Genomic DNA, 56,427 nt, shown 5'->3' with positions numbered 1-56,427 from the left:
TGGTGGGCGAGAACGTCGAGAACAACCAGCGCCGCAGCGCCATGGGCGGCTACTACTACCGCCTGGTGGAGCGCGCCGACGAGCGCGTGCGCACCGGCCTGACCCTGATGTACATGGGTTACGACAAGGACCTGAGCGAGTCGACGCTGGGGCAGGGCGGCTACTACAGCCCGCAGCAGTACTATTCGGTGAGCGTGCCGGTGAACTTCGCCTGGCGCGACGCCAACTGGTCGGCGTTCCTGGAAAGTTCGGTGGGCTGGTCGTTCGCCAAGATCGACAGCAGCGACCTGTACCCCAAGGCCAGCAGCGCCAGCGACCTGGAGAACCTGTTGGCGCAGTCGGGCCATACCCTGGTGGATGACCCGACGCTGACCAAGGCCGGCAGTAGCAGCAACGGCGTCAACTTCCGCGTGCAGGGCCTGCTGGAGCGGCGCCTGTCGGACAACCTGGTGCTGGGTGGCGGCATCACCTGGCAGCACAGCGAGGGCTATGCCCCCAGCCGTGCGTTGTTGTACCTGCGCTACAGCTTCGATCCCTGGCAGGGCAACCTGCCGCTGCCGGTGGAGCCGATCTCGCCGTACGCCGACATGCGCTGAGCCCTGTGGGGCATCAGCTACCGGGTGAGCAGTTCAACGGCCCTTCGTTCGTCGCCAGCACCTCGGTGTGGCGGCGAAGCTGGAGGAACACCTTGCGGCCCAGGCGGTCCTCGTGAATGTTGTAGACCTCGTCATCCTTGAAGTTGGCGTACTGCAAGGTCGCGAAGCAGTACTGCATCTTGCCGTTGGTGTCCTGGCGCTGCACCACCACGACCAGGTCGTGGGAGCCGGCCTTCACCTTGAACGACTTGCCGTCCTCGGTGTTCTTGCCATCGAGTTTCTGCCCGACGATTTCGTCGGGGTTGTCGTGGCTGAAGCGCACCACCGAAAAGTCCGGGCCGGGCGGTGGCGGCGGTGCGGCGCAGGCTGCCAGCAACAACGCGAGTGCGGGGAGCGCCGTTTTCAGGGCGATAGAGGTGCTTGGCATGTGGTTTTCCTTTCTGGCAGGGGCACGGGTGTAGCGTAGCCTGTGGTGGGGCGGTTTGCAGCCATCGCCACCCCGCCACGGACGGCGGCATGATTGACTACCTGGTATGCAGGTCCGCACCACTCATGCCGTGCACGCCAACCACATGGCCGGTGAAGCCCTGGGGGCTCAAGTAGTTCAACCCAACGACCAGGCGTCGTGACGCAGCTTGCTGGATGAGCGAATAAGGCGCGATGGTGCTTATATCGTCCTGGTCCACGTAGGCAAGGCCCTCCACACCGAAGCTCGGGTCCAGGGCTCCATCAATGGAATAGCGTCCGAGCACGAACGACTCTCGACCATGAACGTTAGGCGCCGCGCCCAACGTCACCAGCAAACTGGAGGAGTCGAGGATCGCCGCCAGCCAACGACCACCCGGTACGGTATGGCCCAGGCTGGTGAGGACTGGGTTTCCCTGGTTGAAGCCGATATCTGGCTGGCCCTCTTGGCTAAGCCGGTACACCAGGCCCAGATTATCGCTCGTCGAGTTCTCTGACCGCGTACGGCCCACGGCCAAGGGCTTGCCGTCCGGGGTAATGACCAACCCATGCAGTTCTGTGTGCAGGCCTATTGCCTGGAACGCCGCATAGCCGCCGTCACCGAAGGAGCGGTCCGGTGTACCGTCGTTGTTCAGGCTTGCAAACAGGCCGTGTTCCCCATTCGCCATGCTGGCACTTCCCGCCAGCAAGATCCGTGCGCGGGGGAGTACGGCCATGGCACTAATGCGCGTGGGGGAACCGGAGTGCTGGATGTGGGCAAAGCCGGTGCCGTTGAAAGCAGGGTCCAGGTTGCCGTCGAGGTCAAGGCGGAACAGCCGGCTGACAAACGAGGCCGCCTGCGTCAACGATTGGAAAGTGGCACTGACATAAGTGTATTGGTCGTCACAGAAGAGCGCAGCGGAGCCCTGGGTATAGGCATGGCCCGCGACATCGAGGCGTCGATGCCCCTGGTCGGCGAACCCGGGGTCGAGGAGGCCATCGGCGCTGAAACGGCTGACCCAGAGTGTAACGGGCACGCCAAACTCCACTTGCGGAGGAAAGGCGCTACCCACCAACACAATTTTTTCCTGACCGCCATGGGCTTGAGTGCGTACCGCTTCGCCTTGGGCGTTTCTCTCAGAGGGATATTCCCCCAGGATAAAGCCGCTGTTTCCGCCAAAGGAAGTTTCCAATGCCCCGTCGGGCCGGAACTTGCACAGGGCGTATTTGGCGATGAGTCGTTCGCTGGCATGCGCGGCCACAAAAAAATGTTCACCGGCCGCCAAGCACAGGCCACCTGTCATCCTGTCCAGGTCAGCGAAGGCCGGCAGCACGCTTCTGCCATTGTTACCAAACGCAACGTCCAGTTCGCCCGGGTGAGCAAGGTTGCTATGATTAATCGACATGATTGTGCACTCGTCCGGGGAAAAACCGGACGATATGCCGGTTACCCAGGCGGCGATACTGTCAGAACTTACAGGTGCAGTGCTGTTCATCACGCAACGTATCCACCCTGACATGCAATGGCGGTGCGCGGCACCGCCAGGGTGGCGCACACTCCACCTACCGACGTTAAACCACCCCCATCACGGTAGCCGCCCCTTGAACCAGCCTTCCATGACGGACTCATGATACTGCGCCATTTCGGCACCATCCGTGGCCAGATCCTGGCGATCGTGACCGGCTCGTCCGTGGTCACCTTCCTGGTCTTCCTGGGCCTGCTGTTTCTGCCCGGCGGGCCGCCAAGCCCGCCCTGGCCCTGGCAGACCACCTACCGGGTGTCGAACCTGGTGCAGATGTTGCGCGCCACCCCGCCCGAACAGCGCCAGTACGTGCAGGCCTCGGCCCAGGCCCTGGGCCTGAAGATGACCCTGCAGCCGTCGATTACCCCGTGCCCGGACACCAACCTCAATTCCCGCGACCTGCAAAAGGCCCTGCGCGACGAACTGGGGCCTGGGCAACCGGTGAGCGCCCACGCCTGCAACCCCGACGCCGACCAGGCCAATATCCAGATCCTGGTGCCCCTGGGCGAGCAGACCCTGGAGGTGCGCACCATGCGCATCGAGCGCGAGCCACCGCGGTTTTCCTTTCCGTTCTTCGGTGCCTTGCTGTTTCTGTGCGTGGGCGTGACCGCGCTGTCGGCCTGGGCCGCGTGGCGCGTGGTGCGCCCGCTGCGGCGCTTGTCCGACCAGGCCGAGGCTTTCGGCCGCGACATCGTGGTGGCGCCCATTGTCGAGGAAGGGCCGCTGGAGATTCGCCGCGCTGCCCATGCCTTCAACCTGATGCAGCAGCGCATCACCGCGTCCATCGAGGGCCGCACGCGCATGCTCGCGGCGGTCAGCCACGACTTGCGCACGCCGCTGACGCGCATGCGCCTGCAACTGGAAACCGACCGCAAGGAGATCTCCCGGGACAAGCTGATCCGCGACATCAGCCTGCTGCAAACCATGGTCTCCTCGGCACTGGCGTACCTGAGCAGCAGCTCGCATGCCGAGAAAAAGGAGTGGCTGGACCTGGGCGCGCTGCTGTCCACGCTGTGCGACGACTACGAGGACGCCGGCGCGCACATTGCCTACGACGGCCCGCTGCAGCTGCGTTTTCAATGCCGTCCGGACGCCATCCAGCGGGTGATGTGCAACCTCATCGACAATGCCTTGGGCTTCGCCACTCAGGTGGCCGTCAGTGCCACGGTGGTGGGCGGGGTGATCACCGTCGAGGTCGCCGACAACGGCCCGGGCATTGCCCCGGAGCGGCTCAAGGACGTCATCGAACCCTTCTTCCGCCTCGACCCCTCGCGCGGCGACCGCCCCGGCAGCGTTGGCCTGGGCCTTTCAATCGTCAACGACATCGTGCAGGCGCACAACGGCACCCTGACCCTGTTCAACCGCGTGCCCCACGGCCTGGTGGCGCGCATCGTCTTCAGTTGAACAGGCACTGACGCCGCCTGCGGCAGCTGCTACGGGAGATCGGCGTAGCAGCAACTGTCTTGTGGGAGCTGGCTTGCCAGCGAGCTTTTATGGTCCCAACGGAGATCGGCGTAGCAGCTGCCGCCAGGCGGCGTCTGCTTCACGCGGTGAGCCAGGTTTACCGCCGCGTCCGTGACGCGGCCCTGGGGCCGCTGCTACGGGTTTGTTGACCAGCCTTTCACCTGCTTTTGACCGCCCAGTGCGCATGCTGGCGAAGTGTTATCTCATTCGTCTTCGCTGGAGCCGTACCGATGGAAGCCTTCAACCGCACGCTGTTCATGTGGCTCAATGCCGGCGAACACCCTCCGCACATCATGCTGTTCCTGGCCACGGCCGTCGCCCAGTGGTTGATCGGTGGGGTAGCGCTGTTGCTGCTGGCGCTGTGGTTGTGGGGCTCGCGCGCCTGCCGCGCGGCGGTGCTGATGGCGGCGCAGACCGCCGGCCTGGCGCTGTGTTGCAATGTGCTGATCGGCCTGTGCTTCATGCACCCGCGGCCGTTCATGATCCCCCTGGGCCACACCTACCTGGCGCACGCCGCCGAGACCTCTTTCCCCAGCGACCACGCGGTGGTGTTCTTCGCCGTGGGCCTGGGGCTGTGTACCTGGCGCAAGGCCTTGGGCGGGCTGCTACTGGCGCTGGGCGCGCTGGTAGGGCTGGCGCGTATCTACCTGGGCGTGCATTTCCCCTTCGACATCGCCGGCTCGCTGGTGGTGGCGGTGGCCTGCTACTGGCTGGTGGTGGCGGTGCTGCACGCGGCCACGCTGCAACGGCGGTTGCTCGATGGCCTGGAAGCGCTGTACCGGCGCCTGTTCGCGCCGGCCATCGAGCGTGGCTGGGTGTGCCGCTAGCCGACCGTGAAATCGAATGCGCAAACCCAGCGGCATAGCATGAATCTTTAAGCAGGGATTGTTTCACGGCATAAACAAAACGCATGGCTGGATACCCGTTACGCGTTAGACGAACCAGGTAGTTACCTAAACAATGCGGGCATTTCCCGTGGGCTACCTGACCAGTCTCCCCAGAAGAACTAGATTCACCTTGCCGTGTGCCTGAGAAAAAAAACATGACCTCCTTATCAGACTCCGATGTATTCAGCCGGCGTGCCGTGCTGAGGGCGGGTGCCGTGGCCATGGCGGCCTCGGCTGCCTTCAGCCTTTCACCGCTGGGCCGCGTGCTGGCCGACACCCTGGCGCAGGATGACTTCGCCCTGTTCATGGCGATCTCCCAGCCGCTGTGTGGCCAGCAGGTGCTGGACCCGGCGCTCGGCCGGGTGTTGTTCGCGGCCTTGAGCCAGGGCAACCCCGACTTCACCCAACTGCTGGCCCCCTTCAAGCAGTGGCTGGATGCGCGCGAGCAGTCCACCCGCAACCTCACCGCCGATATCACCGCCCAGCACAAGGAACTGGCCCTCGTGCCGGCCTTGATTACACGGGCGTGGTACCTCGGGGTGGTTGGCAACCAGGCGTATGCCTATGAACAGGCGCTGATGTACCCGCCGATCAAAGACATGGTGGTGCTGCCCACCTATGCCCGCGGTGCGCCGGGGTATTGGGAAGCCAAGCCGTACCCGCTGCCTGCCAACTGACCCGAGAGCCATTATGACCACACCTACTTCCGCTGACGTGGTGATCGTCGGTTCGGGCATTGCCGCCTGCCAGATCGCCCGCAAACTCGCCAACGCCGGCATCGACGTGCTGATGCTCGAAGCCGGCCCGCGTATCCAGCGCTGGGAAATCGTCGAGAGCTACCGCAACTCCGCTTTCAAGGGCGACCTGCAAAGCCCGTACAAACCCACCGAGCACGCCCCGCACCCGCAGTACTCGCCCGAGGACAACGGCTACTTCATCCAGAAAGGCCCCACCCCCTACAAGGCCGGTTACCTGCGCGTCGCCGGTGGCACCACCTGGCACTGGTCGGCCCAGGCCTGGCGGCTGTTGCCCAATGATTTCCGCATGAAAACCAAGTACGGCGTGGGCCGCGACTGGGCCATCAGCTACGACCAACTGGAGCCGTTCTACTGCGAAGCCGAGCAGGAGCTGGGCGTGTCCGGCCCGGCCGAAGACCTGGGCTCGCCACGCAGCAAGCCCTACCCGTTGCCGCCGCTGAAAATGTCCTACCTGGACCAGCGCTTCAAGGACGTGGTGGCGCCCGCCGGCTACGAAGCCGTGCTGGAACCGGCCGGCCGCAACAGCGTGGCCTTCGAGGACCGCCCGGCCTGCTGCGGCAACAGCAACTGCATGCCGATCTGCCCGATCGAGGCCCAGTACGACGGCGGCACTGCCTTGCGCCGCGCGGAAGCGGCGGGGGCCAAGCTGATCGTCAACGCCGTGGTCTACCGCATCGAGCACGATGACAACAACCGCATCGTCGCCGTGCATTACTACAACCCGGACAAGACCAGCGTGCGCGTCACCGGCAAGCATTTCGTGCTGGCCGCCAACGCCATTGAAACGCCCAAGCTGATGCTGATCAGCAAAAGCGAGAAAAACCCCAACGGCATAGGCAACAGCTCCGACCAGGTGGGCCGCAACCTGATGGACCACCCAGGTACCAGCGTGCGCTTCCTGGCCAACGAACCGTTGTGGCCGGGTCGCGGGCCCATGCGCCTGTCGTGCATCAACAACCTGCGCGACGGTGATTTCCGCAACGAGCGCTCGTCGATGAAGATCAACGTCGGCAACTACTCGCCCGTACGCCCGGTGGCCGAATACCTGGTGGGCAAGGGCCTGGTGGGTGACGAGCTGAACGAGCAGATTCGCGACGTGGCGTCGCGCTGGATGATGGTCAACAGCTTCTTCGACATCCTGCCCAACCCGGCCAACCGCATCCGCCCCAGCGACACCGAAACCGACGCCCTGGGTATCCCCAAGCCCGAGGTGCATTACTTCGTCGACGAGTACGTGGACAAGGCCGCCGTGGTCTGCCGCGAGCACTTCGCCAAGATCGCCGAGCTATTCGGCGGCACCGACGTGACTTACTTCGACACCTACTTCAACAACAACCACATCATGGGCACCTTGATCATGGGCAACGACCCCAAGGACTCGGTGGTGGACGCCGACCTGCGCAGCCATGACCATCCCAACCTGTTCATCGCCTCCAGCGGCGTGATGGCCAGCGCCGGCAACGTCAACTGCACCCTGACCCTGGTGGCGCTGGCCGTGCGCCTGGGCGACAAGCTGCTTGCCGAAGTGCGCGCCTGAGGAGCCCTGTGATGAAAGCCACTAAACACTGCATCACCTTGCTGGTCGCCGCATTGTCCCTGGCAAGCCTGGGCGCCAACGCCGACGACGCGCTGATCAAGAAGGGCGAGTACCTGACCCGCGCCGCCGACTGCGAGGCCTGCCACACCACCGCGGGCGGCCAGCCGTTCGCCGGCGGCACGCCGTTCAAGACGCCCATGGGCACGTTGTTCTCGCCCAACATCACCCCGGACAAGGACACCGGTATCGGCAACTGGACCGACGCCCAGTTCCTGCGCGCCGTGCACGAAGGCAAGGGCAAGGACGGCGAGAACCTGTACCCGGCGTTCCCCTACACCGACTACACCGCGCTGACCGACGACGATGTGCTGGCCATCAAGGCTTACCTGATGAGCACGCCGCCTGTGCACAACGTGGTGCCGGAGAACCAGATGCCGTTCCCGTTCAACCAGCGCTGGTCGCTGATGTTCTGGAACCTCATCAACTTCAAGGAAGGCCGCTTCAAGCCGCAGCCCCAGCAGAGCGAGGCGTGGAACCGCGGCGCCTACCTGGTCGACGCCCTGGGCCACTGCGGCCAGTGCCACACCCCGCGCGACATCACCATGGGCCTCAAGGACTCGAAGAAATTTGCCGGCGCCGACCTTGCCGGCTGGAAGGCCTTCAACATCAGCAGCCACAAGCAGGACGGCATCGGCAGCTGGAGCGATGACGAGATCATCCGCTACCTGGGCACCGGCAACGTGCCGGGCCGTGCCCAAGCCGGTGGCCCCATGGCCGAAGTGATCGAGAAGAGCACCCGCCACCTGAGCGAGGCCGACCTCAAGGCCATGGTCACCTACCTGCGCAGCGTGCCGGCCCAAGCCAACGACATCGACAAGGCGCGCAGCGAGCAGGGCACCCCGATCGCCTCGCTGGCCGCGGTGCGTGGTGCGCCGATCAAGGCTGAAGGCGCCAACCTGTACAGCGGCAACTGCGCCAGCTGCCACCAGTGGTCGGGTGGCGGCATCGGCAAGGGCTACTACCCGTCGCTGTACAAGAACAGTGTGGTGGGCGCCGACAACGCCAACAACCTGGTGCTGGTGATGCTGCAGGGTGTGCAGCGTGACATGGGCAACGACAAGGTGGTGATGCCGGCGTTTGGTCGTTCATTGACGGACGAGCAGATCGCGACCTTGGCCAACTACGTGGGCAAGCAGTTCGGTGGTGCCGACTATGGCCTCAAGGCCGCGGACGTGGCGGAACTGCGCAAGGCTGGCCTGCACTGAAACCACGCCCCAGGCCGCGTCACGGGCGCTGCGGTGCGCCTGGCTCTCCGCGTGAAGCAGACGCCGCCTGGCGGCAACTGCTACGCGAATGCGGATACTCCATAGACCGCGTCGCCTGCATCGCGGCCAAGGCCGGCTCCTACCACGAATAGTGTGGGAGCCGACTTTAGTCGCGATGCAGACGACGCCATTTCAAGACAGTTGCTGCTACGCCAATCTTCCGTAGCAGCGGCCATAGGCCGCGTCACGGCCGCTGCGGTACAGCTGATGCACCGCGTGAAGCAGACGCCGCCTGGCGGCAGCTGCTACGGGCGGCCATTATTTGCGCAGCGGGCGGAACGCTTCGCGCAGTTCCTCGCTGAACAGCTGCGGCTGCTCCCAGGCGGCGAAGTGGCCGCCCTTGGCCACTTCGTGGAAGTAGCTCAGCGATGGGTAGGCGCGCTGCGCCCAGCGCTTGGGCGCGCGGTAGATTTCGTGGGGGAACACGCTGATCGCTACCGGCACCTTGATGTCGGCGGTCTTCTGCGCCGCGGCGCTGAAGTTGTTATTGTTGTTCTCCCAATAGAAGCGCGAGGCCGAGGCGCCGGTGTTGGTCAGCCAGTACAGGCTGATGTCATCGAGCATCTCGTCACGGCTCAGCACGCGCTCGGGGTGGCCGTCGCTGTCGCTCCAGGCCGCGAACTTCTCGTACATCCACGCCGCAGTGCCGGCCGGCGAGTCCGACAGCAGGTAGCCGATGGTCTGCGGCCGGGTGACCATCAGGGCGCCGTAGGCGGCATTGCGGCCGAAGAAGGTGCTCAGTGCGTCGTAGGCGTCGCGCTCGGCGCCGCCCAGGCTGGCGGGCGGGGCGTCGCCGCTGTTGATTGGCTTGACCAGCTCCGGTGGCACCGTGGCCGGCATGTTCAGGTGGATGCCCAGCAGCCCGGGCGGCGCCAGGCGGCCCAGGGCGTCGGAAATCACCGAGCCGTGGTCGCCGCCCTGGGATACGTAATGGCTATAGCCCAGGCGTTTCATCAGCACGTCCCAGGCCTTGGCCACGCGCTCGGGGCCCCAGCCCAGTTCAGTGGGCTTGCCGGAAAAACCGTAGCCGGGAATGGACGGGATCACCACGTCGAACGAGTCCTCCACGCGGCCGCCGTAGGCCACCGGGTCGGTCAGCGGGCCGATGGCGTTGAGGAACTCGAACTGCGAGCCCGGCCAGCCGTGGGTGAGAATCAGCGGCATGGCATGGGGGTTGCGCGAACGCACGTGGATGAACTGGATGTCGACGCCATCGATGGTGGTGATGAACTCGGGCAGCGCATTGAGGCGGGCCTCGGCCTTGCGCCAGTCATAGCCGTCGCCCCAGTACTTCACCAGCGCCTGCACCTGGGCCAGTTGCACGCCCTGGGAGGTGTCAGCGACGGTTTCCTTGTCTGGCCAGCGGGTGGCGGCGAGGCGTTGGCGCAGGTCGGTGAGTTGTTGCTCGTCCACGTGCACGTGGTACGGGCGGATCGCGTCCGCGGCGGTGTCGGCGGCAGCAGGGCCGGCCAGGCCCATGAGCAGGGCGAGGGCGAGGAGGCTATGGTTGGCGGCAGTGGGCATGGCGGATGTCCTATCAAGTGGGCGTGGGGTCGAACGGTGTCGACGTGGCCATTGGGCCCGCTTGATGTGTTGCCGATGTGTCGCCATTGGCCGCCCCGGTAGCACTGCGTATCGCTGGCGGCGCCAGATACAAACCGATACATGGCGTGCGCAGCCACCGGGGCGGCGTGGAACTCAGGCCGGCGCTTTCACCGCCGCGCCCGCCGTGGCCGTGCGCCGCCGGCAGGTGATGATGCCCACGAACGACACCGCCAGCGCCAGGATCAGCGTGCTGGTGGCCTCGGCCCGGTGGTCGGGGGTGAACAGCAGCACGGCGATCGCCGCCAGGATGAACAGGATCACCCCGTAAGTAGCCCAGGGAAACAGCCACATCTTGAACGTCAGGGCGTCGCCCTGGGTGCGGCGCATGCGCAGCTGCGACACGGCGATCGCCAGGTACACCAGCAGCGCCACGGCGCCCGAACTGGACAGCAGGAAGTCGAACAGGCTGGCGGGGGCGAAATGGTTGAGGGCGGCGATGAAGGCGCCGACGGCGGCGGTGCCCAGCACGGCGCGGCGCGGCACGCCGTTGCCTGAGGTCTTGGCCGCCGCTGCGGGCGCATCGCCGCGGCGGGCCAGGGAGTAGAGCATGCGCGAGGCGATGTAGATCGAAGAGTTCATGCAGCTGGTCACGGCCACCAGCACCACCAGGTCGACGATCAGCTTGGCGTGGGGCACCTGCAGCAGCTCCAGGGCGCGCTGGTAGGAGCCGACGCTGGCCAGCGCCGGGTCGCTCCAGGGCACCACGGAAATCACCACCATGATCGACAGCAGGTAGAACACGCCGATGCGCCAGATCACCGAGCGGGTGGCCTTGGCGATGTTGCGCGACGGCTCGCCCGACTCGGCGGCGGCGATGGTCACCGACTCGGTGCCGATGAAGCTGAACATGATAGTGATGAACGCACCGACCACCGCGGTCAGGCCGTTGGGGGCGAAGCCGCCGTGCTCGCGCATCAGGCTGACGATGCCGGGGCCTTCATGCAGCGGCAGCCAGCCCAGCAGGGCGGCGGCGCCGAAGCCGATGAAGCCGATGATGGCGGTGACCTTGAGCAGGGCGAACCAGAACTCGAACTCGCCGTATTTGTCGACGCCGAACAGGTTGGTGATGCTCAGCAGCACCACCGACGCCAGGGCGTAGATCCAGGTGTCGCACCAGGGAAACCACTGGTTGAGGATGTGCCCGGCGGCCAGCGCCTCGATGGGCACCACCAGCACCCAGAACCACCAGTACAGCCAGCCGATGGTGAAGCCGGCCCAGGGGCCGATGGCTTTTTCGGCGTAGGTGGAAAAGGAACCGGTGTCGGGGTTGGCGACGGCCATCTCGCCAAGCATGCGCATCACCAGCACCACCAGGGTGCCGGCGGCGAGGTAGGCGAGGATGACGGCGGGGCCGGCGGCGGCAATCGCATGGCCGGAGCCGACGAACAGCCCCGCGCCAATGATCCCGGCAATGGACAGCATGGTTACGTGGCGCGGTTTGAAGCCGTTGGACAGCTGGCCGCCGCTTTGATCGTTCAGGCTCGTCATACTCTGCTCTTGTTCGAGGGTTTTAGGGGGCAGAGAAGGGCAGTGACACGAAGAGGCAGGTGAAGCTCGACAGCGCCAATCCTGGGCCACGCCGCTTTGCATGTTATTGTTTTGTCAGGCGTTCCTGGGGCGCTAGCTTAAACCGGGTGCAAGCGGCGGGCTGTTTCAGTTGCGCCACGAGGCTTTCAGGGAACGACATGGGCGGCGCGCGGGGGTCGTTTTCAGCGTGAGTCGAGCCGGCGCCGATGCTCCCACTCGCGCACCGCGTCCATGAACAGCCTCAGGGCAATCGGCGGGTGGCGGTTGGCCGGGTAATAGAAACACAGCCCCGGCAGCGTCGGGCTCCATTCGGGCAGCAGGTGCAGCAGCCGCCCGGCCTGCACGTGGGCCTCGACGTGGTAGTGGGGTATCCAGGCCACGCCGATGCCGGCCAGGGCGGCGTCCACCATCAGGTTGGTGTTGCCCAGGGTCATCGGCCCGTCCACGTCGATGACCGCCACCTCGCCGCCGCGCTCCATGCCCCAGTGGTACATCGCGCCGCTGGCGAAGCGGTAGCGAATGCAGCGGTGCTGCTTGAGGTCGTGGGGCGCGCGTGGCGTGCCGTACTGCGCCACGTAGGCGGGCGAGGCCACGGCGGCGAAGCGCAGGGGCTCGCCGAAGGGCACCGCGACCATGTCCAGGGGGATGTCCTCGTGCACGCGGATGCCGGCGTCGAAGCCATCGGCGACGATGTCGACGAAGCGGGTGTCGATGACGAACTCGACGTGGATGTCCGGGTAGGTGGCCAGGAACGCGGGCAGCACCTCGCGGATGATCGGGCGCGCGCCGGCTTCGGCGGCGCTGATGCGCACCGAGCCCGAAGGGCGGTTGCTGGTCGACACCACTTCGGTCACCGCTTCATCCAGGTCGGCCAGCGCCGGCATGATCCGCCGCAGCAGGCGCTCGCCCACCTCGGTCAGCGCCACCGAGCGGGTGGTGCGGTTCAGCAGGCGCAGGCCCAGGCGTGCTTCCAGGTTGCGCATGGTGTGGCTCAGCGCCGAGGGCGACACGCCCAGCCTGGCGGCGGCGGCGCGGAAGCTCTTCAATTCGGCGATCGCCGCGAAGGCGTTGAGTTCGGACAGGCCGGCGCGTTGCATTGATGAAAAATCCTCATTACATCGTGCGCAATGGCACGGATTGTTGAGGTTTTACCATCAACCTATGCTGATGACCATCCTACCGTCACTCACGCAGAGGCAACTCCATGAGCAATAACATCTCCGCCAAGGTCGTGGTCATCACCGGCGCCAGCAGCGGCCTGGGCGAAGCCACCGCACGCCACCTGGCCGCCCAGGGCGCGCGGGTGGTGCTGGCAGCGCGCCGCCTGGAGCGTATCGAAGCCGTGGCCCAGGCGCTGCGCGCCAGCGGCGCAGAAGCCCTGGCCGTGGCCACCGACGTCACCGACGCCGTGGCCGTGAAGGCCCTGGTGGACCAGGCCGTGAGCGCCTTCGGCCGCATCGACGTGATGATCAACAACGCCGGGATCATGCCCCACTCGCCGCTCGAGCGCCTGAAAATCGAGGACTGGCACCAGACCATCGACGTCAACATCAAGGGCGTGCTGCACGGCATTGCCGCCGCCTTGCCGCACATGATCCAGCAGAAAGCCGGGCAGATCATCAACGTCTCCTCGGTGGCCGGCCACAAGGTGCGCCCGGGCAGCGCCGTGTACGCGGCGACCAAGAGCGCCGTGCTGATGATCTCCGAGGGCCTGCGCCAAGAGGTCAAGCCCTACGACATCCGCACCACGGTGATCTCCCCGGGCGCGATTGACACCGACCTGCCGGCCAGCATCACCGAGGCCGATATCGCCGGGCACATCCAGAACTTCTACAACGAGTACGCGATTCCTGCAGAGTCGTTCGCCCGCGCCGTGGCGTTCGCCATCAGCCAGCCGCCGGAGGTCGACATCAACGAAATCCTCTTCCGGCCGACCCGCCAGGAGCTCTGAAGCACCGCTGGGCCACTGGATCGAACCCGGTGGCCCTTCAGTAGTCAGCTGCAATGTGATGCAACCCACGTGAGGGTGAACCTGATGACTGACCAGAAGAACAGGCCACCGGCCGATGCCCATGATGCGGCGGCGCCCCAGGCGTCGCGGCGCAATTTCCTCAAGTTCGGTGCCTCGGGCATCGCCGCCGCCACCGTGTCCCACTGGATACCGCCAGCGCTGGCCCATGGCGTGGCGCCGGCGGCCGAGGTCAACGACCCGGACGCGCCCGCCGCTGGCGAGCAGCGCATCAAGTTGCAGGTGAATGGCCAGTGGCACAGCCTCAACGTGCCGGCCAACGCCATCCTGCTGGACGTGCTGCGCGACCGCCTGCAACTGACCGGCAGCAAGAAGGGCTGCGACCACGGCCAATGTGGCGCCTGCACCTTGCTGGTGAATGGCGTGGCGATCAATTCGTGCCTGTCCATTGCCGTGCAGCACGACGGCGAGAGCATCACCACCATCGAAGGGCTGGCCAAGGACGGCGCGCTGCACCCGGTGCAGCAGGCGTTCTGGGAGCACGACGCCTACCAGTGCGGCTACTGCACCTCGGGGCAGATCATGAGCGCGGTGGCCATTCTCAACGACCCGAACGTACCCGCCGATGACGCCAGCGTGCGCGAGGCCATGAGTGGCAATATCTGCCGCTGCGGCGCCTACAAGAACATCCTCGCGGCCGTGCAGGCGGCGCGGGCGAAGATGGGGAGGGCGGTCTGATGCGTACCTTCGACTATTCGCGTGCCGACTCGGCCGCCAACGCCGTACGCACCGCGTCCGGCACCGGCCAGCGCCTGTACCTGGCCGGTGGCACCAGCTTGCTCGACCTGGTGAAGCTGGACGTGATGCAGCCCGACCAGTTGGTCGATATCAACCGCCTGGCGCTCAAGCAGATCGAGCCTTTGCCCGACGGCCGCCTGCGGGTTGGCGCGCTGGTCAGCAACACCGACCTGGCGCGGCACCCCTGGGTGCGCCTGCACTACCCGGTGCTGTCCCAAGCGCTGCTGGCCGGGGCCTCCACCCAATTGCGCAACAAGGCCACCACCGCCGGCAACATCATGCAGCGGGTGCGCTGCAATTACTTCCGCGACGGCGTTTCACCCTGCAACAAGCGCGAGCCGGGCAGCGGCTGCGCGGCCATCGGCGGGCTGAACCGCAGCGTGCACGCGGTGCTGGGCACCAGCGAGCACTGCATTGCCAGCCACCCCTCGGACATGTGCGTGGCGGTGGCGGCCATTGGCGCGCGTGTCACCGTGCAGGGTGCAGCCGGCTCGCGGGAGATCGACTTTGCCGACTTCCACCTGCTGCCCGGTGATACGCCCTGGCAGGAACACGCGTTGCAGCCCCACGAGCTGATCACCCACCTGACCCTGGACGCGCCCCTGGCCAACAGCCGCTCGGGCTACCTGAAGCTGCGCGACCGTACCTCGTACCAGTTCGCCCTGGCGTCCAGCGCGGTGGTGCTGGTGCTCGATGGCCCGCGCATCACCCAGGCGCGCATAGCCCTGGGCGGGGTGGGCACCAAGCCCTGGCGCGCGCGTGAAGCCGAGCAGGCGCTGGTGGGGCAGCCGGCAACGCTGGAGAGCTTCACCCGCGTGGCGCAACTCGCCATGAAGGACGCCCACGCCTATGAACACAACGCCTTCAAGATCCCGCTGGGGCAGCAGGCCATCATCCGCAACCTGCGAGACCTGACCGCCTAGGAGCTGCCCATGAACCAGAGCATTATCGGCACCCCCACGCCCCGCGTGGACGGCCGCCAGAAAGTCACTGGCGCGGCGCGCTACGCCGCCGACCACCCCATGCCCGGCCTGCTGTTCGCCTATGGCGTGTACAGCAGCATTGCCAGCGGCCGCGTGCGGGCCATCGACGACGCCCGGGCCAGGGCTATGCCCGGCGTGGTCAGTGTGCTGCACCACGGCAACGTCGGGCCGTTGCACCGCACGCCCAACACGCCGCTCAAGGACGTGCTGACCGCCAGCAAGGCCGACGAGCACCGGCTGCCGTTCGAGGACGACGGCGTGTACTACCCGGGCCAGTTCGTGGCGCTGGTGGTGGCCGACACCTTCGAACATGCGCGCGCTGCGGCCTACCAGGTGAAGGTCGACTACGAACAGAGCGAGCCGACCAGGACCCTGGCCGACGCCTTGCGCCTGCATGGTGCCACGGACGGCGGCCGCGGCCACAGCCGTGGCGATCCCCAGGCTGGCTACGAGGGCGCGGCGCACCAGCTGGACCAGACCTACACCACGCCGGTGGAGGTGCACAACCCGATGGAAATGCACGCCACCACCGCCTGGTGGCAAGACGGCCGGCTGTACGTCTACGAGGCCACCCAGGGTGTGGTCAACCACCGCAACATGCTCGCCAACGTCTTCGACCTGCCGCCGGACAAGGTCGAGGTGCGCGCGCCGTTCATAGGCTCGGGGTTCGGCGGCAAGCTGTGGCCGTGGCCGCATTCGGTGGCCGCCTGCATGGCCGCCAAGGCCACCCAGCGGCCGGTGCAACTGATGCTGCCGCGCGCGCAGATGTTCACCACCGTGGGCCACCGGCCCGAGACGCAGCAGCGTATTCGCCTGGCCACCGATGCCAGCGGCAAGCTGCTGTCGATCCGGCATGAGTCGGTCAACAGCACCTCCACCCTGGACGCCTACACCGAGGCCTGCGGTGGCGTCACCAGCAGCTTGTACTCGTGCCCCAACGTGCTGGTGTCGCACAAGCACAGCCCGCTGAACCGCGGCACGCCGACCTCCATGCGCGCGCCGGGCGCCGCCCCTGGGTTGTTTGCCCTGGAGTCGGCGATTGACGAGATGGCCTTGCTGCAGGGCATGGACCCGGTGGCGTTCCGCAAGCTGAACCTGGCCACCCGTGATGAAGCGCTGAACCTGCCGTTCTCCGGCAACCACCTGCCCGAAGCGCTGGCGCAGGCGGCGCAGCGTTTTGGTTGGGAACGGCGCAATGGCGAAATTGGCTCCATGCGCGAAGGCGATGAAATCATTGGCTATGGCGTGGGCGCCTGCAACTGGGAGGCGTTCCAGATGCCCACCGAAGCGCGGGTGATCCTGCGTGCCGACGGCAGCGCGCTGGTGCAGTCGGGCGTGCAGGACATTGGTACCGGTACCTACACCGTGGCTGCGCAGACCGTGGCGCAGCTGACCGGGTTGCCGGTGGAGCGCATTGAAGTCGAGCTTGGCAGTTCGGCGTTGCCGCCCGGGGCCTTGTCGGGTGGTTCCTGGCTGACCGCCAGCCTGATGCCGGCACTGGCGGGGGCCACGCGCCAGGCCCTGACGCAACTGCGTGAATACGCCGTGGCGCCGGGCGGGGTGTTCGCCGGTGCCGATGCCGAGCACTTGCAGGTGGACGGCGGGCAGCTGGTCAACGGCGACCAGCGCGCCAGCTTCGCCCAGGTGCTGGACCGCCAGCGGCTGGCGCGGGCCGAGGGCTTCTTCCACAGCGGCGCCAAGTCGGGGGAGTTTTCCTTTCGCTCCTTCGGCGCGCATTTCGTCGAGGTGCGCTGGGACCCGGGCATCTCGCGCCTGCGGGTGGCGCGGGTGGTCAGTGCCATTGACGTCGGCAAGGTGGTCAACCCGCTGGCGGCGCGCAACCAGGTGGAGGGGGCGATTGTCATGGCCATCGGCATGGCCCTGTTCGAAGCCGGCGAGTTCGACCCACGCACCGGCCTGCCGGCCAACAACAACTACGCCGAGTACGTGGTGCCGGTGCACGCCGACCAGCCGGACATCGACGTGACCCTGCTGGATTTCCCCGACCTGAACCTCAGCGAGTTCGGCGCGCGCGGCATCGGCGAGATCGGCGTCACCGGCCTGGCGGCCGCCGTGGCCAACGCCGTGTACCACGCCACCGGCAAGCGCATCCGCAGCCTGCCCATCAGCAAGGAAAAGTTAATGACGGTATAACCCCGTAGCAGCAACAGTCGTTGTGGGAGCTGGCTTGCCAGCGAGCTGTTGGGGCCATAAAAGCTCGCTGGCAAGCCAGCTCCCACAATCGCCGCCGGACGCCGCCTTCGGCAGCTGCTACGGGTTGCCGGCGCTTCCACACCCTGGCGGCCGTGGCCAACGCCGTGTACCACGCCACCGGCAAGCGCATCCGCAGCCTGCCCATCAGCAAGGAAAAGTTAATGACGGTATAACCCCGTAGCAGCAACAGTCGTTGTGGGAGCTGGCTTGCCAGCGAGCTGTTGGGGCCATAAAAGCTCGCTGGCAAGCCAGCTCCCACAATCGCCGCCGGACGCCGCCTTCGGCAGCTGCTACGGGTTGCCGGCGCTTCCACACCCTGGCGGCCGTGGCCAACGCCGTGTACCACGCCACCGGCAAGCGCATCCGCAGCCTGCCCATCAGCAAGGAAAAGTTAATGGCGGTATAACCCCATAGCAGCAACAGTCCTTGTGAGAGCTGGCTTGCCAGCGAGCTGTTGGAGCCATAAAAGCTCGCTAGTATGTAGCAGCGGCCAAAGGCCGCGTCCGCAGGCGCCGCGGTTGGGCAGGTTCGCCGCCGGACGCCGCCTTCGGCAGCTGCTACGGGGTGCCCAATGCCCAGGCGGGGCGGGTGGCGGTGACTTCGCCGTTGGCCCAGGCCTTGAGGTAGTCGCGTGCGAACACCATGCCGGCCTCGCACTCCTCGGCGCTGCACCCCAGGCTGCGCAAGGCCATGCGCACGGCCTCGTCCATGTACGCATCCGGCGCCTCCACCCCCTGGCGCAGGGCCTGGATGGCATGGGCCGAGGCGCCCATCAGGAAGTCGGTGGCGACGTCGATGCGCGGCAGCTGGAAGGCGCCGCTGGCCTGGCCGTGCTCAAGGTCGCGGGACATGTACTCGGCCACCAGCGAGGTGTGCTGCCAGGCATCCACGCGGGTCACGAAACCTGCCCACAGCGGGTCGAGCAGGGCGCGCAGCATGAACAGCCGGAACGCCGTGGCCACCCGCTGGCGCGGCTCGGTGAGTACGTCGTACACCGGCAGGATGTCGGTGGTCATCTGGTTGTTCAGCGCCTGCCCGATGGCCACCAGCACCTCGTCCAGCGAGGTGAAGTAGTTGTAGAAGGTGCCGCGCGACACCTCCGCTTCGCGGATCACATCATCGATGACCGGGGCGCTGGCGCCGCTGGCAGCGAACACGCGCATGGCCGCGTCCAGCAGCTTGGCGCGCATCAGCTGGCGTTTTTTCAGGGCAACGTGCGGGCGGTGGTCGACCACCGGGGTGGCAGGCGCGGGCTTGGACACTGCAAAACCTCGTTCAAGTGACAGATCGTCAGAATGACAGTCTAGGCGCCGCTTATCAGAATGACAAATTTGTTCAAAATACCCCTTGCGCCGCCTTCAAGGCTGGCCTACATTCAACTCAATTGTCGGAATGACAATATCGTCATAAAAATAATAGGAGACGAGCATGTTGATCCCTTCCCACCCCGCGTCACGCCCGCATCCCACCTCGCCCAGCGCCCGTTCGAACTGGCACGTCTGCGTCTTCAAACTGCACCGCCGCACCTGACCGCACCGCACCTGCACCTGGTTGAATGATTGCCTGCCCACTGCCCCGGGCGGCTTGCATGCACCTGAACGTTATAAATGACATTTTTGTTCATTATGATAGCCGAGGTTGGTATGAACGCAGACCTGAACACCGCACGCGCCTTCACTGAATTCGCCGCCCAGCCCACCCTGGCCGAGCTGGTCGAACGGGCCCGTGCCCTGCAGCCGTTGCTGCGCAAGAACACCGTCGAAAACGAAAAGAACCGCCGCACCTGCGAGGAAAATATCCAGGCCATCCAGGACGCCGGCCTGTTCCGGCTGATGGTGCCCAAGCGCTTTGGCGGCCACGAAGGCACGCTGCGGGCGCACATGGAGGTCTCCGCCGCCCTGGGCGAAGCCTGCGGCGGCACCGCCTGGGTGGTGGCGCTGACCAACGTCTGCGCCTGGTTCACCGGGCTATTCTGCGAGCAGGCGCAGAACGAAGTGTTCGGCGCCAACCCCGACGCGCGGGTGGCCGGGGTGTTCAACGCCTCGCCCAACACCCGGCGAGTGGAGGGCGGGCTGATCGTCAGCGGCAAGTGGTACTCCTCGTCGGGCAGCCTGCACGCTGACTGGGCCGTGGTGGGTGCCGAGGAGCGCGACGCCAATGGCGCGGTGATCGGCCAGTACCTGGCGCTGATGCCCAAGGCCGACTACCGCATCGAAGACACCTGGTTCACCGCCGGCATGCGCGCCTCGGGCAGCAACTGCGTGGTCGCCGAGGAGGTGTTCGTGCCCAACCACCGCCTGCTGCACATGGGCGGCGCCATCGAAGGCGAGTACGCTACAGAGTTCAAGGACGAAGCCGCCTACCGCGGCCTGTTCGTGCCGTTCGCGGCGTTGATCCTCAATGGCCCGCAACTGGGCCTGGGCCGCGCCGCGCTGCAGTACGTGATCGACAACGCACCGCGGCGGGCCATCGCCTACACCTCGTTCGAGAAACAGCCCGACTCGGTGGTGTTCCAGGTGCAGGTCGCCGAGGCCGCGCTGAAAATCGACACCGCGCACCTGCGTGCCTTCCGCGCCGCCGACGAGATGGACGCCGCGGCGCGCCAGGGCATCAAGCTCGACGCGCTGACCCGCGCGCGCATCCGCGCCGATGTCGGCCTGGTCAACACGCACATCACCGAGGCCATCAACATCCTGCTCTCGGCCCACGGCGCCGGCAGCTTCTCCGAGGCCAGCCCGATGCAGCGCTGGTGGCGCGACTCCAACACCGCGGCGCGGCACGCGGTGGCGTTGCCGGCGGTGGGCAATGAGCTGTATGGCAAGGCGCTGCTGGGTGTGGAAAACACCGTCACGCCGCTGGTTTGATCGCCCCCTGACCGAGGACTGTCCCATGGACACCAAACTCCTGCGCTCAGTGATGGGCCAGTTCGCCACGGGCGTCACCGTGGTCACCTTCAACGCCGACGGCGAGCCCGCCGGCATGACCGCCAACGCCTTCATGTCGGTGTCCCTTGAGCCACCGCTGATCCTGGTGTCGATCCGCAACGCCTCCAGTTTCAACCGCTTCGTCGACGTGGGCGTGCGCTACGGCGTCAACTTCCTCGCCGAAAGCCAGCGCTGGCTCAGCGGCCACTTCGGCGGCCGCCCGGAGCAGGGCGCCGAACTGCCCTTCATCGACCACGAAGGCACGCCCTTGCTCGACGGCAGCCTGGTGCAGTTGGTGGCGCGCACCGTCGACGTGCACCCGGCAGGCGACCACCTGCTGTACATCGGCGAGATCGAGCACCTGCGCATCGGCGCCCAGCGCAAGCCCTTGCTGTTCTTCAGCGGCCGCTACCACCAGATGCACGCCCGCTCGCCCGGCAGCGAATGGAGCGGCTGCATCGACGGCTGGTAACCCGCCGCAGCTCACCCCAACAGCCCCATGAACGCTCCCCAGGCACACCCGACGCCGGCGTGCCAGGGCCCGCTCATGCCTGATAAACCTCAATCGAGTGTGTTTGCCATGACCTCCTTTACCCGCGAAGGGTCGTTAAAGACCGACAGCGACATCGATCACCACGAAACCCGCGACTGGCTGGACGCCCTGGAAGCCGTGGTGCGCAGCGACGGCAGCCAGCGCGGCGAATACCTGTTGCGGCGCCTGGACGAGCACGCCAGCCACCTGGGCGTGCGCCGCAGCGCGCACCCTTATTCGCAGTACCAGAACAGCATTGCCCTGGAGCAACAGCCGGCGTTTCCCGGCGACCTGGCCATGGAAGAACGCCTGACCTCGATCATCCGCTGGAACGCCCTGGCCATGGTGGCCCGGGCCAACAAGGCCTACGGCGAGCTGGGCGGGCACATCTCCAGCTACGCCTCGGCGGCAGAGATTTTCGAGATCGGCTTCAACCATTTCTTCCGCGCCGACAACGCCGAAGGGAAGGGCGACCTGGTGTACTTCCAGCCGCACTCGGCGCCCGGGGTATACGCCCGGGCCTTCCTCGAAGGCCACCTGGACGAAGCGCAGCTGGCCCGTTACCGCCAGGAAGTGGACGGCGGCGGCCTGTGTTCCTACCCGCACCCCTGGCTGATGCCCGACTTCTGGCAGTTCCCCACTGGCTCCATGGGCATTGGACCGATCAGTTCAATCTACCAGGCGCGCTTCCTGCGCTACCTGGAACACCGCGGCATCTCCGACACCTCACATCGCCATGTCTGGGGCGTGTTCGGCGACGGCGAAATGGACGAACCCGAATCCATCGCCGCGCTGTCGCTGGCGGCGCGGGAAAACCTCGACAACCTGACCTTCATCGTCAACTGCAACCTGCAACGCCTGGACGGCCCGGTGCGCGGCAACGGCCAGATCATCCAGGAGCTGGAAGCGCTGTTCAGCGGCGCCGGCTGGAACGTGATCAAGGTGGTGTGGGGCTCGGACTGGGACGCGCTGTTCGCCCGCGACCACAACCACGTGCTGCTGCGCCGTTTCGCCCACACCGTCGACGGCCAGTACCAGACCCTGGGGGCCAACGATGGCGCCTACAACCTGGAGCATTTCTTCGACCAGGACCCTGAGTTGCAGGCGCTGGTGGCGCACATGACCCCGCAGGAGATCGACGGCCTGCGCCGTGGCGGCCACGATTTCCGCAAGCTGTACGCCGCGTTTGCCGCCGCCAAGGCCCACAACGGCCAGCCCACGGTGATCCTGGCCAAGACCAAGAAAGGCTACGGCATGGGCCTGGCGGGTGAGTCGCGCAACACCACGCACCTGCAGAAAAAGCTGGACGTCGACGCCCTGAAGGCCTTCCGCGACCGCTTCGCCATTCCCCTGGACGACACCGCGCTGGAGGAAATGCGCTTCTACAAGCCCGCCGCCGACAGCGCCGAGATGCGCTACCTGCACGCCCGCCGTGCGGCGCTGGGCGGCTACCTGCCACGTCGCCAGAGCCGCGCCGAAGCGCTGCCGGTGCCGGCGCTGGCCAGCTACGCGCAGTTCGCCCTGGCCCCGGACGAGCGCGAGACCTCGACCACCACCGCCGTGGTACGGCTGTTCACCCACCTGCTCAAAGATCAAACACTGGGACCGCGCATCGTGCCGATTGTGGCGGACGAGGCGCGCACCTTCGGCATGGCCAACCTGTTCCGGCAGATCGGCATCTACTCGCCGGTGGGCCAGCTGTACGAGCCCGAGGACGCCGGCGCGATGCTGTACTACAAGGAGTCGCGTGACGGCCAGTTGCTGGAAGAAGGCATCACCGAGGCCGGCGCCATCTCGTCCTGGGTGGCCGCTGCAACCTCCTACAGCGTCAACGGCGTGGCCATGCTGCCGTTCTACATCTACTACTCGATGTTCGGCTTCCAGCGCATCGGCGACCTGATCTGGGCGGCTGCCGACCAGCGTGCCCGCGGTTTCCTGATCGGTGCTACCGCAGGAAGAACTACCCTGGCCGGCGAAGGCCTGCAGCACCAGGACGGCAGCAGCCAGTTGGTGGCCTCGACGGTGCCCAACTGCCGCGCCTATGACCCGGCGTTCGCCAGCGAGGTGGCGGTGATCATCGACCACGGCAGCCGGCGCATGCTGGAACAGCAGCACGACGAGTTCTACTACCTCACCGTGACCAACGAGAACTACCCCCAGGCGCCGCTGGACGCTGCCGACCATGCCGCTGTGATCAAGGGCATGCGCCGCTTCGGCCGCCGTGGCGCGGAGGACGCCGCCAGCCAGGTGCGCCTGCTGGGTTCGGGCTCGATCCTGCGCGAGGTGATCGCCGCCGCCGACCTGCTGGCCGCGGACTGGGGCATCGCCAGCGAGATCTGGAGCGTCACCAGCTTCTCCGAGCTGGCCCGCGAGGCCCGCGAGGTGCAGCGCGCCACGCTGTTCGGCGCCGAGGCGCCTGCGCCCAGCCACGTGCAGCAGTGCCTGGCCGGCAGCTGCCCGGTGGTGGCCGCCAGCGACTACGTGCGCAGCTATGCCGAGCTGATCGCGCCCTACGTGCAGGCGCCATACACCGCGCTGGGCACCGACGGCTTCGGCCGCAGCGACACGCGGCCGGCGCTGCGGCGCTTCTTCGAGATGGACCGCCAGCACATCGCCGTGGCCGCACTGGCCGCCATCGACCCGCGCCTGGCCGCGCAAGCCCGTGAACGCTACGCCATCGACGTCGCCCTCGACGCGCCGTGGAACCGTTGAGCCGAGAAAAAGGAGGACTGCCCAATGCAACAACTCATGGTGCCTGACATCGGCGATTTTCACGATTTGCCGGTGATCGAAGTGTTTATCAAGGCGGGCGACAGGGTGACGGTGGAGCAATCGCTGATCACCCTGGAGTCCGACAAGGCGGTGATGGACGTGCCCAGTACCGTCGCTTGCACCATCCGCGAGGTGCTGATCAAGCCCGGCGACGTGGTCTCCAAGGGCAGCCTGATCGCCCATGTGCAGTACGCCGAGGCGGTGGCCAGCGCGCCGGCGGCCGTCAAGCCAGCCCCGGTGCCGGCGCCTGCACCGTCTTCGCCGCCCGCGCCGGTTGCACTGGCCCTGGCCGGCCCGGCGGTGCGCAAACTGGCTCGCGAGCTGGGCGTGGACCTGGCCAAGGTCACCGCCAGCGACCCGCGCGGGCGCATCCAGCGCGAGGACGTCAAGGCGTACGTCAAGGCCCAGGCGCAGCAACCGTCGCCCGCCGGCAAAGGCGGCGGGCTGGAGGTGCTGCCCTGGCCGGAGGTCGACTTCGCCCAGTTCGGCGCCATCCAGCGCAGCGCCAGGCCACGCATCAAGCGCCTGTCGGCGGCCAACCTGCACCGCAACTGGGTGAGCATCCCCCACGTCACCAACCACAGCCAGGCCGACATCACCGAGCTGGAAGCGCTGCGCGTGCAACTCAACCGCGAGGCCCAGGAGGGCGGGGCGAAGGTCACCCTGCTGGCGTTCCTGCTCAAGGCCTGCGCGGTGGCGCTGCAGCGCTATCCGCAGTTCAACGTCAGCCTGCAGGGCGAGGAGGTGGTGCACAAGCAGTACTGCCACCTCGGTTTCGCTGCCGACACCCCGGACGGCCTGGTGGTGCCGGTTATTCGCGACGTCGACCGCAAGGGCATCGCCGCCATCGCCGCGGAAATGGCCGAGCTGTCGCACCTGGCGCGCAGCGGCAAGCTGGGCGCGGCGCAGATGCGCGGCGGCTGCTTCACGGTGTCGTCCCTGGGCGGCATCGGTGGCGGGCACTTCACGCCGATCATCAACGCGCCAGAGGTGGCGATCCTCGGGGTGGGCAGGGCGGCCATGGCGCCGAGCTGGGATGGCACGGCGTTCCAGCCACGCCTGCAACTGCCGCTGTCGCTGTCCTGGGACCACCGCGCGGTGGATGGCGCCGAGGCCGGGCGCTTCCTTGCCTGCCTGGTGGCATTGCTGACGGATTTTCGTCGTGTGTCGATCTGACCCGTAGAACAAGAACAAGGAGAACCGAGATGACTGCACTGCAAGCAAGCTCACCCGCGGCGGCTACCCAGCCCATCGTGCCGGTGAAGATGGCGCACCTGGTGTACCGCTGCGCCAACCGCCAGGCCATGGTCGACTGGTACCGCCAGGTGTTCCAGGCCCGGCTGGTGTTCCAGGACGAGGTGCTGGCGTTCATCAGCTTCGATGACGAACACCACCGCCTGGCCTTCTTCAACATGCCCGAGCTGCCGGCGAAAACCGACCACATGGTCGGCGTGCACCACGTCGCCTACAGCTACCAGACCATCGCCCAGGTGCTGGCCACCTACGAGCGCCTGAAAGGCGAGGGCATCCTGCCGTCGTGGACCATCAACCACGGGCCCACCACCTCGCTGTACTACCGCGACCCCGAGGGCAACGACATCGAACTGCAGGTCGACAATTTCACCGACCCAGCCGACGCCGCCGCGGTGTTCCAGTCGGAGATCTTCCGCCAGAACCCCATCGGCGTGGAGTTCGACGCCGACGCGCTGGTAGCGCACTGGCGCGCCGGAGCCAGTGACGCACAGCTGTGCGCCCTCGGCACCTGCGCCACCGGCCAAAGCCTTGGCCCCCAATACAGGTAAGCACCATGAAACTCTGCACCTTTGAAACACCCAGCCGCGCGGCCCGCGTCGGGCTGGTGATGGGCGAGCAGGTGGTGGCGATCGGCGACCATTTCAACGACGCGCCGGCCAGCATGATCGAGCTGATCCGCGAGTGGGCGCTGTGGCAGCCGCAGTTGGCCGAACTGGCCGCCAGCGCAGTCACCGGTACGCCGCTGGCCCAGGTCACGCTGCTGGCACCGGTGCCGCGCCCCGGCAAGCTGCTGGGCATCGGCCTGAATTACGCCGACCACGTGGCCGAGTCGGGCATGGACATGCCCGCCGACCAGCTGTGGTTCGCCATGATGAGCACGGCCGCCAACGGCCCCTACGCGCCGGTGGACCTGCCGCGGGTGTCCGAGGCGCTGGACTACGAGGCGGAGATGGTCTTCATCGTCGGCCGGCGCGCCCGTCACCTGTCCCCCGAGCAGGCCCGGCAGGCGATTTTCGGCTACTGCGTGGGCAACGACGTCAGCGTGCGCGACTGGCAGCTGCGCACCTCGCAGTTCCTGCTGGGCAAGAGCTTTGACAGCCATGCGCCGTTCGGCCCCTGGATCGTCACCGCCGATGAGGTCGGCGACCCGCACACGCTGGGTATCCGCTGCTTCGTCAATGGCGAGCAGCGCCAGGCCTCGAACACCGACCAGCTGATCTTCGACTGCTACCAGCAGGTGGCGCACCTGTCGAAAGTCATGACCCTTGAGCCGGGCGACGTGATCTTCACCGGCACCCCCGGCGGCATCGGTGGCGGCTTCAAGCCGCCGCGCTGGCTGCGCGAGGGCGACCGGGTGCGGGTCGAGATCGACGGCCTGGGCATGCTGGAGAACACCGTGCGTGCCGAAGCCTGATGGCCTGTGTCCCCCCTTTCTTCAAGGAGCAAGCGTAATGAGTGAACCCGCCATCATCGACACCATCAACGAACTGGAGGCGCTGCGTTGCCGGGCGCTGGTGGCCAACGACCTGGACGGCCTGGCCGAGCTGCTCGACGAGCAGCTGGTGCATGTGCACGCCACCGGCCAGGTTGATGGCAAACAGCAGTACCTGCAGCTGGTGAGCAGCGCCATCCGGTTTATCAAGGTGGAACGCAGGGCGCTGCAGGTGCGCGTGCTGGGGGACGTGGCAGTGGCCAGCGGGCGGCTGTTGCAGCACATCGAGTTTCGCAGCAGCGGCGAACGCCGTGCCATGGACGTGATGACCACCCAGGTGTGGGCGCGCGAGGCCGGCGGCTGGCGCCTGGTGAGTTTCCAGGCCACCAACCTCTGACGGACGTTTTTCCCGGCCCACCCGCCCGGGTGGGTCGCTGACAATAACAACAAGAGACAGACCATGATCAACGTCAAAGTGAAAGCGCTTGGCGCGGTGCTGGCCGCCCTGGCGATCGTCAACTGCCATGCCGATGAAAGCGAAGAACCCGCCGAGGGCACGCTGTTTCGCAGCCTGTTCGGCGACACCCTCGAACGCGACCATGGCATTACCGTGTCCAACCTGCTGGACGTCGCCTACACCCGCAACAACCGCTCCACCCGGGCCGAGCGCAAGGACGGCCTGAGCAACCTGCCCATCACCGGCATGTCCGACGAAGGCCTGGAGCTGGGCAGCCTGCACCTGTTCATCGACAAGCCGCTGGCGGCCACCTTCGTGCCACGCATCACGCCATTGCCGGGCCCGCGGCCTGACGCGGTGGCCTGGGGCTTCACCCTGGAATTCAACTACGGCCGCAACGCCCAGTTCGCCCGCACCTACGGCTGGGACCAGAGCCTGCACATGAACCAGCAGGACAACCTGCGCGCCCAGCGCGACAAGGACTATTTCCTGGCGGTGCCCAACGCCGCGCTGACCCTTTACTTGCCGTACGGGCCGGGCGTCAGCTTCATGGCCGGGGTGTTCGGCCCGGCCATGGGCTATGAAATCCCGCCCAACATTCGCCTGGCGCGCAACCCGTTCGCCAGCAAGACCTACGCCTTCGTCAGCGAGCCGGGCACCGTCGCCGGGGTGCTGGCCAGCAGCCGCGTGTACAACGGCGACGCCGGCCTGCTGGGGCTGGAGCTGGGGGTGGTGCAGGGCTGGAACAACCTGCGTGACAACAACAACGACAAGTCGCTGACCGGCGCCGTGCGCTGGCGTTCGGCGGACATGAACACCTGGGTGGACTACGAGTTCATGGTCGGCAACGAGCAGGACGACAGCCTGGGCGACGTGCAGGCGCCGCCGTCGCGGGTCATTGCCGCGTCGGGGCAGCTCAAGCAGCAGCATTCGCTCAACGGCTGGCATCAGTTCAATGCCCGCTGGTCCATGGGCGCGGAGCTGGTCTACGGCCATCAGGCGGGCGACGGCAAGGCCTCCACGGTGGACGTGCTGACCGGCCCCGGGTTCGACGGCGCGTCGTGGTGGGGCGCCAACGCGGTGGTCACCTATCAGCTGCGCAAGGACTTGGCGTGGTCGTTGCGCGGCGAGCATTTCAGCGACCCCGAGGGCTTTGCGCTGTTCCCCACCACCACCGCCCGCGGCGCCTTCAATGCGCTGACCAGCGGCGTGCGCTATGACATGAACAAGCACCTGTCGCTGCGCCCCGAGCTGCGCTACGACTGGTTCAAGGGCAGCGACGACCAGCGCCCCTTCGGCAACGGCCGTGACCGCACGCAGCTGACGGCGATGGTGGAGGCGCTGTATTACTTCTGATGGGCAGGGGGGCGCCGCCGATGTCTCGTAGCAGCGGCCAAAGGCCGCGTCCCAAGCCCCCGCGCCCTAACATACCCATTCCACAATATTCCTCCTCCTTTCGGGCAGTATCCCTCGCTATTACGAAGAAGGCATAATGCCATCCCGCTTTTCTTCGCCCCCCGCCTGAGGTTCGCAACGCATGCAGTTCAACGCCGACTCGGATGCCATGTACCGCCTGCTGGTGCAGAGCGTGGTGGACTACGCCATCTACATGCTCTCCCCCGAGGGCATCGTCACCAATTGGAACCCCGGGGCGGAACGGGCGAAAGGCTACACGGAAGCTGAAATCGTCGGCCGGCATTTCTCGGTGTTCTACACCGAGGAGGACCGCGCCGCCGGGCTGCCTGCCCACAGCCTGGAAACCGCGCGGCGGGAAGGGCGCTTCCATGCCGAAGGCGTGCGGCTGCGCAAGGACGGCTCGCCGTTCTGGACCAGCGTGGTGATCGACGCCGTGCATGATGACCAGGGGCGGATGATCGGCTTCGCCAAGGTGACGCGTGACATCAGCGAGCGGCGCCAGACCGAACTGGCACTGCTGGAGGCCAAGGTGCTGGCTGAGCAGTACAGCGCCGAGATGAGCTCGCTGTCACAGTTCCTCGACTCGGTGATCTCGAATATTCCCGCCAGTGTCATCGTCAAGGACGTGCAGACCGAGCGCATCCTGCTGGCCAACCATCAGGCCGAGGCGCTGTTCGTGCCCAACGGCGCGAGCATGGTCGGCCAGTTGATGAGCGAGGCGCTGGCGCCGGAGACCGCGGCCTACATCGAGCAGCAGATGGGCCAGGACCTCAACATCGGCGCGATCAAGACCGTGGAGACCCTGGTGGCCACCAACCGCGGGCCGCGCACGCTGCGCAGCCGCACGGTGCTCAACCAGGACCCGGGCAACGCCTCGGAATACGTGCTGTTCGTGGCCGAGGACGTCACCGTCGAGCTGGCAGCCAACGCCCGCATCCACCACATGGCCCACCATGACGCGCTGACCGGGCTGCCCAACCGCGTGCTGTTCCACGAGAAGCTCAAGGAGGCGCTGCAACTGGCCGACGGCACCGGGAAAATCACCGGCACCCTGTGCCTGGACCTGGACGACTTCAAGAACGTCAACGATTCCCTGGGCCACGGCATCGGCGACAAGCTGCTGCGGGCGCTCAGCAGCCGCTTGAAGGTGGAACTGCGCGAGGTCGACACCCTGGCGCGGCTGGGCGGCGATGAGTACGCGGTGATCCTGCCGGAGCTGGAAACCGCCGAGGCCGCCGAGCTGTCGGCGCAGCGCCTGATCCAGGCCGTGCGGCCGCCGTTCCTGATCGAGGGGCACAGTTGTTCGGTAGGCGTGAGCATCGGCATTGCCCTGTCGCCCCATGACCACGACAGCCCCGAGCAGCTGATGGGCTACGCCGACATGGCCCTGTACGAGGCCAAGCGCAACGGCCGCAACCGCTTCGAGCGCTTCAAGTTCCAGCTCGACGAAGCGGCGCGCCACCGCCGCACCATGGAGACCGACCTGCGCACGGCGCTGCACCTGGGCCACCTGCAACTGCACTACCAGCCCATCGTTACCCACGCCGGCGACGAGATCTCCGGGTACGAGGCGCTGCTGCGCTGGCGGCACCCCACCAAGGGCACCATCATGCCCATGGATTTCATCACCATGGCCGAGGAAACCGGGTTGATCCACGAGGTGGGCAACCGCGCGCTGAACCTGGCCTGCCAGGAGGCGGGCAGCTGGGGCACCCGCCAGACCGTGGCGGTGAACCTGTCGGCGGTGCAGTTCAAGAACCCCGGGCTGGTGGATTCGGTGGCGCTGGCGCTGAGCGATTCGGGGCTGGAACCCGAGCGCCTGGAGCTGGAGATCACCGAGTCGGTGCTGCTGGAGGACAGCGAGGGCAACGTCGCCACGCTCAGGGCGCTGAAGGCGCTGGGCGTGGCGATTTCCCTGGATGACTTCGGCACCGGGTACTCGTCGCTGGGCTACCTGCGCTCATTCCCGTTCGACCGGATCAAGATCGACATGTCGTTCGTGCGCGAGATGGCGGACAGCAAGGAGGCCCTGGCGATCATCCGGGCCATTACCGGCATGAGCAACAGCCTGCTGATCAAGACCACCGCCGAAGGAGTGGAGACCGCCGAGCAGATGCAGCAGCTGATCAGCGAAGGCTGCTCGCACTTCCAAGGCTACTACTTCGGCCGCCCGGTACCGGCCGCCGAGCGCCGCCACGCCTGATACACCGCGTGGCCTGGGACGCCGCCTGCGGCAGCTGCTACGGGAAATGCATATACTCCCTATCGCGACGCGATTGCCTTCGCGTAGCAGCGGCCGCAGGCCGCGTCCCGGCCAACGCGGTGTTCCAGGCACACCGCCTCAAGCCCGCGCTGCCTCGGCGCTGAACTGCTCCGCCAGCTTCACCGCGCTCATGGGCTTGCCCAACAGGTAGCCCTGCAGGATGTCGCAGCCCAGCTCCGTGAGCATTTCCCGCTGCTCGGCCGTCTCCACCCCCTCTGCCACCACCTTGAGGCCCAGGGTCTTGCCCAGCGCGACGATGGCCGAGACGATGGCTTCGTCTTCGTTGCCCTGGGCCAGTTCGGTGATGAAGCCGCGGTCGATCTTCAACTCGTTGGCCGGCAGGCGCTTGAGGTACAGCAGGCTGGAGTAGCCGGTGCCGAAGTCGTCGATGGAAATGCCCACGCCCAGGGCCGCCAGCTGGTCGAGCACCACCAGCGCCGCCTCGGCGTCGCGCATGGCGGTGGTCTCGGTGATCTCCAGGGTCAGGCAGCGCGGCGGCAGGCCGGTGCGCAGCAACGCCGAGCGCACCACCTCCACCAGGTGGGCGTTGGCCAGCTGCACGGTGGAAAGGTTGACCGCGATGGTCCAGTCACGCTGGCCCTGGGCGTGCCATTGGGCCATCTGCCGGCAGGCCTCGTTGATCACCCAGTTGCCGATCGGCACGATCAGCCCGCTGCGCTCGGCCAGGGGCAGGAAGCGGTCGGGCGGCACCAGGCCCATGTCCGGCTTGTTCCAGCGCAGCAGCGCCTCGACGCCGGTCATGGGGCCGGCAGGGGCGAGGATCTTGGGTTGGTAGAACAGCACGAACTCATTGCCCTCCAGGGCCTGGCGCAGGTCGTGCTGCAGCTGCAGTTGCTGGTGGGCGTTGATGTTCATGGCGCGTTCGAAGAAGCAGTAGCCGTCGCGCCCCTGTTCCTTGGCGTGGTACATGGCGGCGTCGGCGTTGACCATCAGTTCATGGTCGTTGGCGCCGTCGGCCGGGTACACCGCCACGCCGATGCTGACCGACACGTGCACGGTGTGCTGGCCCAGCACGTAGGGTTGCCTGATGGTTTCCACCAGGTGCTGGGCCAGCGCGGCGGCGTCGTCAGGCTCGCAGCTGTCGGTCAGCAGCACGAACTCGTCGCCGCCCAGCCGCGCCACGGTGCCTTCGTCATGCTGGTCGAGGCTGATGCGCCGGGCCACCTCGATCAGCAACTGGTCGCCGACGTGGTGGCCGTAGGTGTCGTTGATCGCCTTGAAGCCGTCCAGGTCCATGAACAGCATGGCGAAGCGGGTTTTCTGCCGGTTGGCCTTGTGGATCGCCTGTTCCAGGCGGTCGTTGAGCAGGGTGCGGTTGGGCAGGTGGGTCAGGCTGTCGTGCAGGGCCAGCTTCAGCAGCTCGCTGTTGGCGCGGTCCAGGGAGTTGGCGAGCAGGCTGGTGCGGATGTCGAGCATCGAGATCACCAGGGCGATGGCGCACACCGCCAGGGTGACGACGATGACCACCACCACCAGCCATTTGCTGTCCAGCCCGCCGTTGGCGGCGCCGCAGACGCTGCCCACGGGGAACTGCGCCGCCGCCATGCCGGTGTAGTGCATGCCGACGATGGCGCAGCCCATCACCAGCGAGGCGCCCAGGCGTGCCCGGCGGATGAACCGGCCTTCGTTGCGCAGGCGGAAGGCGATCCACAGCGCCGCCCCCGATGCCAGGATGGCGATGACCACCGACAGCGCGAACAGCCAGGGGATGTAGTGCACGTCGGGGTTCATCAGCAGCGCCGCCATGCCGGTGTAATGCATGGCGGCAATGCCGATGCCCATCAGCACCGCCCCCAGCAGCAGGCGCGGCAGCGGCATTTCCTTCTGGCACGCGAGCCACAGGGCAAAGGCCGAGGAGGCCACGGCGATCAGCAGCGACAGGCCGGTCAGGACCGGGTCGTAGCCCAGCTGGATCGGCAGCTGGAAGGCCAGCATGCCGATGAAGTGCATCGACCAGACGCCCGTGCCCATGGCGAACGAGCCGCCGGCCAGCCACAGCGCCGCGGCGCGGCCCCTGGCGCGGTTGACCCGGCCGGTCATGTTCAGCGCGGTATAGGAGGCCAGGATGGCAACGACCAGGGAAAACAGGACGTACAGGTTGTTGTAGCTGCTTGCGTACATTGGCGCTCCCTGTGCGGAACCCACTCACTGTGTTAACGGCGGCCCGGAGGTTTTCTAAAGCGGTGCGTGGTGCGTTCACTCGGCCTTGGGGCGCTTGAGCGCCTCGCGGTTTTCCTCCCTGAACTTGGCGCACAGGATGCGCATCATCAGGTTGGCGCGGTCGACGCCTTCCGGCGACTCCAGCGCGCGCCTGGCCTCGTGGGCCAGGTTGCTGAGCGAGCGGTATTCGTTGTTCGGGCGCGGCATGGGGTCACCTTGATCGGGGCTGAGTCACACTGGGCAGGGTAACGCTAGCACCTGAGGGGCCGGATTGCATCCTCCGCCTGGCCGGTGGCTGCGGCCTGCTGGTCCGGGGGGCGCGGCGATTTTTTCCACGCGTGCACGCACGAACGACGACGGCCCCTGCACTTCATTAGCCTGCGCTCATCGTTTGATGACAGGAGGCTTCGATGAAGTCGTGGGGTGAGATCAGTCTGTGGATGGACCAGCTCGAGGAGCCGCGCACCGCGCGCCCGGCGCTGGGCGCCCAGGTGCAGGCCGACGTGGCGATTATCGGCGCAGGCTACACCGGGCTGTGGACGGCCTATTATCTCAAGCGCCAGGCGCCGCACTTGCGCGTGGTGGTGGTCGAGGCCCAGGTGGCCGGCTTCGGCGCCTCGGGGCGCAACGGCGGCTGGCTGATGGGCAACCTGCTGGGCGAGGACCGCATGCTGGCGCCGCTGCCCGCCGCGCAACGCCGCCAGGCCTTCGACCTGCTGCACGGCATCCCGGACGAAGTGGCCCAGGTGGTGGCCCGCGAAGGTATCGACTGCAACCTGCGCAAGGGTGGGGTGCTGTACTGCGCCGCCCGTTACCCCGAACAACTGGCCAGCCTGCGCAGCTACCTGCAGCACCTGCGCGAGCTGGGCCTGGGCGAGGACGACTACCGTTGGCTGGAGCCTGCCGAGCTGGCCGGCCAGGTGCGCATGGCCAACGCCTATGGCGCCGTCTATAGCCCACACTGCGCGACCATTCACCCGGCCCGGCTGGCCCGTGGCCTGGCCCGCGCGGTCGAGGCCCTGGGCGTGGAGATCTATGAAGACAGCCGGGTACTGGACTGGCAGCCGGGCCGGGTCACCACCGCCCACGGCAGCGTGGACGCCGACTGGGTAGTGCCGGCCGTGGAAGGCTACGCCGCCGAACTGCCGCCCCTGGGCCGCCACCAGCTGCCGGTGCAGAGCCTGATGGTGGCCACCGAGCCGCTGCCAGCCTCGGTGTGGGAGCAGATCGGCCTGAACCGTGGCCAGGCCTTCAGCGAGTTCAGCCGCCAGGTCACCTATGGCCAGCGCACCTTTGATGACCGCCTGGTGTTCGGCGCCCGTGGCGGCTACCGCTTCGGCGGCCGCCTGCGCAGCGACTTCACCTTGAACGCCGACGAGCGCGGCCTGCGCCAGGCGCTGATGGGCGAGCTGTTCCCGGCGCTGCGCAGCGTGCGCCTGACCCACGCCTGGGGCGGCAACCTGGGCATGGCCCGGCGCTTCCGCCCGCACATGCTGCGCGACACCCAGCAGCGCATTGCCCTGGCCGGCGGCTATGGCGGCGAAGGCGTAGGCGCCAGCAACCTGGCCGGGCGCACCCTGGCCGACCTGATCCTGGGCCAGGACAGCGCCTTGCTGCAGCAGCCCTGGGTGTTCACCGACAGCCCGGTGAGCAGCCTGCGCAGCTGGGAGCCCGAACCCTGCCGGTGGCTGGGCTACAACGCCATCATCCGCAGCTTCAGCAGCGAAGACGCGCTGCTGGCCAACCCCCAGACCCCGGCGTGGCGGCGTCGCCTGGCGCAAGCCCTGGCCAACCGCATGGAAGGCCTCATGGCCTGGAAAGTCGGCTGAACCCTCAATAACAACACGGAGCGCAACATGAACATCACGCATTTGAAAGGCAGCCACACCATGGCCCTGGCGGAAAGCTTCCCGGTGGCCGTGCCCTTGGGCGAGCCGGTGGCCACGGTGTCGGTCACCAGCGTGGAACGCACCGACGGCGTCGAGACCGGGGTGTGGGAATGCACCCCCGGCCGCTGGCGCCGGCAGATCGCCCAACAGGAGTTCTGCCACTTCACCACGGGCCGCTGCACCTTCACCCCGGACGGCGGCGAGGCGCTGGAAATCGTCGCCGGCGACGCCCTGATGTTGCCCGCCAACACCCACGGCATCTGGGATGTACAAGAGACAACAAGAAAAACCTACGTGCTGGTCTTCTGAACTGCCGCCCCCCCTTAGGTCTGGTAATCGAGGTGCTCATGCTCAAGAAACTGTTGCCGCTGATGTTCGTGGCCTGTACCACCCAAGCCGCTGAAGTCGTGCACATCTACAACTGGGGCGAGTACATTGCCCCCGATACCTTGCAGAACTTCCAGAACACCACCGGGTTCGGCACCCAGTACGACGTGTACGACAGCAACGAGACCCTGGACGCCAAGCTGGCGGCCGGCCATTCGGGCTACGACGTGGTGTTCCCGTCGGCGCACTTCATGGCCCACCAGATCCAGAGCGGCGCCCTGAAAACCCTGGACCGCAGCAAGCTGCCGAATTGGAAGAACCTCAACCCCATGCTGATGAAGGCCCTGGAGGCCGACGACCCGGGCAACCTGCATGGCGTGCCGTACCTGTGGGGCACCACCGGCATCGGCTACAACGTCGACAAGGTGCGTGCCGCGCTGGGCAAGGACATCCCCATGAACACATGGGACGTGCTGTTCAAGCCCGAGGTCCTCGCCAAGTTGCATGGCTGCGGCGTGGCGGTGCTCGACAACGGCCCCGAACTGCTGCCCATCGCCTTGCGCTACCTGGGCCTGCCGCCGCACAGCAAGGACCCGGCGGACTACAAGAAGGCCGAGGCGCTGCTGTTGCAGATGCGCAAGAACGTCACCTACTTCCACAGCGCCAAGTACATCGGTGACCTGGCCAACGGTGATATCTGCCTGGCCGTGGGCTGGTCGGGCGACGTGATGCAGGCCGCCAACCGCGCCACCGAGGCGGGCAACGGCGTGAAGGTCAAGTACGAGATTCCCAAGGAGGGCGCGCCGTTCTGGATCGACCTGATGACCATGCCCGTGGACGCCCCCAACGAGGCGGCCGGCTATGCCTTCATCAACTACATGATGGAGCCCAAGGTGGCGGCGAGCATCAGCAACGCGGTGCGTTACGCCAACGGCAACGCGGCGGCGGACAGCCTGGTGGACCCGAAACTGGCGGCTGACCCTGCGGCCTATCCGCCGCAGGAAGTGATGGACAAGATGTTCATCCTCGAAGCCATGCCGTTGAACATCGACCGCCTGCGCACGCGCATCTGGAGCAAGGTCAAGAACGGCGTGTAACCCCTGACGCGGCCTGCGGCCGCTGCTACAGGTGTGGGAGCTGGCTTGCCAGCGAGCTTTTATGGCCCCAACAGCTCGCTGGCAAGCCAGCTCCCACAGGATGTAGCAGTTGCCGCAGGCTGCGTCACAGGCGTTGCTCGGGCGGCAGCAACAACCGCAGCAACGCCGGCAACGCCACCAGCACCAGCGGCATCTGCACCACCAGCCCGGAGATGATGGCGATGGCCAGCGGCTGCTGCATGGCCGAGCCAGCCCCCAGGGCAATCGCCAGCGGCAGCAGGGCCAGGGTCGCGGCAATGGTGGTCATGGCGATCGGCCGCAGGCGGTTGGCGCCGGCTTCCAGCAGGGCCTGGTGCAGCGGCAGGCCTTCGTCCTTCATCAGCGTCTGCAGCTCCGAGATATAGAAGATGGCCACCTCGGTGACGATGCCGATGATCATGGTCATGCCCATCATCGCCGAGATGTTCAGCTCGATGCCGGTCAGCCACAGGCCGATGAACACCGCGCCGGCGGCCAGCAGCGGCATCAGCATCACCGCCAGGGCAATCAGGAAGCTCTCATACAGCCACAGCAGCAAGGCGAACACCAGCGCGGTGGCGGCGCCGAACACCAGCATCAGGCCGTGGAAGGCGATCTGCTGCTGTTGGAACAGGCCGCCCATCTCATAGGTCACGCCACGGGGCAGGGTGTGCTGCTGGCCCAGCAGCTTCTGCACGTCGGCCACGGTGGAGCCCAGGTCGCGGTTCTCCAGGCGCGCAGTCACGCTGACCACCCGGCGCAGGTTGTCCCGCGAGATCTCCTTTTCACCCACCACCGGCACCAACTGCGCCACGCGCTTGAGCGGAAACAGGTGGCCGTCCGGGGCGCGCAGTTGCAGGTTGGCCAGTTGCTGCTCGTCCAGGGCCATGGCGCCAGCGGTGCGCACGCGGATGCCCACGGTCTTGCTGCCCTGGGTAAAGCTGGTGGCGACCACGCCCTGCACCAGTTCGGTCACGGCCTGGGAGACGAACTGCGGGTCGACGCCCTCGGCCGCCGCAGCCTGGGGCGATACCTGCAACTCCAGCGAGTCGCCGGCCGGGTTGAGGCCGTCGTTGACGTCCACCACACCCTGCACCTTGGCCATGGCCTGGGCCACCGCCTGGGCGGTGTGCGCCAGCTGGTCGGGGTCGTCGCCGTACAGCTTGACCTGGATGGGCTGCGGCACGGCAGTCAGGTCGCCGATCAGGTCTTCCATCAACTGCGCCAGCTCAATGGTCAGCCCCGGCACGCTGTGTTCAACCTCGGCGCGCACCTGGGTCATCACCACGTCGATCGGCTGGCGATCGCCGGCCTTCAGCCGCACGAAAAAATCGCCCTTGTTCGGCTCGCTGAGGCCGCCACCCAGGCCGGCGCCGGTGCGCCGCGACCAGGTCAGTACGTTGGGGTTGTGGCGCAGGATGGTCTCCACCTGGCGCACCATGCGGTCGGTTTCCGACACCGAGGTGCCGGGGGTGGAGTGGTAGTCGAGGACGAAGCCGCCTTCGTCCATGGCCGGCATGAAACCACTGCCCACCCGCGAGAACGCCAGCAGCGACACCAGCACCAGCGGTACGATGCCCACCAGCAGCCACCAGGGCCGCGCCGACACCCGCGCCAGCAGGCGCTGGTAGCGCTGCTGCACGGCATGGGCCAGGCGGCCTTCCTTCTCTTCGGCGTCCCTGGCCGTGAGCCATTTGTTGCACACCAGCGGCACCGCCAGCCAGGTGAACAGGAAGGAGATCAGCAGGGCGCTGGCCATGGTGATCGACAGCGCCTTGAAGAACGCCCCGGTGACCCCGCTGAGGAACGCCAGCGGAATGAAAATCACGATGGTGGCGCTGGACGAGCCCACCAGCGGCCGGGTGAACTCCTGGGCGGCGCGCATCACGCTGCCCTCGAACGCGCTGCGGCCACCCTCGCGCACCCGGCGCATGATGTGCTCGATCATCACGATGCCGTCGTCGATCACCAGGCCCACCGCGGCCGCCATGCCGCCCAGGGTCATGATGTTGAAGCCCATGCCGAACAGCTTCAGCAGCAGAATCACCGGCGCCATCACCGTGGGCACCAGGGCAATGGCGATGACGGTGATTTTCCAGTTGCGCAGGAACACCAGCAGGGTCAGCGCCGCCAGCACCACGCCGATCAGGATGGCGTCGCGCACGCTGCCCTGGGACGCCACCACCAGCTCGCTCTGGTCGTACCAGTTGGCGATGGTGACCCCGGGCGGCAGCTGGGCCTTGGCCGCGTCGAGGGTGTCGCGCACCTGCCGGGCCATGGTCACGCTGTTGGCGCCGGGCTGCTGGTAGACGTTGATCAGCACCGCGTCGGTGCCGTCCGCGGTCACCCGCACCCATTGCGGGGTGGCGCCCAGGCTGACCTTGGCCACCTGGCCCAGGCGAATGGGCGTCGGCGTGCCGGCGCCAGCGACAATCACGTTCTGTACGGCGGCAAGGTTGGTCAGCTGCGCGTTGGCCACCAGCAGGTACAGCTTGTAGCGGCTTTCGATGCGGCCGGCGGCTGTCAGGGTGTTGCTGGCGGCAATGGCCCTGGTAACGTCCGCCGGGCTCAGGTGGTGGGCCGCCAGGGCGAGCGGGTCGATCTCTACTTCGATTTCATCCTGCTCGCCGCCGGCCACATCCACCTTGGCCACGCCCTCGATGGACGACAACAGCGGCCGCAGTTGCAGTTGGGCCAGGTCGTGCAAGGCGGCCAGCGACTGGTTTTTCGAGGTCAGGCTGTAGGCGATCACCGGGAACACCGTGGGGTCCATGCGCCGCACGGTGAAGTTGGTACCCGGCGGTAGCTGCGAGGCGGCCTCGGTCAAGGCCGTCTGCAACTGCAAGGTGGCCTGGTACATGTCGGTGCCCCAGTCGAAGTTCACCGAGATATCGGCGGCGCCACGGCTGGTGGTGGACTCCACCCCGCGCACGTTGGGCACTTTGCGCAGGGCTTCCTCGGCGGGCATGGTCACCAGGGTGGCCATCTGCTCGGCGGGGCGGTCGCCGTTGTCCAGGGACACCTGGGCCCGGGGGAACTGGATGTCGGGGAACAGTGACGTCGGCAGCTGCAGGGCGCTGAGCACGCCCACCACCACCAGCAGGGCGATCATGAACAACAGCGAGCGGGTGTGCCGTTGCATCCAGGGTTGGCGCGGGTTATCGATAGGCGAGGTCACTGCGCGGCTGCCCCCGTGGCGGAGGTGGACGAGGTGGCGGCGCCGGTCTCCAGCTGCACGGCCATGCCATCGGCCAGCTGCGCGCTGCCGACGGTGACCACCGGTTGGCTGGCGTCCAGCGCACCGTCGACGCCCAGCTGCTGGCCGTCGTCGGCCAGCACCTTGACCGCCACCCGCCGGGCATGGCCCTGGGCGACCTGGAACAGGTAGGTGTCCGGCTGGCCCAGCAGGGCGGCGGCGGGCACTTGCCACAAAGTTTTGGGCTGGGTGCGCACCTCGACGCTGACGTGCATGCCGGGCATCAGGCTGGCGTTCTGCAGGGCGACGTTGGCGCCTATCGTCACCAGCTGGCTGGTGGCGTCGATCGAGTGCCCCAGGCTGGTCACCGAACCCTGGGCGCTGGCGGCCAGGTTGCTGGCCACGGCCGTGACGGTAAGGGCGTCGCCCTTGTGCAGCTGCGCGGCGTCGGCCGGCTCGATGCCGAAATAGAAGTTGGCCTGGGCGCCGGGCCCGGACGGCTGGCTGAGCAGCATCAGCGCGGTGCCGGCGGCCACCTGGTCGCCCTGGGCGGCGCTGATCTGCAGCACGGTGCCGTCGCGGGGCGCGGTGATCACCTGGGTGCCGGGGCGGGCGCCGGTGGCCTGTTGTGCGTCCAGCGCCTGCTGGGCATCGGCCACGGCCTTCTGCGCCACCGCCAGTTGCGAGGCGGTGGCCAGGCGCAGGTCGAACTGCGCCTTGACCCGCGCCTGTTCGGCGCGGGCGTCATTCACCGCGGTGCGCGCCTGGGCCGAGGCCAGTACGGCGGCGGGGTCGGCGCTTATTTCCAGCAGCGGGTCGTGCTGGTGCACCACCTGGCCGGGGCTGACCCGCAGGCGGGTGACGCGGGCCAGGTAAGGCAGGCTGATGGACTGGGTGAGCGAGGCGGTGGTGCCGACCACGCCGTAGCCGCGCAGCAGCGAGCTGACCGGCCCTTGCTGGGTACGCACGGCCTGCACCGTGGCCACCGGTTCATCAGCGGCGCGGGCTTGCAGGATGGCCAGCGACAGCACGGCCACGGTCAGGGGGCCGAGGGGGCGAAGCGTCATGGTGCGGTTACTCCAACGGCCAGGGGCTTGCTGGCATAGGGTTGAGGAATGTCGGCGCCCATCAGCGCCTGCAGGGCCACGCGCTGTTCGGCCAGGGCCTCCTGGGTGGTGGCCACGGCGATGTCGCGGGCCAGCAGCGAGTTCTGCGTGTCGGTGTAGGTGCCGATGGTCACTGCGTGCAGGGCATAGGCCCGCTCGGTGGCGGCCGCCAGGCTGTCGAGGTCGGGCAGGGCGTGTTGCAGGGTGTCGACCTGCGCAGCCAGCAGCTGGATATCGGCGCGCAGGCGGTCGACGTCGGCGTAGGCGCTGTTGACCCGGTTGAAGTACTCCACGTGCAGGCGCTCGCGGGTGGCCTTCTCGATGGCGATCACCCCGCGGTTGCGGTTGAACACCGGCAGCGACAGGGTCAGGGTGTAGCCCTGGGTTTTCACGTAGGAGGTGTCGCGGGCCTGCTGCACGCCGAACTGGAAGGTGGGGAACTGGTTGAGCACGGCGGCACGGTACTTGTTTTCCTGAGCCAGGTAGCCTTGCTTCAGGGCCAGCAGGTCGGGCCGGCGGCTGGCCAGTTGGCCCAGGTCCTGGTGGGTCAGGGCGATGCTGGCGGCGATCGCCTGGGCAAAGGCGGCGTCGCCCAGGGGCTCGCGGGGCAGCAGCTTGAGCTGGACGTCGGGCGCCAGGCCCAGCAGGGCGTTGAGGTCGTGGCGGGTCTGGGAGGCGGCGCGCTGGGCGTCGGCCAGGGCGGTCTGGCTGTCCTGGTAGGCCAGCTGCGCCACGCCCAGGGCGTCGCCGGTGATGTCGCGCTGACGGGCGCCCTGGCTCATGGCCTGCAAGCGGGCCAGGTTCAGGTCACGCTGGCGGGTCAGCAGCGGTACGGTGGTGTCCTGCAGCTGCGCCTTGAGGAACAGGTTGCGCGCCTGGGCCACCAGCTGCCATTCCTGCCACAGCATGCCCAGGTCGGTCTTGCGCACCGTGGCGTCGGCGGCGGCCTTGTTGGCGCCGCGGGTGATGATCTTCATCACGTCGATGCTCAGGCCGGCGGTGTAGTCCGAGGAGGCGCCGCTGATGTGCGGCCGGGTCCAGTCCTGGATTGCCGTGAGCTGCGGGTCGGGCAGCAGCCCGGCGTCGAACGCCTGGGCCTTGGCGATGGCCAGGTCGCTGCGGGCCAGCTTCAGGTCCGGGTTGTTGAGCACGGCCAGGGTGGCGATGTCGGTCATGTCCAGGCCCTGGGCGGCGGCGAAACGGTGCGCGGGCAGGGGTGGCAGGCCCAGGGCGTGGGCGTCGACCTCCACGCGGGTGGCGCTGGCGGGCAGGGTGGGGTGGTCGTCGCCGGCCCCCAGGGGACTTGCGTGGTACACGGCGCAGGCCGACAGCAGGCAGCCCGCCGCGGTGAGCAGGGCCGCGCGGGTGAGGGCGGGCAGGGTCCGATGCATAAGGTGTCGTTCGCTTTATTGGGATCGCTGCCGGGCATCCTGAACGAGCGTCAATGGCGCCGAGTTCGCCGCTGGGTAAACTTTTTGACAGGTGATAAGTACTTGTCTCCGCGCGGTTTTTTATTTGGATCGGGGCAGCGGTGGCAGGGTGCAAAGCGTCAATGGCGTTGTGCTAGGCTTCGAAGGTAGTCAGGAACGGCAATGTTTTGTCGACAAACCGATCGCAGGAGGGATTGTTCAAAGCCTGCGGGGGTGATCAAGGGAGGGGCACGGATGCACGTATTGATTGCAGAACACGACACACAGACACGACTCACCATCGGCAATTACCTGCGCCTGCACGGCCACCAGGCCACCTGCGTGGGCGACGGGCTGACCGGGCTGCACCTGGCGGTGACCCAGCCCTACGATGCGCTGGTGTTCAACGCGCAACTGCCCGGCATAGACGGCTACCAGGCCTGCGAGCGGCTGCGAGGAGCGGGACGCGCGCATCTGCCGTTCGTCATCGTTGCCCAGGCCCGGGACCTGGGCGAGGTGCTGCGCGGCTTCAAGCTGGGCGCGGACGATTACCTGGCCGGGCCACTGGAGCCCAGCGAGCTGGTGGCACGCCTGACAGCCATCACCCGGCGCATGGCGCGCCTGCACACCCGGGTGCTGGAGGTCCACGACCTGACGTACGACCTGGACACACTGCACGTCAGGCGCGGCGAGCAGGCCATAGACCTCAACCCCACCTCGCTGCACCTGCTGGAGCTGTTGATGCGCAAGAGCCCCGCCGTGGTGTCCCGGCAGGAAATGCTGGACGCGGTCTGGGAAGGCGCGCCGCGCAGCAGTGATACGTTGAGAAGCAATGTCCACCTGCTGCGCCGTGCGGTGGACAAGCCGTGCTATACGCCGCTGATCCACACCCTGCATGGCGTGGGGTATCAACTGATGTGTCGAAGCGCCTGACGGGACAAGCGCGGCGTACTCGGACGCGGCCTGCGGCCGCTGCTACGGGGCATGCGTCGCCTGCCTCGCGATCGGCGAGGTGCGCGCGCCCTTGTAGCAGCTGCCGCCAGGCGGCGTCAGGGCCCCACGCGGTTACGGGCGCGGTTTCGGCTGGGCCTTCTGCGCCGTGGACTGGGCCGTGGACTCGCGGTTGGGCTGGCCAGGCTTGCTGGAGCGGTGGGCGTCGTTGTCGCGCTCCACTTCGCCGGGCGGTTGCGTGGCGGTGGCGTCAGGTCGGGTGTCTTTGGGCTGGCTCATCAGGTTTGCTCCTTTGTGAACAGGGGGTCACAGAATCGGCTTGCCGCCGGTGACCCCATAGCGGGTGCCGGAGATGTAGCTGCCCTCGTCCGAGGCCAGCAGCACGTAGATCGGCGCCACTTCCACCGGCTGGCCAGGGCGGCCCAGCGGCGTCTGCGCACCGAATTGGGTGACTTCCTCATCGGGCATGGTGGCGACGATCAGCGGTGTCCAGATCGGCCCCGGTGCCACGCTGTTGACCCGTATCCCGCGCTCGCCCAGCAGTTGCGCCAGGCCGGCGCTGAAGTTGGCGATGGCGCCCTTGGTGGTCGCGTAGGCCAGCAGGGTGGGCTTGGGCGTGTCGGAATTCACCGAGCTGGTGTTGATGATCGCGCTGCCCGCCGCCATGTGTGGCACGGCGGCCTGGCACAGGCGAAACATGGCGGTGATGTTGATATCGAAGGTCTTCAGCCATTCGTCGTCGGTGATGTCTTCGAAGCGCTCGTGGGTCATCTGGAAGGCCGCGTTGTTCACCAGCACGTCGATGCGGCCGAAGCGCGCCACGGTATCGTCGACCAATTGCCGGCACACGCTTTTCTGCGCCAGGTCACCGGGCAGCAGCAGGCATTGCCGGCCTGCGGCTTCGACCCAGCGCGCAGTCTCGTGGGCGTCTTCGTGTTCATCCAGATAGGCCACGGCGACGTCTGCGCCTTCCCGGGCAAAAGCGATGGCCACGGCGCGGCCGATGCCGCTGTCGGCACCGGTCACCAGGGCGATCTTGCCCGCCAGCCTGCCGCTGCCCTTGTAGCTCTGCTCGCCGCAGTCGGGCGTGGGGTCCATCTGCCGTTGTGAACCGGGCACGGCCTGGGGTTGGCGGGGGAAGGGCGGTTTGGGGTAGTCGCGCATGTTCGGCTCTCCTGATGATTGAACAGGCCTGTGGTTGAGATACCGGCGCGAAGGTGAAGGTTGAGTTGGATCGTGGATTGGCGCGACGAGCGGTGTGGCTGGGATAGGCGGGGCTGCCGGACGCCGCCTTTCGTCTGCTGCTGGCGTGATCCATTGAAACGATGGCCGTGCCGCGTTGGCCTGATTCCCGTAAGCGAGTCAATTGTTCAGCCATGCCAACGGAGAACACCATGAAAGCCATCGTCTACAACGGCCCACGCGACGTCAGCGTGCAAAACGTCCCTGATGCCCGTATCGAGAAACCCACCGACGCCCTGGTGCGTATCACCACCACCAACATCTGCGGCTCTGACCTGCACATGTACGAAGGCCGCACCTCGTTCGAGACCGGCCGGGTGTTCGGCCACGAGAACCTCGGCGAAGTGATCGAGGTGGGGCAGGGCGTGGACCGCATCAAGGTCGGCGACCGCGTGTGCCTGCCGTTCAACATCGGCTGCGGCTTCTGCGAGAACTGCGAGAAAGGCCTCACCGGCTTCTGCCTCACTGCCAACCCCGGCAACGCCGGCGCAGCGTACGGCTTTGCCGAGATGGGCCCGTACCAGGGTGGCCAGGCCGAACTGCTGCGCGTGCCGTACGCCGACTTCAACTGCCTGGTGCTACCCGAGGACGCCCAGGAGCGTGAGGACGACTACGTGATGCTGTCCGACATCTTTCCCACTGGCTGGCACGCCACCGAATTGGCCGGCCTGCTGCCGGGCGAAAGCATCGCCATTTACGGGGCTGGCCCGGTGGGATTGATGGCTGCCCATTCGGCGCTGATCAAGGGCGCGTCCCAGGTGTTCGTGGTCGACAGCCACCCCGACCGCCTGCAGTTGGCCGCGCAGATGGGCGCCACCCCCATCAATGCGCTGGAACAGGCAGCGGTCGACCAGATTCTCAACCTCACCCATGGCAAAGGCACCGACCGCGGTTGCGAATGCGTGGGCTACCAGTGTTGTGATCGTCACGGCCACGAGGCCAACCACTTGACCATGAACAACCTGGTGGCCTCCACCAAAGCCACGGGCGGCATCGGCGTGGTAGGGGTGTTCGTGCCGCAGGACCCCGGCGCCAAGAGCGAATTGGCGAAGGAAGGCAAGATGGCCTTCGACTTCGGCGCGTTCTGGTTCAAGGGGCAGCAGATTCGCACGGGCCAGGCCAACGTCAAGGCCTACAACCGTCGGTTGGCGGAGCTGATCCACCATGGCCGCGCATCACCGTCGCAGATCATTTCGCACCGGCTACCACTTGCCGATGGGCCTGCCGCCTATGGGCATTTTGATGCGCGGGACCAGGGCTGGACCAAGGTAGTGCTCAAGCCGGCCGCCTGACCGGACGACGTCCGCCCCCTGGAGCGTACTGGCCCCAGGGGGCGTTACAGTGCGGGCAGGCTCCATCAGCTGCCCGACTTGGCCGATTGCGGCGCCTGTTGCTGTTGCGCCTGGTCGTGGGCAGCGGCCACGGCGCGCTGTTGGTCCTGCACCTGCTCGTAATGCGCCATGGCGTGGTCACGCGCGGCATCCATGCGGGCCGCGACGATGTCACCGCCGCCTTCGGCCATGGCTGCAACCGAACTACCCATCAGACCTGCCAGTACCAGCATTTTCAAGATTTTCATGATTCTCTCCACTGTATTTGGCGGGCCGTTGTGGCCCGGTGAAGAGAGAATGCGGCCGGGGGCCTTTCAACGATTTCGCCGGCGCCTAAACAATTTGACAGGTGGGATGGCGTTCGCACGCCCAGGTGCAGGGTGAGCCGTTGCAGCTAGGCAGGCAAGCTAGGCCAACCGTGCCACCAGCCCGTAGCCCAGGAACGTCATCAGCAGCGACCCCAGCACGTGGGCGCTGACGGTCGCCGCCGCCCACCCCAGGCGGCCTTCCTGGAGCATGAACAGCACTTCGGCCGAGAAGGTTGAAAAGGTCGTCAGGCCGCCGCAAAAGCCTGTGGTGATCAGCAGTTTCAACGCAGGGTCGAGGTTGGGGGCGCGCATGAACAAGGCCATGGCCATGCCGATGATGAAGCCGCCGACAAGGTTTACCAGCAAGGTGCCCAGGGGCAGGTTGGGGAACAGCCCGTTGAGCTTGATTGCCAGCAGCCATCGGCCCAGGCAGCCAATGGCGCCGCCGATGGCGACGGCGAGGAAGGAACTGTACATGCGCAGGTGTCCGCAGGGGCGAGTTTTGACTGTAGCGCAATGACGCAGCCTGTGGCAGCTGAGGGCTTCCGTAGCAGCGGCCGCAGGCCGCGTCCAGGGCGCCGCGCTTTTCCTGGCACACCGCGGTGGGCCCGGACGCCGCCTGCGGCAGCTGCTACGGGGGGTTGGGTAGCAGCGTTCGCCAGATCGACTACCTTATGGTGCTGCACAGCCATTTTTCACACCTGCCTTAGAAGGAGTGCTCACCATGACCGATCACGCCAGACGCCCCTTGCTGGTGCCGTTCGCCGGCCCCACGCTTTTGGGTACGCCGCTGCTCAACAAGGGCACCGCCTTCACCGCGCAGGAGCGCGCCGAACTGGGCTTGCAGGGCCTGCTGCCCGCCCACGTCGAGACCATCGACGAGCAGTCGCGCCGCGCCTTCGCGCAGTTCGAGGGGTGCTCCACCGACCTTGAAAAGCACGTGCTGCTGCGCTCCATCCAGGACTTCAACGAGACCCTGTTCTACAAGCTGGTGGACGACCACCTGGACCGCATGCTGCCGATCATCTACACGCCCACGGTGGGCAAGGCGTGCCAGGAGTTCTCGCGCATCTACCGCAGCCACCGCGGCCTGTTCATCAGCATCGACGACGCCCAGCGCATCGATGAGATCCTCAACAACGTCACCAAGGACAACGTCAAGGTCATCGTCGTCAGCGACTGCGAGCGCATCCTCGGCCTGGGTGACCAGGGCGTGGGCGGCATGGGCATTCCCATCGGCAAGCTGTCGCTGTACACCGCCTGCGGTGGCATCAGCCCGGCGCACACCCTGCCGGTGGTGCTGGATGTGGGCACCAACAACCCCGAGCGCCTGGCCGACCCGCTGTATTTCGGCCTGCGCCACGAGCGGGTGCGCGGCCAGGCCTACGACGATTTCGTCCAGGCCTTCATCGACGGCGTGAAGCGCCGCTGGCCCAAGGCGATCGTGCAGTTCGAGGACTTCGCGCTGGCCCAGGCCATGCCGCTGCTGGACCGTTTCCGCGACCAGCTGTGCTGTTTCAACGATGACATCCAGGGCACCGCCGCCGTCACCGTTGGCACCCTGCTGGCGGCGTGCAAGGTCAAGGGCCAGCGTCTGGCGGACCAGGTGGTGGCGTTCGTCGGCGCCGGTTCCGCCGGCTGCGGCATTGCCGAGCAGATCATCGCCGCCATGCAGCTGGAAGGGGTGAGCGAGGCCCAGGCCCGGCGGCAGGTGTTCCTGATCAACAGCAAGGGCCTGCTCACCGACCGCCAGGCCGGCCTCTACGACTTCCAGGCGCGGCTGGCCCACCACAGCGACAGCCTGGCGGGCTGGCAGTACACCGGTGACTGGCCGTCGTTGCAGGAGGTGGTCAGCAACGCCCGGCCCAGCGTGCTGATTGGCGTGTCGGGCAAGGCCGGCCTGTTCACCCAGCAGATCATCGAGACCCTGCACCAAGGCTGCCCGCAGCCCATCGTCATGCCGCTGTCCAACCCCACCTCGCAGATCGAGGCGCACCCCAAGGACATCCTGCAATGGACCCACGGCCAGGCGCTGGTGGCCACCGGCAGCCCGTTCCTGCCGGTGGAGGTGCTGGGCAAGGTGTTCCCCATCGCCCAATGCAACAACTCCTACATTTTCCCCGGCGTCGGCCTGGGCGCCATCGTCAGCCAGGCCACGCGCATCACCGACGGCATGCTGATGGCCTCGGCCCAGGCGCTGGCCGATTGCGCGCGGGAAGGGCAGATGTTGCCGGCGCTGCGCGAAGTGCAGACGGTCAGCCAGCGCATCGCCTTCGCCGTGGCCAGGGCGGCGCAGGCCGATGGCGTTGCCGTGCCGCAGGATGATGCGAGCCTGAAGGCGGCCATCGAGGCGCAGTTCTGGCGGCCGGTGTACCGCCAGTACAAGCGCCGCTGAGCCCACGAAGTAGCCGCTGCCCCGGGCAGCGGCTACCCCGGCCAGGTGCCCCGGCGCCTGCATTGATGAGTATCACTCATCAGATCATCCCGTTTTCCCCCGGTACTCAGGCCTTCGTCCGTTGCGTAGTGTGAGCCGCATTCACGGCACCCACACCACCACGGAGCCCCCATGCGCCCATTGGCCGCCATCGCCACTGCCGACTCAGCCAACCACGGCTTGCGCACGCTGCTGATCCTCAGCGTGCTGCTGGCCTTCGCCTCGATTTCCACCGACCTCTACCTGCCGGCCATGCCGGTGATGGCCCAGGCGCTGCACGCCGACAGTGGCACCCTGGAATTGACCGTGAGCGGCTACCTGATCGGCTTCAGCCTGGGCCAGTTGTTCTGGGGGCCGTTCAGCGACCGTTTCGGCCGGCGCCTGCCGGTGGCGCTGGGCCTGGTGCTGTTCATCATCGGCTCGGCCGGCTGCGCCCTGGCCGCCGACGGCCACGCCATGATCGGCTGGCGCGTGGTGCAGGCCGTGGGCGCCTGTGCCAACGTGGTGCTGGCCCGTGCCATGGTGCGCGACCTGTACCAGGGGCGCGCGGCGGCGCAGAAGATGTCGACACTGATGACCATCATGGCCATCGCGCCGCTGGCCGGCCCGACGCTGGGCGGGCAGATCCTGCACCTGGCCTCGTGGCAGGCGATTTTCTGGGTGCTGGTGCTGGTCGGCCTGCTGACGTTGGCCAGCCTGCTGCTGTTGCCCGAGACCCTGCCGGCGTTGCGCCGCGCCCCGGCCTCGCTGGGGACGATCGTCGCCCGCTATGGCGCGCTGCTGCGCAACCCGCGCTTTCTCGCCTACGCCGCCACCGGCGGGTTCTTCTATGCCGGCACCTTCGCCTACATCGCCGGTTCGCCCTTTGCCTACATCGGCTACCACCACGTGCCCGCGCAGCTCTACGGGCTGCTGTTCGCCGCCGGCATCGTCGGCGTCATGGCCACCAACCTGGCCAACGCCCGGCTGCTTGCGCACTACCACAGCGACCACTTGCTGATGGTGGGCGCGTTGATGGCCGGTGTGGCCGGGCTGCTGGTGGCCATCAACACCTGGGCGGGCTTCGGCGGGCTGCCGTTGCTGGTGCTGGGCTGCTTCCTGTTCGCCTCGTCCACCGGCTTCGTGGTGGCCAACTCGGTGGCGGGTGCGCTGAATGGCGCCGGCCAGTTCGCCGGCTCCGCCTCGGCCCTGGCCGGGGCCATGCAATACGGCGCGGGCATCCTCGGCTCGGCCCTGGTGGCGCTGTTCGCCGACGGCACGCCGTGGCCCATGGGCGCGGTGCTGGCGCTGTGCGGCGTGGGCTGCGTGGCCAGCGCGGCCTGGGTCTTGCGCACCGCCACAACTCATTGATCCACTCCAACAGAGGTAACTTCCATGACGCTCGACTTTGACAATCAGGTGGCCCTGGTCACCGGCGCGGCCTCCGGTATCGGCCTGGCCACCGCCAAGGCGTTCGCCGCGGCAGGCGCCGCCGTGGCCCTGGCCGACAGGCACGGCGAGGCCGCCCGCGCCGTCGCCGAGCAGCTGAACGCCGCGGGCCACAAGGCCATCGCCATCGAGTGCGACGTGGCCGACATCGCCCAGGTCGAGGCGATGGTCCAGCAGACCGTCGCCGAACTGGGCCGGCTGGACGCTGCGTTCAACAACGCCGGCATCCAGAACCTGCTCGCCGAAACCGCCGACGCCAGCGTCGAGGACTACGACCGGGTGATGGCGGTGAACCTGCGCGGCGTGTGGGCCTGCATGAAGTTCCAGCTGCAGCACATGCGCGCGCAGGGCAGCGGCAGCATCGTCAACTGCTCGTCCCTGGGCGGCCTGGTGGGCGGCGCCGAGCGCGCCAACTACCACGCGGCCAAGCACGGCGTGCTCGGCCTGACCAAGAGCGCGGCGCTGGAATACGCCGCGCGCAACATCCGCGTGAACGCCGTGTGCCCGGGCCTGATCTGGACGCCCATGGCCGACCAGATGGTGGCGAGCGGGCAGGGCGAAGCCCTGGCAGGGATGGTCAAGAGCATCCCCATGGCCCGCCACGGCCGCCCCGAAGAGATCGCCGACGCGGTGCTGTGGCTCAGCAGTCGCCGTGCCAGCTACGTCACCGGCCAGTCCATCTCGGTGGACGGCGGCTTCATCATGCGTTGATTGAGAGGCAGTGAACATGAACCCGCAACACACCGATTGCCAGCCATCGCTGGACGACCTTGAAAGCGTGGCGCCTGCGCTGCGCCATTTCACCGCGACCCTGGTGCAGGGCACGCTGTGGCGCAACACCGACCTCAACCCGCGCGACCGCAGCCTGGTCACCGTGGCCGCCGCCATCGCCCGCAACCATGCGGTGCAGCTGCAACCGGCCCTTGACCAGGCCTTGCAGCATGGCGTCAAGCCGGCGGAGATCTCCGAGGTCATCACCCACCTGGCGTTCTATGCAGGCTGGGGCAATGCCCTGGCGGCGGTACTCCCGGCCAAGGCAGTGTTCGTCCGGCACGGGGTGGCTGCCGACGACCTGCCGCCGGTGGCCTGCGAGCCGCTGCCGCTGGACGAAGCCGCCGAGCGCCAGCGCGCCACCGCCGTCAACGCCAACTTCGGCGAGGTAGCCCCAGGCGTGGTCAAGCACACCACCGACTGCCTGTTCCTCGACCTGTGGTTGCGCCCGGCCCTGGCGCCGCGCGACCGCAGCCTGGTAACGGTGACGGCGCTGGTGTGCGCCGGGCAGGTGGCCCAGGTGACCTACCACCTCAACCGCGCCATGGACAACGGCTTGACCCAGGCCCAGGCGGGCGAACTGCTGACCCAGCTGGCGTTCCACGCCGGCTGGCCGAACGTGTTCTCGGCCATGCCGGTGTTCAAGGATGTGTTTGCCAGCCGCCATTGATACTGCAGGAGTGAATCATGAGAGCACTGACGTTACTGACCGCGATGATGACCTGCACAGCGGCCCTGGCTGCTGAACCTTCCGACGAGCAGAACATGAGCATCGTCAGGAACGGCGAGCAGCCTGCGATCATGGGCGCGCCGGGCAATTTCGTCGGCAACGCGCGCATCGACCCGCTGTTCGCGGCGCGCGCGCCGTCCACGGTGTCGGCGGGGGCGGTGACGTTCCAGCCGGGTGCCCGCTCAGCCTGGCACACCCACCCCATGGGGCAGACCCTGGTGGTCACCGCCGGCACTGGCTGGATTCAACAGGAGGGCGGGCTGAAGCAGGTGATCAAGCCCGGCGACGTGATCTGGACGCCGCCCGGCGTGAAGCATTGGCACGGCGCCACGGCGACCACCGGCATGACCCATATCGCCGTCCAGGAGGCCCAGGGCGGCAAGACCGTGGAGTGGCTGGAACCGGTGACGGACGCGCAATACGAGGCCTCGCGATGAAGCGCTTGAAGGTGGCCGCCACCGCCCTGTCACTGTTGCTGGCGGCCTGTGCCGCTCACGACAAGCCCCAAGGCCCCAGCCTGGACGATGTACGCGCCGTATCACCGGCGCTCGCCCACAATACCCAGGCGCTGCTGGGCGAGGTGTGGCGGCGCCCCGGCCTGTCGCCCCGCGACCGCAGCCTGGTGACCGTGGCGGCGCTGATTGCGCGCAACCAGCCGGCGGAGCTGGCTGTGCAGTTGAACCTGGCGCTGGACAACGGCGTCACGCCTGGCGAGTTGTCGGAGACCATCAACCACCTGGCGTTCTACAGCGGTTGGGGCACCGCCACGGCGGCGATCCCGGTCGCCCGGCAGGTGTTCGCCAGCCGCGGGATCACGGCTGCGCAACTGCCGCCGGTGTCACCGCCGTTGCTGCCGCTGGACCAGGCTGCTGAACAGGCACGGGCAGCCTATGTCGACAAGCTGGCAGGGCCGGTGTCGCCTGGCCTGGTGCAGTACACCGGTTCGGCGCTGTTCCATGACCTGTGGCTGCGGCCCGGCCTGGCCCCCCGGGATCGGAGCCTGGTCACTGTCAGTGCGCTGATTGCCAACGGTCAGATGGGGCAATTGGCGGCCCACCTGAACCGCGCCATGGACAACGGCCTGACCCAGCCGCAGGCCGCGGAAATGCTCACGCAGCTGGCGTTCTACGCCGGGTGGCCGAACGTGTTCACGGCGGTGCCGGTGGTCAACGGCGTGTTTGCCAGCCGGCAGCCAGCCCACAGGGACTCATGAGAAGGGCTCATGACTGCATCCCGTTGTCCCACCTTAATCATGACCAGCTGTTTGGTTAGCATGCTATCAAACGCGCCACGGCTTGCGTGGCGCACCGTTTCAACGCTTGAGGACGTCTATTCATGAATTACCGCTACCTGGGCCGCAGCGCCCTGAAAGTCTCGCCCCTGTGCCTGGGCGCCATGATGTTCGGCGGCGAGACCGACGAGCCCACCTCACGCCGCATCATCGACAAGGCCGCTGCCGCCGGGGTGAACTTTATCGACACCGCTGACGCCTACCACGCCGGCCGCTCCGAGCAGATCATCGGCCGGGCCATCGCCGAACAGCGCGACCGCTGGGTGGTGGCCACCAAGTTCGGCTACCCGTCGTCCGCCATCGCCGGGCCCAACGAGCAGGGCCAGTCGCGCAAGTGGATCATGCAGAACGTGGAAGGCGCGCTGAAGCGCATGGGCACCGACTTCATCGACATCCTGTACTTCCACCGCACCCTCACCGACGCGCCGATGGAGGAGGGGCTGCGCGCGGTAGAGGACCTGATTCGCCAGGGCAAGATCCGCTACTACGGCGTGTCCAACTTCCACGCCTGGCGCATTGCCGAGATGGTGCGTATCGCTGATGCCCTGGGCATCCAGCGGCCTACCGTGAGCCAGCCGGTGTACAACATTGTCACCCGTGGCGCCGAGGTGGAGCAGTTGCCGGTGGCCGGCAACTACGGCATTGGCGTGGTGCCCTACAGCCCGCTGGCCCGTGGCGTATTAAGCGGTAAATATGGCGTTGATACGCCGCCGGCCGCCGACTCCCGCGCGGGCCGTGGCGACAAACGCATCCAGCAGACCGAATGGCGCCCCGAGTCGTTGCGCGTGGCCCAGGCCATCGCCGACCACGCGGCGGCGCGGGGCACCACCTCGATTGCCTTTGCGATTGCCTGGGTGTTGAAAAATCAGCTGGTCAGCGCCGCCATCGCCGGGCCGCGGACCGAGGCCCATTGGGACAGCTACATGCAGGCGCTGGCGCTTGAATTGGGGCCGGACGACGAGCAGTTGGTGGACAGCCTGGTGGTGCCAGGGCATGCCTCGACCCATGGCTTTACCGACCCTAATTACCCGGTGGAAGGGCGCTGCGTGCGGTAAAGATTGCGTCGGGGCCGGACGCAGCCTGCGGCAGCTGCTACGCAAAGCGGGTGTAGCAATGGCCGCCTTCTGTGGGAGTGGGCTCTGCCCGCGAAAAGAACGCTGCGGTCTGGCAGGTAATGTGCGGTGCGGCCTTCGCGGGCAGAGCCCGCTCCCACATGAAGTAGCAGCGGCCACCAGGCGCCGCGGTCAAAGAATAAACCGTGCCACCTTGCCGTTCAGGTCGCTGGCATGTTCCTGCAGCGACCGCGACTGTTTCTCGGCGTCCAGCGAGCCTTCCACCAGGTCCTCGCCCAGGGTCTTGATGGTGACCACGTTGCGGGTGATTTCCTCGGTCACCGAGGACTGTTCCTCGGCGGCGGAGGCGATCTGCTGGGACATGCCGGAGATCTCGCTGGCCGCCTCGGTGATCTCCTCGAGCGAGGCGTAGGCCTGCTGGGCGTCGGCGACGCTGCGTTCGGCCAGGCCGGTGCTGTTGGCCATGCGTTCCACGGCGTCGTCGGTGATGCGCTGGATGTTGCTGACCGTGGCCTGGATCGACTTGGTCGACTCCTGGGTACGCTGGGACAGCATGCGCACCTCGTCGGCCACCACCGCGAAGCCACGGCCGTGCTCGCCGGCGCGGGCCGCTTCGATGGCCGCGTTGAGGGCCAGCAGGTTGGTCTGCTCGGCCACGCTCTGGATGCTGGTGAGCACGCTGGTGATGGACTGCGAGTACTCGCTCAGCTCGTTGACCACCCGGGTGGCAGCGCTGATTTCGCTGGACAGGTCGACGATCGAGCCCTGGGTCTTGCGCACCAGTTCCAGGCCTTTCAGGCTGCTGACCGACGACTGCTGTGCCGACACCGCGGTGCGTTCGGCGTTGCCGGCGATTTCCTGGGTGGCAGAAGCCATTTCGGTGACGGCGGTGGCCACCAGGGTCAATTCCTGTTGCAGGCGTTCCAGGCTCTGGGCGGCGTCGCTGCTGCGGTTGAGCACGCTGGTGGACTCCTGGCCGATCTCCACCGCCTGGTGGCGCACGTGGCCGATCAGGGTGTGCAGGCTGCCGACGAACTGGTTGAAGTGCCGGCCCAGGTCGCCCACCTCGTCGTCGGACTGCTGGGCGATGCGCTGGGTCAGGTCGCCGTCGCCGCTGGCGATCACCTGCAGGCCACGGGACATGGCGCCCAGCGGGCGCAGCAGCCACACGCACAGGGCGTTGACCACCAACAGCGACAGCACCAGGATCACCACCAGGGTGCCCAGGGCCACCCACAGGCTGCGGTGCAGCGGGGCCAGCAGCACGTCGTTGTCCAGCACCAGCACCAGCTTTTCGTGCTGGTGTTCGATAGGCATCACGTACAGGCGCTCGCCCTTGTCATCGATCAGGAACTTCTCGCCATCGCTGGCCGCCAGCGACTGCAGGGTCGTGCTGGTGAGGGCGGGGTAGAGGCTGTCGACCGGCTTGTCCAGGGCGTTTTTATCGTTATGGCCGAGGATGATGCCGTCGTGGTCGACGAAGAACGCCGAGCCGTTGCCCGGCAGCTTGATCTGTTTCAGCTGGCCGAGGATCTCGCCCATGCTGACGTCGGCGCCCAGCACCCCCAGGGTGCTACCGTTGCGCGCCAGCACCTTGCCCAGCGACAGCACATAGCTTTGCGTGGCGGCGGCCACCGACGGCGTCGAGAAGTACACCTCGTTCGGCGCCAGCAGCGCCTGCTGGTACCACTTCCACTTGCGCGGGTCGTTGTTGTCGGACGGCAGGGTGGCGCCGTTGGCGTTGATCTGGCTGCCGTCGGGGCGGGCCAGGAACACGTTGTCGAAACCGCCGGAGACCTTGGCCTGCTGCAGCTGTGCCAGCAGCGTGTCGTCACTGGCGCCGGCCACCACCGAGGCCATGGCCATCTGCTTGCTGGTCAGCCAGTAATTGACGTTGGCGGCGAACACCTTGCCGGTGTTGCTCACCTGTTGGGCAATGCCGGTTTCAATGTTGTCGCGGCTTTCCACGTAGTGCAGTGCGGTCAGGCTGCAGCCGACCAACAGCAGCGCGACGCTGGCCGACAGGGCCAGTTTTTTTCCTAGGGTCAACTTCATAGAGCACCTTGCTTGGCAGTGCGAACGTGAACGCGAAGCGCATTCAGGGGTTCGTTAGGAAGCTATCGGCATCCCCAGGCAGGACTGAAGGCCACTGGTCAGACTTTTTGTAACCGGTTTCAGTGGCGAATTTGCGGGCGATGTGCGAGGTCTATGCTTGCAGGTACGCATCTGCACGAGGAATCGACCATGAAGCCTGCCCCTCGCACCCTGATCAGCCGCGAACCCTGGTGGGCACGGCCGCCTGCGCCCGGGCAGGACGAGAGCACCTGCGACTGGGGCTGGCTGGAGGTGTACTCCGACCGCACGTTCCGCTTTGACCCGGTGCGGCCCACGGATGAGGAAATTCGCAACCGCAAGGGCTGCCGGGTAGCGCAAGAACCACACTGACCCCCGTAGCAGCTGCCGCAGGCTGCGTCCTGGCCAACGCGTTTCAGCAGGCCCGCCGCCGGACGCAGCCTTCGGCAGCTGCTACGGGGCTGCGGTTAGGGGCCCAGTACCAGGTGCTCGGCGAGGAAATCGATGAACGCGCGCAGCTTGGGCAACGGCTGCCGGCTGCCCGGCCACAGCAGCGAAAACGTGCCGCCGGCCACCAGGCGCTCATCGAGAATGCTCACCAGGCTGCCGTCGCGCAGGTACTGCCCCACGGCGAAGTCCGGCAGGTAGGCCACCCCCAGGCCGCCCACGGCCGCGCCGATCAGCGCCTCGACGTTGTTGAAGGTCAAGGTGCCCGGCAGCTCCAGTGGCGGCAGGCCTGCGCGGCCCTCGAAGGTCCAGGGCTGCAGCTGGCCGTTGCTGTGGAAGCGGTAGAACAGGCAGGCATGGTCGCGCAGTTGTTCCGGCGTGGAGGGGATGCCACGCGTGGCGAAATAGCCGGGCGCGCCCACCAGCACCAGGCGAAAGGCGCCCA

49 protein-coding genes (2 of these 49 only partly in view) are annotated in these 56,427 nt (G+C 67.1%); 32 read left to right on the top strand and 17 right to left on the bottom strand.

The genetic code is table 11. The features are described 5' to 3' along the window. A protein-coding gene (gene bcsC / locus ACWKWX_RS22600; protein WP_483828985.1) for a cellulose synthase complex outer membrane protein BcsC crosses the window boundary here: on the top strand, nt 1-596 show its final stretch. 2,881 nt of this gene lie to the left of the window's left edge; only the last 596 of its 3,477 coding nucleotides appear in the window; its start codon lies beyond the left edge, outside the window; the stop codon is at nt 594-596. 13 nt (nt 597-609) lie between these two features. On the opposite strand, the gene ACWKWX_RS22595 is transcribed toward bcsC, so the two are convergent. Further along, nucleotides 610-1,023 (bottom strand): PA0061/PA0062 family lipoprotein, encoded by a 414-nt coding sequence (locus ACWKWX_RS22595; RefSeq protein WP_416424592.1) that lies wholly within the window; start codon nt 1,021-1,023, stop codon nt 610-612. Between the two features lie 97 nt (nt 1,024-1,120). Beyond that, on the bottom strand, nt 1,121-2,536 hold the full coding sequence (locus ACWKWX_RS22590) for an NHL repeat-containing protein (protein WP_483828984.1): 1,416 nt from the start codon (nt 2,534-2,536) through the stop codon (nt 1,121-1,123). A 132-nt stretch (nt 2,537-2,668) separates the two neighbouring features. Between ACWKWX_RS22590 and ACWKWX_RS22585 the strand changes: the two genes are divergently transcribed. The 5 genes from ACWKWX_RS22585 (at nt 2,669) to ACWKWX_RS22565 (ending at nt 8,474) form a co-directional block, all read left to right on the top strand. After that, nucleotides 2,669-3,967, top strand: coding sequence for an ATP-binding protein (locus tag ACWKWX_RS22585; protein WP_416424590.1), 1,299 nt, complete (start codon nt 2,669-2,671; stop codon nt 3,965-3,967). Between the two features lie 290 nt (nt 3,968-4,257). Further along, nucleotides 4,258-4,854, top strand: coding sequence for a phosphatase PAP2 family protein (locus tag ACWKWX_RS22580; RefSeq protein WP_483828983.1), 597 nt, complete (start codon nt 4,258-4,260; stop codon nt 4,852-4,854). Nucleotides 4,855-5,069: 215 nt separating this feature from the next. Beyond that, nucleotides 5,070-5,591, top strand: a complete 522-nt coding sequence (locus ACWKWX_RS22575) for a sugar dehydrogenase complex small subunit (protein WP_483828982.1) — start codon at nt 5,070-5,072, stop codon at nt 5,589-5,591. A gap of 13 nt (nt 5,592-5,604) precedes the next feature. After that, nucleotides 5,605-7,209, top strand: a complete 1,605-nt coding sequence (locus tag ACWKWX_RS22570; protein ID WP_483828981.1) for a GMC family oxidoreductase — start codon at nt 5,605-5,607, stop codon at nt 7,207-7,209. Nucleotides 7,210-7,220: 11 nt separating this feature from the next. Continuing rightward, nucleotides 7,221-8,474, top strand: coding sequence for a c-type cytochrome (locus ACWKWX_RS22565; protein WP_483828980.1), 1,254 nt, complete (start codon nt 7,221-7,223; stop codon nt 8,472-8,474). Between the two features lie 318 nt (nt 8,475-8,792). On the opposite strand, the gene ACWKWX_RS22560 is transcribed toward ACWKWX_RS22565, so the two are convergent. The 3 genes from ACWKWX_RS22560 to ACWKWX_RS22550 all read right to left on the bottom strand — a co-directional run bounded on the left by ACWKWX_RS22560 (nt 8,793) and on the right by ACWKWX_RS22550 (nt 12,763). Then, the gene (locus ACWKWX_RS22560) at nt 8,793-10,013 is read right to left on the bottom strand and encodes an epoxide hydrolase family protein (RefSeq protein ID WP_483828994.1); all 1,221 of its coding nucleotides are present in this window, start codon (nt 10,011-10,013) and stop codon (nt 8,793-8,795) included. A gap of 219 nt (nt 10,014-10,232) precedes the next feature. After that, nucleotides 10,233-11,627, bottom strand: a complete 1,395-nt coding sequence (locus tag ACWKWX_RS22555) for an amino acid permease (protein ID WP_473002421.1) — start codon at nt 11,625-11,627, stop codon at nt 10,233-10,235. Between the two features lie 221 nt (nt 11,628-11,848). Next, nucleotides 11,849-12,763 carry a LysR family transcriptional regulator gene (locus ACWKWX_RS22550; RefSeq protein WP_483828979.1) on the bottom strand — a complete coding sequence of 305 codons (915 nt, stop codon included), beginning with the start codon at nt 12,761-12,763 and terminating at the stop codon, nt 11,849-11,851. 107 nt (nt 12,764-12,870) lie between these two features. On the opposite strand from ACWKWX_RS22550, the gene ACWKWX_RS22545 reads away from it, so the two are divergent. The 4 genes from ACWKWX_RS22545 (at nt 12,871) to ACWKWX_RS22530 (ending at nt 17,570) form a co-directional block, all read left to right on the top strand. Continuing rightward, nucleotides 12,871-13,617: an SDR family oxidoreductase gene (locus ACWKWX_RS22545; RefSeq protein WP_476297690.1), complete on the top strand. Its 747-nt coding sequence runs from the start codon at nt 12,871-12,873 to the stop codon at nt 13,615-13,617. A gap of 84 nt (nt 13,618-13,701) precedes the next feature. Next, complete coding sequence (locus tag ACWKWX_RS22540; RefSeq protein ID WP_473002418.1) at nt 13,702-14,373, top strand: (2Fe-2S)-binding protein; 672 nt, start codon at nt 13,702-13,704, stop codon at nt 14,371-14,373. Continuing rightward, complete coding sequence (locus ACWKWX_RS22535) at nt 14,373-15,356, top strand: FAD binding domain-containing protein (protein WP_483828978.1); 984 nt, start codon at nt 14,373-14,375, stop codon at nt 15,354-15,356. Before ACWKWX_RS22540 ends, ACWKWX_RS22535 begins: the two co-directional genes overlap by 1 nt. A gap of 9 nt (nt 15,357-15,365) precedes the next feature. After that, the gene (locus ACWKWX_RS22530) at nt 15,366-17,570 is read left to right on the top strand and encodes a xanthine dehydrogenase family protein molybdopterin-binding subunit (RefSeq protein WP_483828977.1); all 2,205 of its coding nucleotides are present in this window, start codon (nt 15,366-15,368) and stop codon (nt 17,568-17,570) included. A gap of 617 nt (nt 17,571-18,187) precedes the next feature. On the opposite strand, the gene ACWKWX_RS22525 is transcribed toward ACWKWX_RS22530, so the two are convergent. Next, entirely contained in the window at nt 18,188-18,892 is a 705-nt protein-coding gene (locus ACWKWX_RS22525) for a TetR/AcrR family transcriptional regulator (RefSeq protein ID WP_473002414.1), read from the bottom strand. A 381-nt stretch (nt 18,893-19,273) separates the two neighbouring features. On the opposite strand from ACWKWX_RS22525, the gene ACWKWX_RS22520 reads away from it, so the two are divergent. The 9 genes from ACWKWX_RS22520 (at nt 19,274) to ACWKWX_RS22480 (ending at nt 30,620) form a co-directional block, all read left to right on the top strand. Beyond that, a complete protein-coding gene (locus ACWKWX_RS22520) occupies nt 19,274-20,494 on the top strand; it encodes an acyl-CoA dehydrogenase family protein (RefSeq protein WP_473002413.1) in 1,221 nt (406 codons plus the stop codon). 25 nt (nt 20,495-20,519) lie between these two features. After that, nucleotides 20,520-21,026: a flavin reductase family protein gene (locus tag ACWKWX_RS22515; RefSeq protein ID WP_416424577.1), complete on the top strand. Its 507-nt coding sequence runs from the start codon at nt 20,520-20,522 to the stop codon at nt 21,024-21,026. Nucleotides 21,027-21,134: 108 nt separating this feature from the next. Continuing rightward, a complete protein-coding gene (gene mdeB / locus ACWKWX_RS22510) occupies nt 21,135-23,798 on the top strand; it encodes an alpha-ketoglutarate dehydrogenase (RefSeq protein WP_483828976.1) in 2,664 nt (887 codons plus the stop codon). Nucleotides 23,799-23,822: 24 nt separating this feature from the next. Continuing rightward, nucleotides 23,823-25,034, top strand: coding sequence for a 2-oxo acid dehydrogenase subunit E2 (locus ACWKWX_RS22505; protein WP_483828975.1), 1,212 nt, complete (start codon nt 23,823-23,825; stop codon nt 25,032-25,034). A gap of 29 nt (nt 25,035-25,063) precedes the next feature. Continuing rightward, complete coding sequence (locus ACWKWX_RS22500) at nt 25,064-25,660, top strand: VOC family protein (RefSeq protein WP_483828974.1); 597 nt, start codon at nt 25,064-25,066, stop codon at nt 25,658-25,660. Between the two features lie 5 nt (nt 25,661-25,665). Continuing rightward, a complete protein-coding gene (locus ACWKWX_RS22495) occupies nt 25,666-26,526 on the top strand; it encodes a fumarylacetoacetate hydrolase family protein (RefSeq protein WP_483828973.1) in 861 nt (286 codons plus the stop codon). 37 nt (nt 26,527-26,563) lie between these two features. Continuing rightward, on the top strand, nt 26,564-26,941 hold the full coding sequence (locus tag ACWKWX_RS22490; RefSeq protein ID WP_483828972.1) for a nuclear transport factor 2 family protein: 378 nt from the start codon (nt 26,564-26,566) through the stop codon (nt 26,939-26,941). A gap of 63 nt (nt 26,942-27,004) precedes the next feature. Further along, complete coding sequence (locus ACWKWX_RS22485) at nt 27,005-28,357, top strand: outer membrane beta-barrel protein (RefSeq protein ID WP_483828971.1); 1,353 nt, start codon at nt 27,005-27,007, stop codon at nt 28,355-28,357. A 181-nt stretch (nt 28,358-28,538) separates the two neighbouring features. After that, complete coding sequence (locus tag ACWKWX_RS22480; RefSeq protein ID WP_483828970.1) at nt 28,539-30,620, top strand: sensor domain-containing protein; 2,082 nt, start codon at nt 28,539-28,541, stop codon at nt 30,618-30,620. 138 nt (nt 30,621-30,758) lie between these two features. Here the strand turns inward: ACWKWX_RS22480 and ACWKWX_RS22475 are convergent, their stop codons facing one another. Both ACWKWX_RS22475 and ACWKWX_RS22470 read right to left on the bottom strand, forming a co-directional pair. Then, nucleotides 30,759-32,822: a putative bifunctional diguanylate cyclase/phosphodiesterase gene (locus tag ACWKWX_RS22475; RefSeq protein WP_483828969.1), complete on the bottom strand. Its 2,064-nt coding sequence runs from the start codon at nt 32,820-32,822 to the stop codon at nt 30,759-30,761. Between the two features lie 75 nt (nt 32,823-32,897). Further along, on the bottom strand, nt 32,898-33,068 hold the full coding sequence (locus ACWKWX_RS22470) for a hypothetical protein (protein WP_416424569.1): 171 nt from the start codon (nt 33,066-33,068) through the stop codon (nt 32,898-32,900). A 203-nt stretch (nt 33,069-33,271) separates the two neighbouring features. Here ACWKWX_RS22470 and ACWKWX_RS22465 point away from each other — a divergent pair, with 203 nt between their 5' ends. From ACWKWX_RS22465 to ACWKWX_RS22455, 3 genes are read left to right on the top strand one after another with little or no spacing between them, the layout of a single operon-like run. Further along, the gene (locus tag ACWKWX_RS22465) at nt 33,272-34,690 is read left to right on the top strand and encodes an NAD(P)/FAD-dependent oxidoreductase (protein WP_483828968.1); all 1,419 of its coding nucleotides are present in this window, start codon (nt 33,272-33,274) and stop codon (nt 34,688-34,690) included. Between the two features lie 27 nt (nt 34,691-34,717). Beyond that, nucleotides 34,718-35,059 carry a cupin domain-containing protein gene (locus tag ACWKWX_RS22460; RefSeq protein ID WP_416424567.1) on the top strand — a complete coding sequence of 114 codons (342 nt, stop codon included), beginning with the start codon at nt 34,718-34,720 and terminating at the stop codon, nt 35,057-35,059. Between the two features lie 38 nt (nt 35,060-35,097). Beyond that, nucleotides 35,098-36,174, top strand: a complete 1,077-nt coding sequence (locus ACWKWX_RS22455) for a polyamine ABC transporter substrate-binding protein (protein ID WP_483828967.1) — start codon at nt 35,098-35,100, stop codon at nt 36,172-36,174. A 124-nt stretch (nt 36,175-36,298) separates the two neighbouring features. Here ACWKWX_RS22455 and ACWKWX_RS22450 read toward each other — a convergent pair whose 3' ends face one another. Genes ACWKWX_RS22450 through ACWKWX_RS22440 form a run of 3 tightly spaced genes read right to left on the bottom strand, consistent with a single transcriptional unit; the run spans nt 36,299 to nt 41,885 of the window. Further along, nucleotides 36,299-39,370: an efflux RND transporter permease subunit gene (locus ACWKWX_RS22450; protein ID WP_483828966.1), complete on the bottom strand. Its 3,072-nt coding sequence runs from the start codon at nt 39,368-39,370 to the stop codon at nt 36,299-36,301. Beyond that, on the bottom strand, nt 39,367-40,455 hold the full coding sequence (locus ACWKWX_RS22445) for an efflux RND transporter periplasmic adaptor subunit (protein ID WP_483828965.1): 1,089 nt from the start codon (nt 40,453-40,455) through the stop codon (nt 39,367-39,369). Before ACWKWX_RS22445 ends, ACWKWX_RS22450 begins: the two co-directional genes overlap by 4 nt. Then, nucleotides 40,452-41,885 carry a TolC family protein gene (locus ACWKWX_RS22440; protein ID WP_483828964.1) on the bottom strand — a complete coding sequence of 478 codons (1,434 nt, stop codon included), beginning with the start codon at nt 41,883-41,885 and terminating at the stop codon, nt 40,452-40,454. The genes ACWKWX_RS22445 and ACWKWX_RS22440 overlap by 4 nt, the downstream gene beginning before the upstream one ends. Nucleotides 41,886-42,158: 273 nt before the next feature. On the opposite strand from ACWKWX_RS22440, the gene ACWKWX_RS22435 reads away from it, so the two are divergent. Beyond that, the gene (locus ACWKWX_RS22435) at nt 42,159-42,836 is read left to right on the top strand and encodes a response regulator transcription factor (RefSeq protein WP_483828963.1); all 678 of its coding nucleotides are present in this window, start codon (nt 42,159-42,161) and stop codon (nt 42,834-42,836) included. A gap of 132 nt (nt 42,837-42,968) precedes the next feature. Here ACWKWX_RS22435 and ACWKWX_RS22430 read toward each other — a convergent pair whose 3' ends face one another. Then, nucleotides 42,969-43,133 carry a hypothetical protein gene (locus ACWKWX_RS22430; RefSeq protein ID WP_416424561.1) on the bottom strand — a complete coding sequence of 55 codons (165 nt, stop codon included), beginning with the start codon at nt 43,131-43,133 and terminating at the stop codon, nt 42,969-42,971. A gap of 27 nt (nt 43,134-43,160) precedes the next feature. Then, entirely contained in the window at nt 43,161-44,018 is an 858-nt protein-coding gene (locus ACWKWX_RS22425; RefSeq protein WP_483828962.1) for an SDR family oxidoreductase, read from the bottom strand. Between the two features lie 230 nt (nt 44,019-44,248). On the opposite strand from ACWKWX_RS22425, the gene ACWKWX_RS22420 reads away from it, so the two are divergent. Further along, entirely contained in the window at nt 44,249-45,388 is a 1,140-nt protein-coding gene (locus ACWKWX_RS22420; RefSeq protein WP_473002394.1) for a glutathione-independent formaldehyde dehydrogenase, read from the top strand. Between the two features lie 65 nt (nt 45,389-45,453). Here ACWKWX_RS22420 and ACWKWX_RS22415 read toward each other — a convergent pair whose 3' ends face one another. Together ACWKWX_RS22415 and crcB are read right to left on the bottom strand one after the other, a co-directional pair. Continuing rightward, nucleotides 45,454-45,675, bottom strand: coding sequence for a co-regulatory protein PtrA N-terminal domain-containing protein (locus ACWKWX_RS22415; RefSeq protein ID WP_416424558.1), 222 nt, complete (start codon nt 45,673-45,675; stop codon nt 45,454-45,456). Between the two features lie 159 nt (nt 45,676-45,834). Further along, nucleotides 45,835-46,212: a fluoride efflux transporter CrcB gene (gene crcB, locus ACWKWX_RS22410; RefSeq protein ID WP_416424557.1), complete on the bottom strand. Its 378-nt coding sequence runs from the start codon at nt 46,210-46,212 to the stop codon at nt 45,835-45,837. A gap of 247 nt (nt 46,213-46,459) precedes the next feature. On the opposite strand from crcB, the gene ACWKWX_RS22405 reads away from it, so the two are divergent. From ACWKWX_RS22405 to ACWKWX_RS22375, 7 genes are all read left to right on the top strand, one after another. Beyond that, on the top strand, nt 46,460-48,130 hold the full coding sequence (locus ACWKWX_RS22405) for an NAD-dependent malic enzyme (RefSeq protein ID WP_483828961.1): 1,671 nt from the start codon (nt 46,460-46,462) through the stop codon (nt 48,128-48,130). A 171-nt stretch (nt 48,131-48,301) separates the two neighbouring features. Then, nucleotides 48,302-49,519, top strand: coding sequence for a multidrug effflux MFS transporter (locus ACWKWX_RS22400; RefSeq protein ID WP_483828960.1), 1,218 nt, complete (start codon nt 48,302-48,304; stop codon nt 49,517-49,519). A gap of 24 nt (nt 49,520-49,543) precedes the next feature. After that, nucleotides 49,544-50,308, top strand: a complete 765-nt coding sequence (locus ACWKWX_RS22395) for an SDR family NAD(P)-dependent oxidoreductase (protein ID WP_416424554.1) — start codon at nt 49,544-49,546, stop codon at nt 50,306-50,308. Nucleotides 50,309-50,324: 16 nt separating this feature from the next. Further along, nucleotides 50,325-51,038, top strand: a complete 714-nt coding sequence (locus ACWKWX_RS22390) for a carboxymuconolactone decarboxylase family protein (protein ID WP_483828959.1) — start codon at nt 50,325-50,327, stop codon at nt 51,036-51,038. 17 nt (nt 51,039-51,055) lie between these two features. Next, on the top strand, nt 51,056-51,535 hold the full coding sequence (locus tag ACWKWX_RS22385) for a (R)-mandelonitrile lyase (RefSeq protein WP_483828958.1): 480 nt from the start codon (nt 51,056-51,058) through the stop codon (nt 51,533-51,535). Beyond that, complete coding sequence (locus ACWKWX_RS22380; protein ID WP_483828957.1) at nt 51,532-52,311, top strand: carboxymuconolactone decarboxylase family protein; 780 nt, start codon at nt 51,532-51,534, stop codon at nt 52,309-52,311. The genes ACWKWX_RS22385 and ACWKWX_RS22380 overlap by 4 nt, the downstream gene beginning before the upstream one ends. Nucleotides 52,312-52,433: 122 nt before the next feature. Then, nucleotides 52,434-53,444, top strand: coding sequence for an aldo/keto reductase (locus ACWKWX_RS22375; protein ID WP_483828956.1), 1,011 nt, complete (start codon nt 52,434-52,436; stop codon nt 53,442-53,444). 189 nt (nt 53,445-53,633) lie between these two features. Here ACWKWX_RS22375 and ACWKWX_RS22370 read toward each other — a convergent pair whose 3' ends face one another. Then, the gene (locus ACWKWX_RS22370) at nt 53,634-55,517 is read right to left on the bottom strand and encodes a methyl-accepting chemotaxis protein (RefSeq protein ID WP_483828955.1); all 1,884 of its coding nucleotides are present in this window, start codon (nt 55,515-55,517) and stop codon (nt 53,634-53,636) included. Between the two features lie 189 nt (nt 55,518-55,706). On the opposite strand from ACWKWX_RS22370, the gene ACWKWX_RS22365 reads away from it, so the two are divergent. Continuing rightward, nucleotides 55,707-55,907, top strand: coding sequence for a hypothetical protein (locus ACWKWX_RS22365; protein WP_416424548.1), 201 nt, complete (start codon nt 55,707-55,709; stop codon nt 55,905-55,907). Nucleotides 55,908-56,002: 95 nt separating this feature from the next. Here the strand turns inward: ACWKWX_RS22365 and ACWKWX_RS22360 are convergent, their stop codons facing one another. Next, a protein-coding gene (locus ACWKWX_RS22360; protein ID WP_483828954.1) for a LysR family transcriptional regulator crosses the window boundary here: on the bottom strand, nt 56,003-56,427 show its 3' end. It continues 469 nt past the right edge of the window; the window shows 425 of its 894 coding nt (coding positions 470-894); its start codon lies off the right edge, out of view — the gene reads right to left on this strand; its stop codon occupies nt 56,003-56,005.

The sequence above is a fragment of the Pseudomonas imperatae genome, assembly GCF_057128625.1.
This window is presented reverse-complemented; position numbering and strand designations above follow the sequence as displayed.

Excerpts from the sequence above, each read along its gene's own strand:
- ACWKWX_RS22445 (WP_483828965.1), bottom strand. The coding sequence starts at position 40,455 with ATGACGCTTCGCCCCCTCGGCCCCCTGACCGTGGCCGTGCTGTCGCTG.
- ACWKWX_RS22585 (WP_416424590.1), top strand. The coding sequence starts at position 2,669 with ATGATACTGCGCCATTTCGGCACCATCCGTGGCCAGATCCTGGCGATC.
- ACWKWX_RS22430 (WP_416424561.1), bottom strand. The coding sequence starts at position 43,133 with ATGAGCCAGCCCAAAGACACCCGACCTGACGCCACCGCCACGCAACCG.
- ACWKWX_RS22515 (WP_416424577.1), top strand. The coding sequence starts at position 20,520 with ATGGACACCAAACTCCTGCGCTCAGTGATGGGCCAGTTCGCCACGGGC.
- ACWKWX_RS22440 (WP_483828964.1), bottom strand. The coding sequence starts at position 41,885 with ATGCATCGGACCCTGCCCGCCCTCACCCGCGCGGCCCTGCTCACCGCG.
- ACWKWX_RS22530 (WP_483828977.1), top strand. The coding sequence starts at position 15,366 with ATGAACCAGAGCATTATCGGCACCCCCACGCCCCGCGTGGACGGCCGC.
- ACWKWX_RS22420 (WP_473002394.1), top strand. The coding sequence starts at position 44,249 with ATGAAAGCCATCGTCTACAACGGCCCACGCGACGTCAGCGTGCAAAAC.
- ACWKWX_RS22555 (WP_473002421.1), bottom strand. The coding sequence starts at position 11,627 with ATGACGAGCCTGAACGATCAAAGCGGCGGCCAGCTGTCCAACGGCTTC.
- ACWKWX_RS22475 (WP_483828969.1), bottom strand. The coding sequence starts at position 32,822 with ATGTACGCAAGCAGCTACAACAACCTGTACGTCCTGTTTTCCCTGGTC.
- ACWKWX_RS22590 (WP_483828984.1), bottom strand. The coding sequence starts at position 2,536 with ATGAACAGCACTGCACCTGTAAGTTCTGACAGTATCGCCGCCTGGGTA.
- ACWKWX_RS22365 (WP_416424548.1), top strand. The coding sequence starts at position 55,707 with ATGAAGCCTGCCCCTCGCACCCTGATCAGCCGCGAACCCTGGTGGGCA.
- ACWKWX_RS22395 (WP_416424554.1), top strand. The coding sequence starts at position 49,544 with ATGACGCTCGACTTTGACAATCAGGTGGCCCTGGTCACCGGCGCGGCC.
- ACWKWX_RS22500 (WP_483828974.1), top strand. The coding sequence starts at position 25,064 with ATGACTGCACTGCAAGCAAGCTCACCCGCGGCGGCTACCCAGCCCATC.
- ACWKWX_RS22485 (WP_483828971.1), top strand. The coding sequence starts at position 27,005 with ATGATCAACGTCAAAGTGAAAGCGCTTGGCGCGGTGCTGGCCGCCCTG.
- ACWKWX_RS22435 (WP_483828963.1), top strand. The coding sequence starts at position 42,159 with ATGCACGTATTGATTGCAGAACACGACACACAGACACGACTCACCATC.
- ACWKWX_RS22425 (WP_483828962.1), bottom strand. The coding sequence starts at position 44,018 with ATGCGCGACTACCCCAAACCGCCCTTCCCCCGCCAACCCCAGGCCGTG.
- ACWKWX_RS22545 (WP_476297690.1), top strand. The coding sequence starts at position 12,871 with ATGAGCAATAACATCTCCGCCAAGGTCGTGGTCATCACCGGCGCCAGC.
- ACWKWX_RS22465 (WP_483828968.1), top strand. The coding sequence starts at position 33,272 with ATGAAGTCGTGGGGTGAGATCAGTCTGTGGATGGACCAGCTCGAGGAG.
- ACWKWX_RS22480 (WP_483828970.1), top strand. The coding sequence starts at position 28,539 with ATGCAGTTCAACGCCGACTCGGATGCCATGTACCGCCTGCTGGTGCAG.
- ACWKWX_RS22460 (WP_416424567.1), top strand. The coding sequence starts at position 34,718 with ATGAACATCACGCATTTGAAAGGCAGCCACACCATGGCCCTGGCGGAA.
- ACWKWX_RS22405 (WP_483828961.1), top strand. The coding sequence starts at position 46,460 with ATGACCGATCACGCCAGACGCCCCTTGCTGGTGCCGTTCGCCGGCCCC.
- ACWKWX_RS22540 (WP_473002418.1), top strand. The coding sequence starts at position 13,702 with ATGACTGACCAGAAGAACAGGCCACCGGCCGATGCCCATGATGCGGCG.
- ACWKWX_RS22495 (WP_483828973.1), top strand. The coding sequence starts at position 25,666 with ATGAAACTCTGCACCTTTGAAACACCCAGCCGCGCGGCCCGCGTCGGG.
- ACWKWX_RS22490 (WP_483828972.1), top strand. The coding sequence starts at position 26,564 with ATGAGTGAACCCGCCATCATCGACACCATCAACGAACTGGAGGCGCTG.
- ACWKWX_RS22505 (WP_483828975.1), top strand. The coding sequence starts at position 23,823 with ATGCAACAACTCATGGTGCCTGACATCGGCGATTTTCACGATTTGCCG.
- ACWKWX_RS22370 (WP_483828955.1), bottom strand. The coding sequence starts at position 55,517 with ATGAAGTTGACCCTAGGAAAAAAACTGGCCCTGTCGGCCAGCGTCGCG.
- mdeB (WP_483828976.1), top strand. The coding sequence starts at position 21,135 with ATGACCTCCTTTACCCGCGAAGGGTCGTTAAAGACCGACAGCGACATC.
- ACWKWX_RS22550 (WP_483828979.1), bottom strand. The coding sequence starts at position 12,763 with ATGCAACGCGCCGGCCTGTCCGAACTCAACGCCTTCGCGGCGATCGCC.
- ACWKWX_RS22400 (WP_483828960.1), top strand. The coding sequence starts at position 48,302 with ATGCGCCCATTGGCCGCCATCGCCACTGCCGACTCAGCCAACCACGGC.
- ACWKWX_RS22565 (WP_483828980.1), top strand. The coding sequence starts at position 7,221 with ATGAAAGCCACTAAACACTGCATCACCTTGCTGGTCGCCGCATTGTCC.
- ACWKWX_RS22580 (WP_483828983.1), top strand. The coding sequence starts at position 4,258 with ATGGAAGCCTTCAACCGCACGCTGTTCATGTGGCTCAATGCCGGCGAA.
- ACWKWX_RS22595 (WP_416424592.1), bottom strand. The coding sequence starts at position 1,023 with ATGCCAAGCACCTCTATCGCCCTGAAAACGGCGCTCCCCGCACTCGCG.
- ACWKWX_RS22520 (WP_473002413.1), top strand. The coding sequence starts at position 19,274 with ATGAACGCAGACCTGAACACCGCACGCGCCTTCACTGAATTCGCCGCC.
- crcB (WP_416424557.1), bottom strand. The coding sequence starts at position 46,212 with ATGTACAGTTCCTTCCTCGCCGTCGCCATCGGCGGCGCCATTGGCTGC.
- ACWKWX_RS22560 (WP_483828994.1), bottom strand. The coding sequence starts at position 10,013 with ATGGGCCTGGCCGGCCCTGCTGCCGCCGACACCGCCGCGGACGCGATC.
- ACWKWX_RS22390 (WP_483828959.1), top strand. The coding sequence starts at position 50,325 with ATGAACCCGCAACACACCGATTGCCAGCCATCGCTGGACGACCTTGAA.
- ACWKWX_RS22380 (WP_483828957.1), top strand. The coding sequence starts at position 51,532 with ATGAAGCGCTTGAAGGTGGCCGCCACCGCCCTGTCACTGTTGCTGGCG.
- ACWKWX_RS22375 (WP_483828956.1), top strand. The coding sequence starts at position 52,434 with ATGAATTACCGCTACCTGGGCCGCAGCGCCCTGAAAGTCTCGCCCCTG.
- ACWKWX_RS22415 (WP_416424558.1), bottom strand. The coding sequence starts at position 45,675 with ATGAAAATCTTGAAAATGCTGGTACTGGCAGGTCTGATGGGTAGTTCG.
- ACWKWX_RS22575 (WP_483828982.1), top strand. The coding sequence starts at position 5,070 with ATGACCTCCTTATCAGACTCCGATGTATTCAGCCGGCGTGCCGTGCTG.
- ACWKWX_RS22455 (WP_483828967.1), top strand. The coding sequence starts at position 35,098 with ATGCTCAAGAAACTGTTGCCGCTGATGTTCGTGGCCTGTACCACCCAA.
- ACWKWX_RS22570 (WP_483828981.1), top strand. The coding sequence starts at position 5,605 with ATGACCACACCTACTTCCGCTGACGTGGTGATCGTCGGTTCGGGCATT.
- ACWKWX_RS22470 (WP_416424569.1), bottom strand. The coding sequence starts at position 33,068 with ATGCCGCGCCCGAACAACGAATACCGCTCGCTCAGCAACCTGGCCCAC.
- ACWKWX_RS22385 (WP_483828958.1), top strand. The coding sequence starts at position 51,056 with ATGAGAGCACTGACGTTACTGACCGCGATGATGACCTGCACAGCGGCC.
- ACWKWX_RS22535 (WP_483828978.1), top strand. The coding sequence starts at position 14,373 with ATGCGTACCTTCGACTATTCGCGTGCCGACTCGGCCGCCAACGCCGTA.